The sequence below is a fragment of the Limimaricola cinnabarinus LL-001 genome (assembly GCF_000466965.1).
GTDB classification, from domain to species: domain Bacteria; phylum Pseudomonadota; class Alphaproteobacteria; order Rhodobacterales; family Rhodobacteraceae; genus Limimaricola; species Limimaricola cinnabarinus.
Window position 1 is genome coordinate 1 of sequence record NZ_BATB01000012.1, and the last position, 57,439, is coordinate 57,439.

Annotated in this window: 44 protein-coding genes and 10 pseudogenes (1 of these 54 cut by a window edge); 23 read left to right on the forward strand and 31 right to left on the reverse strand. The window is 68.0% G+C overall.

The annotated features are described in order from the left end of the window. Window positions 1-30: 30 nt before the first annotated feature. The 5 genes and pseudogenes from MBELCI_RS06465 to MBELCI_RS06485 form a co-directional block, all read right to left on the reverse strand. Window positions 31-1,398, reverse strand: coding sequence for a CmpA/NrtA family ABC transporter substrate-binding protein (locus MBELCI_RS06465; protein WP_021693359.1), 1,368 nt, complete (start codon window positions 1,396-1,398; stop codon window positions 31-33). Window positions 1,399-1,669: 271 nt separating this feature from the next. Further along, window positions 1,670-2,835 (reverse strand): annotated as a pseudogene (locus tag MBELCI_RS06470) (ABC transporter substrate-binding protein). Next, a complete protein-coding gene (locus MBELCI_RS06475; protein ID WP_021693361.1) occupies window positions 2,832-3,392 on the reverse strand; it encodes an ANTAR domain-containing response regulator in 561 nt (186 codons plus the stop codon). The pseudogene MBELCI_RS06470 and the gene MBELCI_RS06475 overlap by 4 nt, the downstream one beginning before the upstream one ends. Before the next feature lie 199 nt (window positions 3,393-3,591). Continuing rightward, window positions 3,592-3,819: a WGR domain-containing protein gene (locus MBELCI_RS06480; protein WP_021693362.1), complete on the reverse strand. Its 228-nt coding sequence runs from the start codon at window positions 3,817-3,819 to the stop codon at window positions 3,592-3,594. Between the two features lie 188 nt (window positions 3,820-4,007). Further along, entirely contained in the window at window positions 4,008-4,754 is a 747-nt protein-coding gene (locus MBELCI_RS06485) for an alpha/beta fold hydrolase (protein ID WP_021693363.1), read from the reverse strand. Window positions 4,755-4,832: 78 nt separating this feature from the next. On the opposite strand from MBELCI_RS06485, the gene MBELCI_RS06490 reads away from it, so the two are divergent. Beyond that, on the forward strand, window positions 4,833-5,279 hold the full coding sequence (locus MBELCI_RS06490) for an NUDIX domain-containing protein (RefSeq protein ID WP_045319793.1): 447 nt from the start codon (window positions 4,833-4,835) through the stop codon (window positions 5,277-5,279). Here MBELCI_RS06490 and MBELCI_RS06495 read toward each other — a convergent pair. The 3 genes and pseudogenes from MBELCI_RS06495 to groES all read right to left on the reverse strand — a co-directional run bounded on the left by MBELCI_RS06495 (window position 5,276) and on the right by groES (window position 8,152). Continuing rightward, entirely contained in the window at window positions 5,276-6,022 is a 747-nt protein-coding gene (locus MBELCI_RS06495; RefSeq protein ID WP_021693365.1) for a sulfite exporter TauE/SafE family protein, read from the reverse strand. The genes MBELCI_RS06490 and MBELCI_RS06495 overlap by 4 nt on opposite strands. A gap of 146 nt (window positions 6,023-6,168) precedes the next feature. Further along, window positions 6,169-7,816 (reverse strand): annotated as a pseudogene (groL, locus tag MBELCI_RS06500) (chaperonin GroEL). Between the two features lie 48 nt (window positions 7,817-7,864). Next, the gene (gene groES / locus MBELCI_RS06505; protein ID WP_021693367.1) at window positions 7,865-8,152 is read right to left on the reverse strand and encodes a co-chaperone GroES; all 288 of its coding nucleotides are present in this window, start codon (window positions 8,150-8,152) and stop codon (window positions 7,865-7,867) included. A gap of 1,051 nt (window positions 8,153-9,203) precedes the next feature. Between groES and MBELCI_RS06510 the strand changes: the two are divergent. The 5 genes and pseudogenes from MBELCI_RS06510 (at window position 9,204) to MBELCI_RS06530 (ending at window position 13,480) form a co-directional block, all read left to right on the forward strand. Then, window positions 9,204-10,120: pseudogene (locus MBELCI_RS06510) on the forward strand (manganese-dependent inorganic pyrophosphatase). Between the two features lie 5 nt (window positions 10,121-10,125). Then, a complete protein-coding gene (locus MBELCI_RS06515; protein ID WP_021693369.1) occupies window positions 10,126-11,004 on the forward strand; it encodes a TIGR01459 family HAD-type hydrolase in 879 nt (292 codons plus the stop codon). A gap of 58 nt (window positions 11,005-11,062) precedes the next feature. Further along, window positions 11,063-12,001: a bifunctional riboflavin kinase/FAD synthetase gene (locus tag MBELCI_RS06520; RefSeq protein ID WP_045319794.1), complete on the forward strand. Its 939-nt coding sequence runs from the start codon at window positions 11,063-11,065 to the stop codon at window positions 11,999-12,001. Further along, a complete protein-coding gene (locus tag MBELCI_RS06525; RefSeq protein ID WP_021693371.1) occupies window positions 11,994-12,434 on the forward strand; it encodes a YcgN family cysteine cluster protein in 441 nt (146 codons plus the stop codon). Before MBELCI_RS06520 ends, MBELCI_RS06525 begins: the two co-directional genes overlap by 8 nt. Continuing rightward, complete coding sequence (locus MBELCI_RS06530) at window positions 12,434-13,480, forward strand: threonine aldolase family protein (RefSeq protein WP_021693372.1); 1,047 nt, start codon at window positions 12,434-12,436, stop codon at window positions 13,478-13,480. Before MBELCI_RS06525 ends, MBELCI_RS06530 begins: the two co-directional genes overlap by 1 nt. Before the next feature lie 9 nt (window positions 13,481-13,489). Here MBELCI_RS06530 and MBELCI_RS06535 read toward each other — a convergent pair whose 3' ends face one another. Then, window positions 13,490-14,089: a 2-hydroxychromene-2-carboxylate isomerase gene (locus MBELCI_RS06535; protein WP_021693373.1), complete on the reverse strand. Its 600-nt coding sequence runs from the start codon at window positions 14,087-14,089 to the stop codon at window positions 13,490-13,492. A gap of 124 nt (window positions 14,090-14,213) precedes the next feature. Between MBELCI_RS06535 and MBELCI_RS06540 the strand changes: the two are divergent. Further along, window positions 14,214-15,231: pseudogene (locus MBELCI_RS06540) on the forward strand (ribose-phosphate pyrophosphokinase). Between the two features lie 22 nt (window positions 15,232-15,253). On the opposite strand, the gene MBELCI_RS06545 reads toward MBELCI_RS06540, so the two are convergent. The 5 genes and pseudogenes from MBELCI_RS06545 to MBELCI_RS06565 form a co-directional block, all read right to left on the reverse strand. Continuing rightward, window positions 15,254-15,529 carry a hypothetical protein gene (locus MBELCI_RS06545; RefSeq protein WP_021693375.1) on the reverse strand — a complete coding sequence of 92 codons (276 nt, stop codon included), beginning with the start codon at window positions 15,527-15,529 and terminating at the stop codon, window positions 15,254-15,256. 217 nt (window positions 15,530-15,746) lie between these two features. Further along, on the reverse strand, window positions 15,747-16,619 hold the full coding sequence (locus tag MBELCI_RS06550; protein WP_021693376.1) for a 50S ribosomal protein L11 methyltransferase: 873 nt from the start codon (window positions 16,617-16,619) through the stop codon (window positions 15,747-15,749). A 99-nt stretch (window positions 16,620-16,718) separates the two neighbouring features. Further along, window positions 16,719-17,369, reverse strand: a complete 651-nt coding sequence (gene msrA / locus MBELCI_RS06555) for a peptide-methionine (S)-S-oxide reductase MsrA (RefSeq protein WP_045319791.1) — start codon at window positions 17,367-17,369, stop codon at window positions 16,719-16,721. A 56-nt stretch (window positions 17,370-17,425) separates the two neighbouring features. Beyond that, window positions 17,426-17,800 (reverse strand): annotated as a pseudogene (locus MBELCI_RS06560) (MFS transporter); the annotation flags it as partial. 179 nt (window positions 17,801-17,979) lie between these two features. Continuing rightward, a complete protein-coding gene (locus tag MBELCI_RS06565; RefSeq protein WP_021693379.1) occupies window positions 17,980-20,172 on the reverse strand; it encodes a primosomal protein N' in 2,193 nt (730 codons plus the stop codon). A gap of 305 nt (window positions 20,173-20,477) precedes the next feature. On the opposite strand from MBELCI_RS06565, the gene fsa reads away from it, so the two are divergent. The 4 genes and pseudogenes from fsa (at window position 20,478) to MBELCI_RS06585 (ending at window position 23,628) form a co-directional block, all read left to right on the forward strand. Beyond that, window positions 20,478-21,131 (forward strand): fructose-6-phosphate aldolase, encoded by a 654-nt coding sequence (gene fsa, locus MBELCI_RS06570; RefSeq protein ID WP_021693380.1) that lies wholly within the window; start codon window positions 20,478-20,480, stop codon window positions 21,129-21,131. Between the two features lie 121 nt (window positions 21,132-21,252). After that, a pseudogene (locus MBELCI_RS06575) lies at window positions 21,253-21,965 on the forward strand (DUF484 family protein). Further along, on the forward strand, window positions 21,962-22,876 hold the full coding sequence (locus MBELCI_RS06580) for a tyrosine recombinase XerC (protein WP_200861253.1): 915 nt from the start codon (window positions 21,962-21,964) through the stop codon (window positions 22,874-22,876). The pseudogene MBELCI_RS06575 and the gene MBELCI_RS06580 overlap by 4 nt, the downstream one beginning before the upstream one ends. 57 nt (window positions 22,877-22,933) lie before the next feature. Continuing rightward, a pseudogene (locus MBELCI_RS06585) lies at window positions 22,934-23,628 on the forward strand (CDP-alcohol phosphatidyltransferase family protein). On the opposite strand, the gene MBELCI_RS06590 reads toward MBELCI_RS06585, so the two are convergent. Both MBELCI_RS06590 and ileS read right to left on the reverse strand, forming a co-directional pair. Then, a complete protein-coding gene (locus MBELCI_RS06590; protein ID WP_045319795.1) occupies window positions 23,625-24,461 on the reverse strand; it encodes an EamA family transporter in 837 nt (278 codons plus the stop codon). The pseudogene MBELCI_RS06585 and the gene MBELCI_RS06590 overlap by 4 nt on opposite strands. A 118-nt stretch (window positions 24,462-24,579) precedes the next feature. After that, a pseudogene (gene ileS, locus MBELCI_RS06595) lies at window positions 24,580-27,497 on the reverse strand (isoleucine--tRNA ligase). Between the two features lie 243 nt (window positions 27,498-27,740). Here ileS and MBELCI_RS19805 point away from each other — a divergent pair. Beyond that, window positions 27,741-28,142 (forward strand): group III truncated hemoglobin, encoded by a 402-nt coding sequence (locus tag MBELCI_RS19805; protein WP_081698490.1) that lies wholly within the window; start codon window positions 27,741-27,743, stop codon window positions 28,140-28,142. A 10-nt stretch (window positions 28,143-28,152) separates the two neighbouring features. Here MBELCI_RS19805 and MBELCI_RS06600 read toward each other — a convergent pair. Then, window positions 28,153-29,145, reverse strand: a pseudogene (locus MBELCI_RS06600) (YcjF family protein); the annotation flags it as partial. 10 nt (window positions 29,146-29,155) lie between these two features. Beyond that, window positions 29,156-30,573, reverse strand: a pseudogene (locus MBELCI_RS06605) (YcjX family GTP-binding protein). Window positions 30,574-30,728: 155 nt separating this feature from the next. On the opposite strand from MBELCI_RS06605, the gene truA reads away from it, so the two are divergent. The 5 genes from truA to MBELCI_RS06630 all read left to right on the forward strand — a co-directional run bounded on the left by truA (window position 30,729) and on the right by MBELCI_RS06630 (window position 41,986). Continuing rightward, the gene (truA, locus tag MBELCI_RS06610) at window positions 30,729-31,502 is read left to right on the forward strand and encodes a tRNA pseudouridine(38-40) synthase TruA (RefSeq protein ID WP_021693389.1); all 774 of its coding nucleotides are present in this window, start codon (window positions 30,729-30,731) and stop codon (window positions 31,500-31,502) included. Window positions 31,503-31,616: 114 nt separating this feature from the next. Next, entirely contained in the window at window positions 31,617-33,446 is a 1,830-nt protein-coding gene (locus MBELCI_RS06615; protein ID WP_021693390.1) for an autotransporter assembly complex protein TamA, read from the forward strand. Beyond that, window positions 33,443-39,331, forward strand: a complete 5,889-nt coding sequence (locus MBELCI_RS06620; RefSeq protein ID WP_021693391.1) for a translocation/assembly module TamB domain-containing protein — start codon at window positions 33,443-33,445, stop codon at window positions 39,329-39,331. Before MBELCI_RS06615 ends, MBELCI_RS06620 begins: the two co-directional genes overlap by 4 nt. Window positions 39,332-39,417: 86 nt before the next feature. Next, complete coding sequence (locus MBELCI_RS06625; protein WP_021693392.1) at window positions 39,418-40,791, forward strand: DUF1800 domain-containing protein; 1,374 nt, start codon at window positions 39,418-39,420, stop codon at window positions 40,789-40,791. A gap of 4 nt (window positions 40,792-40,795) precedes the next feature. Continuing rightward, window positions 40,796-41,986 (forward strand): DUF1501 domain-containing protein, encoded by a 1,191-nt coding sequence (locus tag MBELCI_RS06630; protein ID WP_021693393.1) that lies wholly within the window; start codon window positions 40,796-40,798, stop codon window positions 41,984-41,986. Here MBELCI_RS06630 and MBELCI_RS06635 read toward each other — a convergent pair. Beyond that, the gene (locus tag MBELCI_RS06635; protein ID WP_021693394.1) at window positions 41,983-42,699 is read right to left on the reverse strand and encodes a response regulator; all 717 of its coding nucleotides are present in this window, start codon (window positions 42,697-42,699) and stop codon (window positions 41,983-41,985) included. The genes MBELCI_RS06630 and MBELCI_RS06635 overlap by 4 nt on opposite strands. 150 nt (window positions 42,700-42,849) lie before the next feature. On the opposite strand from MBELCI_RS06635, the gene mce reads away from it, so the two are divergent. Further along, window positions 42,850-43,254 carry a methylmalonyl-CoA epimerase gene (mce, locus tag MBELCI_RS06640; RefSeq protein ID WP_021693395.1) on the forward strand — a complete coding sequence of 135 codons (405 nt, stop codon included), beginning with the start codon at window positions 42,850-42,852 and terminating at the stop codon, window positions 43,252-43,254. Window positions 43,255-43,264: 10 nt separating this feature from the next. Further along, window positions 43,265-43,561 (forward strand): DUF1467 family protein, encoded by a 297-nt coding sequence (locus tag MBELCI_RS06645; RefSeq protein WP_021693396.1) that lies wholly within the window; start codon window positions 43,265-43,267, stop codon window positions 43,559-43,561. Here MBELCI_RS06645 and MBELCI_RS06650 read toward each other — a convergent pair. From MBELCI_RS06650 to MBELCI_RS06670, 5 genes are all read right to left on the reverse strand, one after another. Next, complete coding sequence (locus MBELCI_RS06650; protein WP_021693397.1) at window positions 43,548-44,252, reverse strand: EI24 domain-containing protein; 705 nt, start codon at window positions 44,250-44,252, stop codon at window positions 43,548-43,550. The genes MBELCI_RS06645 and MBELCI_RS06650 overlap by 14 nt on opposite strands. After that, a complete protein-coding gene (locus MBELCI_RS06655) occupies window positions 44,249-44,827 on the reverse strand; it encodes a nitroreductase family protein (RefSeq protein ID WP_021693398.1) in 579 nt (192 codons plus the stop codon). The genes MBELCI_RS06650 and MBELCI_RS06655 overlap by 4 nt, the downstream gene beginning before the upstream one ends. A gap of 172 nt (window positions 44,828-44,999) precedes the next feature. Next, window positions 45,000-45,455, reverse strand: a complete 456-nt coding sequence (locus MBELCI_RS06660) for an A24 family peptidase (RefSeq protein WP_021693399.1) — start codon at window positions 45,453-45,455, stop codon at window positions 45,000-45,002. Between the two features lie 105 nt (window positions 45,456-45,560). Next, a complete protein-coding gene (gene mgrA / locus MBELCI_RS06665; RefSeq protein WP_021693400.1) occupies window positions 45,561-46,595 on the reverse strand; it encodes an L-glyceraldehyde 3-phosphate reductase in 1,035 nt (344 codons plus the stop codon). Window positions 46,596-46,720: 125 nt separating this feature from the next. After that, the gene (locus MBELCI_RS06670) at window positions 46,721-47,920 is read right to left on the reverse strand and encodes an AI-2E family transporter (RefSeq protein ID WP_021693401.1); all 1,200 of its coding nucleotides are present in this window, start codon (window positions 47,918-47,920) and stop codon (window positions 46,721-46,723) included. A gap of 127 nt (window positions 47,921-48,047) precedes the next feature. On the opposite strand from MBELCI_RS06670, the gene ettA reads away from it, so the two are divergent. The 3 genes from ettA (at window position 48,048) to MBELCI_RS06685 (ending at window position 50,659) form a co-directional block, all read left to right on the forward strand. Then, window positions 48,048-49,703 carry an energy-dependent translational throttle protein EttA gene (ettA, locus tag MBELCI_RS06675; protein WP_021693402.1) on the forward strand — a complete coding sequence of 552 codons (1,656 nt, stop codon included), beginning with the start codon at window positions 48,048-48,050 and terminating at the stop codon, window positions 49,701-49,703. A 340-nt stretch (window positions 49,704-50,043) separates the two neighbouring features. Continuing rightward, window positions 50,044-50,250, forward strand: a complete 207-nt coding sequence (locus MBELCI_RS06680; RefSeq protein ID WP_021693403.1) for a cold-shock protein — start codon at window positions 50,044-50,046, stop codon at window positions 50,248-50,250. A 208-nt stretch (window positions 50,251-50,458) separates the two neighbouring features. Continuing rightward, entirely contained in the window at window positions 50,459-50,659 is a 201-nt protein-coding gene (locus tag MBELCI_RS06685; protein WP_021693404.1) for a hypothetical protein, read from the forward strand. A 24-nt stretch (window positions 50,660-50,683) separates the two neighbouring features. On the opposite strand, the gene MBELCI_RS06690 is transcribed toward MBELCI_RS06685, so the two are convergent. From MBELCI_RS06690 to MBELCI_RS06720, 7 genes are all read right to left on the reverse strand, one after another. Continuing rightward, window positions 50,684-51,034 (reverse strand): H-type lectin domain-containing protein, encoded by a 351-nt coding sequence (locus tag MBELCI_RS06690; protein WP_021693405.1) that lies wholly within the window; start codon window positions 51,032-51,034, stop codon window positions 50,684-50,686. Window positions 51,035-51,103: 69 nt separating this feature from the next. Next, complete coding sequence (locus MBELCI_RS06695; protein ID WP_021693406.1) at window positions 51,104-51,541, reverse strand: F0F1 ATP synthase subunit epsilon; 438 nt, start codon at window positions 51,539-51,541, stop codon at window positions 51,104-51,106. Window positions 51,542-51,553: 12 nt separating this feature from the next. Then, window positions 51,554-52,978 (reverse strand): F0F1 ATP synthase subunit beta, encoded by a 1,425-nt coding sequence (atpD, locus tag MBELCI_RS06700; protein WP_021693407.1) that lies wholly within the window; start codon window positions 52,976-52,978, stop codon window positions 51,554-51,556. Between the two features lie 22 nt (window positions 52,979-53,000). Then, window positions 53,001-53,873, reverse strand: a complete 873-nt coding sequence (locus tag MBELCI_RS06705) for a F0F1 ATP synthase subunit gamma (RefSeq protein WP_021693408.1) — start codon at window positions 53,871-53,873, stop codon at window positions 53,001-53,003. A gap of 30 nt (window positions 53,874-53,903) precedes the next feature. Then, window positions 53,904-55,442, reverse strand: a complete 1,539-nt coding sequence (gene atpA, locus MBELCI_RS06710) for a F0F1 ATP synthase subunit alpha (protein WP_021693409.1) — start codon at window positions 55,440-55,442, stop codon at window positions 53,904-53,906. After that, window positions 55,442-56,008, reverse strand: coding sequence for a F0F1 ATP synthase subunit delta (locus MBELCI_RS06715; protein WP_021693410.1), 567 nt, complete (start codon window positions 56,006-56,008; stop codon window positions 55,442-55,444). The genes atpA and MBELCI_RS06715 overlap by 1 nt, the downstream gene beginning before the upstream one ends. A gap of 239 nt (window positions 56,009-56,247) precedes the next feature. Beyond that, window positions 56,248-57,009, reverse strand: coding sequence for a class I SAM-dependent methyltransferase (locus MBELCI_RS06720; RefSeq protein ID WP_021693411.1), 762 nt, complete (start codon window positions 57,007-57,009; stop codon window positions 56,248-56,250). 95 nt (window positions 57,010-57,104) lie between these two features. Between MBELCI_RS06720 and gloB the strand changes: the two genes are divergently transcribed. Continuing rightward, window positions 57,105-57,439, forward strand: partial view of a hydroxyacylglutathione hydrolase gene (gene gloB / locus MBELCI_RS06725; protein WP_021693412.1) — the beginning only. Its footprint extends 427 nt past the window's final position; the window shows 335 of its 762 coding nt (coding positions 1-335); it begins with the start codon at window positions 57,105-57,107; its stop codon lies beyond the right edge, outside the window.

Sequence of the window (57,439 nt, forward strand, 5' to 3'; positions counted from 1 at the left end):
GTGGCGGAGCCCCGCGCGGGCCCCGGCGGGTCAGCCCTGAATCTCGAAGCCGACGACCGTCTGGTCGCCCTTCAGCCCGATGGGCAGGGTGTCGAGATAGGCGTTGGGGGCGCGGCCGTCATAGCCGATGCCATCGATGATGTCGGCGGCGGGCGTCGGTGCCTTGTAGCCGTCGCTGTCCCAGGGGAAATCGGCCTCATTCGCCAGCCCCTCATCGACCAGCATCCGCGCGGCCTCGAGATAGATCTCGGGCTTGTAGACCGATTTCGCGACCTCGTCGTACCAAGCGTCGTCCTTCGCCTCGGCGATCTGGCCCCAGCGGCGCATCTGGGTGAGGTACCACACCGCGTCCGAGTAGAAAGGATAGGTGGCGTGGTGACGGAAGAAGGTGTTGAAATCGGGCACCTCGCGCACATCGCCCTTCTCGTACTCGAAGGTGCCGGTCATCGAAGCCGCGATCACCTCCGGGTCCGCGCCGACGTAATCGGGGCGCGACAGGATCTCGACCGCCTCCTCGCGGTTGGCGTTGTCGTTCTCGTCAAGCCAGATCGCGGCGCGGATCAGCGCCTTGGTCAAAGCGATGGTGGTATTGGGGTTTTCCTCGACGAAGGCGGCAGTGAGGCCGAAGACCTTCTCGGGGTTGTTTTTCCACAGCTCGTAATCGGTGATGACCGGCACGCCGATGCCCATGGCGACGGCCTGCTGGTTCCACGGCTCGCCCACGGCGTAGCCATAGATCGTCCCCGCTTCGAGTGTGGCGGGCATCTGCGGCGGCGGCGTCACCGACAACAGCGCCTCGGCGCCGATCTGGCCGGTGGTGTTCTGCTCGGAATAATAGCCGGGCTCGATGCCGCCGGCGGCGAGCCAGTAGCGCAGTTCGTAATTATGGGTCGAGACCGGGAAGACCATGCCCATATTGAAGGGTTTGCCCTCGGCGCGGTAGCTTTCGATCACCGGTTTGAGGGCCTCCGCGGAAATTGGATGCTGCGGTCGGCCTTCGGCGTCGGTGGGGATGTTCGGCTTCATCTCGTCCCAGACGGCGTTCGACACGGTGATACCGTTGCCGTTGAGATCCATGGAAAACGGCGTGACGATATGCGCCTCGGTGCCATAGCCGATGGTCGCGGCGAGAGGCTGACCGGCGAGCATGTGCGCCCCATCGAGCTGGCCGTCGATGACGCCGTCGAGCAGCACCTTCCAGTTGGCTTGCGCCTCGAGCGTGACGAACAGCCCCTCATCCATGAAGTAGCCCTGCTCATAAGCAATCGCGAGCGGCGCCATGTCGGTGAGCTTGATGAAGCCGAAGGTCAGCTCGTCCTTCTCGAGCGGCAGCATCTCGGCCATGGCGGGGCTCGCCAGAAGGGTCGTGGTGGCGAGGATGGCGGAAAGCCTGTTCATGCGCGTCGTTCCCGTTTCAGGGCCCGGGGGGAAGTACCGGGCAAACATCAAAAAAGCCGCCGACTCCGTTCGCAGGACCGTCCCCGAGGGAGGTCGCGAAGAGTCGAGCGGCTTTGCTCGGATCACCCAGCTTGGTGGGAGATGACTGTCGACCGTGCCCCGTTGCCCGGCCTGTGTTTAGATCTGGCCGCCTTTGCCGCGGTGCTGCAAGGGCGATGCCGCACGGCAGCGAAGTCTCGGGTCGCGCCTTTGCGATCTGCCGCTTTTTCGATCAGTCGGGGACCGAAAGATCGAAAACCCGGCCATCGAAGAACCGATCGCGCCGCAGCACCAGCCGCCCCGATTCCGATGCGGCCGGGGTGTCGGCTTCGATCGTGCCTTCGAGCTTTTCCGACGCGCCGGGCATCTCGGCCCCCGTTCCTGCGAGAAGGCGGCGGTAGAGATCGGTGCGGAACACGCCGCGCGCCCGTGCCGTCGCGGCCTGCGGGTCCTGCCCGGCCCGCTTCGCGAGCCGCCGCGCGATCCATGCTGCCTGACTGCGCCATGGAAAGCTCGCGGCACCTGCGTGAAACTCAACGAATCCCTCGACCCGCCGCGCATCGCCGCGAGACGAGATGGTGAGCCGCCCCGAAAGCGCGCGGTCGATCACCTCGGCGGGCAGGTTAAGATGCTCGCGCCGCGCCAGAATCTCGGCCGCCGTGGTGCGGCTGCCGGGCCGGTCGAGCCAGCGGCCCGCGCGCCAGACCGCGCGCATCAGCCGCCCCAGCGTCTCTTCCTCGCGCGCGGCCCAGTCGCTGCGCACCGCGAGCACCTTGCCGGCGCAAACGCCCAGATCGCGGCACCGGGCAAGAGCAACTCGCCCACCCCGGTCTCCACCGCAATCGAACCCCACGGTTCGCCGACGCAAAAGGCGTCGATCTCTCCGGCGGCGATGGCCTCGGCCATCAAGGGTGGCGGCACGGTGCGGATGTCGATCGCGGGCGCGCCCGGCTCGGAGAGCCAGTAGTGCAGAAGCTCGGCATGCATGGAGAAGGGAAACGGCACGCCGATGCGCAGCCCCGCCCCCGCCGCCGCGCGCAGCGCCGCCCGCGCGGCCACCGCATCCGAAAAATCGAAGCCGAACCCTTGGGCGCGCATCCTCTCGGCCAATGCCCGGCTGACCCCGATCACGTCGCCATTGACCGCCAGCACCGACACCGCCGAAAGCGGGACCGACACGCCGCCCAAGCCCAGCGCCATGGCGACCGGCACCGGTGACAGCATATGTGCCGCCTCGACGCCGCCAAAGGCCAGCATGTCGCGCAGCGTCGACCACGAAGGCGCGCGCTCGAGCCGCAGGTCCAGCCCCTCCTCGCGCGCGAAGCCCATCTCGGACGCGGCGATCAGCGGCGCGGCGTCGACAAGCGGCATGAAACCGATCGAGAGGGCGATGCTCATGACAAGAGCCCCGCTGCCGTGACCAGCGCCTCGGCCACGTCGGCCACGCGGCGCCCCTGATCCATCGCGGTACGGCGCAAAAGCGCATAGGCCTCGCCCTCGTCGATGCCGCGCGCCTTCATCAACAGGCCCTTGGCGCGGTCGATCACCTTGCGCTCTTCGAGCGCGCGGCGCGTCGCGGCCAGTTCGGTGCGCATCTGACGGAACACGTGAAACCGGGTCACGGCGGCGTCGATCACCGGCTTGAGCCGTTCGGCCCGCAACCCGTCGACCACATAGGCCGACACGCCCGCCTCGATCGCGGCCTTGGTGAGCCCGGCTTCGCTGCGATCGACGAACATCGCCACGGGCCGGTCGAGCGGGCTCGAGGCCAGCGTCAGCTCTTCGAGCGTGTCGCGCGAGGGGTTGGCGATGTCGATCAACACGATGTCGGGGTCACGCTCGGAGATGCGCCGGGCGAGACCGGTCTGCTCGCCGATGACATGGATGTCGTAATCGCCCGCCTCGCGCAGGCTGTCGACGATCAGCAGCGCCCGATCGCGGTCCTGTTCGACCACGACGATGGAAAGCCTGTCCTTGACCTGTCGTGCCAGAGCCCCGCCTCCCCGATGAGATCGGCTCTCATCTGCCCGATCCTCGGGCAAAGACCCATGCGCGCGCCCGGGTGGGAGGCGGTCAGGCGCGGCGTCGCTCGATTAATGGGCAGGCAGGCGGGCGCTTGCCCATTTCGCGGGACGCTTCGGGACCGCGGCGGGGTCAGCGCAGCGCGTAACCATGCCTGAGCCGCAGCCGCAGAATCCGCGTCGCGAGATCCTGCGCCTCGCGCATCGTGCCCGAGCCCGCGATGCGGATCCGCCCCTGCCCGCCGATCCGGCCCCAGCGCACCACAAGCGCGGTCTGCGCAAAGAGATCGGGTTCGAGGCTGATCTCGTAGAAGCGGTAGCAATTGCGCGCCGCGTCGATCTTTTCGAGATGGATCTCCATAAAGGCGCCCTGCCCTGCGATGTTCTTTCCATAAGAAGCGCCCGCCCCCTGTCTGGCAAGGGGCGGGCCGGTCACATTCATGCAGCGTGCCGAGCGGTCGCCCTGCCGGCGGGCGGCACCGCCAATCATGGCAAAATTGCGCAATGGCGCGGCTGGGTCGTAGTCCCATGCAACGCGCCGGACCGGCCCTAGTTCAGCCCAAACAGCACGCCGCCGAGGCTCAGCGATCGGTCGAAGCGCCCTTCGCGCAGGAAGGTCAGCACCTGTGCCATCACCAGCGGGTTGTTCATCATGAAGGTGTGGCTGACCGGCAGGACGATATGATCCTGCGCACCCTCAAGCCGGGTCGAGGCGACCGAGACCTTGCCGTCATCCGGCCCTTCGATCAGCCCCGAGAACACCGGGTTGAGTGAGGCGTCCCCGGCAATGATGCCGACCTCATAGGAGGGCAGCGGCTCGAGCCGGTTGGGCAGGCTCCCCGGCTCGGTGCCAAGTTGCAGCCCGGCGGGACCGTTGAGCCACTCGAACGGCTCGAACTCGCCGAAGACATCGACCAGCTCGGAGCCCTTGTTCGGCGGGGCCAGCATCACCACACGGCCCATCTTGGCGGGGCGATGATCGGTAAGCCAGAGCCGCGCGAGGATGCCGCCCATCGAATGGGTCACGAAATGCACGGTGCGGTCGCCGCAGGCCCGCACGTCGTCGGGCAGCGCATCGACCAGATCCTCGATCCGCGCCTCGGTCGAGGGGTAGCCGCGATTGACCACCTTGTAGCCATTGGCTTCGACCACCTCGGCCATCGGCGCAAAGCTGAGGTCGGTGCGCGCGAGGCCGTGCAGGAACACGACGCAGTCCGACGCCGCCTCGGGCGCGGCGCGCACGCACCCCGCGAGCAGCGCGAGACAGGTGGTCAAAAGGATCAGCGGACGTGTCATGATGCATATCTAGGCGTTCGGCACGCGCCGGACAGGCCACACTTGCGTGTGATCGCGGCCTTGGGCCATGGTCGCGTCATGAGCACCCCCGTCCGCCTCGCCGTGCGCGCGATCCTGATGCACGAGAATCATTTGCTTTTGGTTAATGCCTACAAGGGCCGCGACGATTTATGGTGCGCGCCGGGCGGCGGGGTCGAACCGCATGCCTCGCTGCCCGACAACCTAGCGCGCGAGCTGCACGAGGAATGCGGGCTGGAGATCGAAGTGGGTGCGCCCTGCCTCGTCAACGAGTTCCACCACCAGCGGCGCGGCTTTCACCAGGTCGATCTTTATTTCCGCTGCGAGATACGTTCGGGCGACCCCTTCGGCGATTGGATCGATCCAGAGGGTATCGTCAGTCACCGGCGATGGGTCACGCGGGACGAGATGGCGAAACTGCGGGTCAAACCCGACAGTCTCGCCGCCGTGGCGTGGCAGGATGCGGATGCACCGGGCTATGACCCGTTGGAGCCGATCGTGCTCTAGAGCGCGAAGAACAGCACCGTCATCACCAGCCCGACCCCGGTGATGCCGATGCGCAGGAGCGGCATCGGCACGCGCCGCGCCCCGCGCGCCCCGAGATAGCCGCCGATGGTCGTCGCCACCGCCATGATTAGCGCCGCGTCCCACTCGATCAGCCCGGCGGCGGCATAAGCGGCCGCCGAAACCAGCGACAGCACCGCCGAGAGCAGCACCTTGAGCCCGTTCATGCCGTGCAGGTTCACGAAGCCGATGAGACCCAACATGGCCAGAAGCAGGATGCCCAGCCCACCGTTGAAATAGCCGCCATAGATCGACACCGCGAGCACCGCAGCCCCCGACAGCACCGGCCCCGCCGGGCCGAAACCGCGGGCCCGCACGAAGGCAAGCACGCGCGGGCCCGCAGCGAAAAGCAGCGTGGCAACCAGCAGCAGCCACGGCACCAGCCCCTCGAACACCGCGCCCGGCGTCACCAGCAGCAGCCCCGCGCCGAGCAGACCGCCCAAGGCTCCAAGCCCGATGATCGCGCGCAGCTCCAGCGTGCCCTCGGCCGCCACGTCCGATCGGTAGCCCCAAGCCGAGCTGGCATAGCCCGGCAGCGCGCCGATGGTGGCGGTGGCGTTGGCCGCGATCGGCGGCACGCCGAGCCAGATCAGCGCCGGAAAGGTCAGGAAGGTGCCGCCGCCCGCGACGGCGTTGAGCGCGCCCGCGAGAACGCCCGCGACGGTGAGCGTGACGAAGAACAGCATGGAGACTCCCCTTGGAACCGGCGCAGACTGGCACGGACCGCCCGATCCATGCCGTGCGCATGCACCGGGAGCAAGGGGGGTTGCGCAAACGGGAAAAGGGGGCCTTTCGGCCCCCTTCCCTTTTGGATCGGTGAGATCGCGGCAGATTACATCATGCCGCCCATGCCACCCATGCCGCCCATGCCGCCCATGTCCGGGGCACCGCCCTCGTCCTTCTTGGGCTTGTCGGCGATCATGGCTTCGGTGGTGATCAGCAGACCGGCAACCGAGGCTGCGTCCTCGAGCGCGGTGCGGGTCACCTTGGCGGGGTCGATCACGCCGAACTTGAACATGTCGCCATATTCTTCGGTCTGCGCGTTGAAGCCGAAGGTCAGGTCGGTCGACTCGCGGACCTTGCCTGCCACTACGGCGCCGTCGACGCCGGCGTTCTCGGCGATCTGGCGCAGCGGCGCTTCGAGAGCGCGGCGCACGATGGTGATGCCGGCGTTCTGGTCGGAGTTGTCACCGGTCAGACCTTCGAGCGACTTGCCGGCCTGCACGAGGGCGACACCGCCGCCGACGATCACGCCTTCCTGAACCGCGGCGCGGGTCGCGTTGAGCGCGTCATCGACGCGGTCCTTGCGTTCCTTGACCTCGATCTCGGTCATGCCGCCAACGCGGATGACGGCGACGCCACCGGCGAGCTTGGCCACACGCTCCTGCAGCTTCTCTTTGTCGTAATCCGAGGTGGTCTCTTCGATCTGGGTGCGGATCTGGGAAACGCGAGCTCGATCTCGGCCTTTTCGCCATGGCCGTCTACGATGGTGGTCTCGTCCTTGGTGATCGTCACCTTCTTGGCGGTGCCGAGCATGTCCATGGTGACATTCTCGAGCTTCATGCGAGATCTTCCGAGATCACCTGGCCACCGGTCAGGATCGCGAGGTCCTGCAGCATGGCCTTGCGACGATCACCAAAGCCCGGCGCCTTGACGGCGGCGATCTTCAGGCCGCCACGCAGCTTGTTGACGACGAGCGTGGCCAGAGCCTCGCCCTCGACATCTTCTGCGATGATCAGCAGTGGCTTTTGCGACTGGATCACCTGCTCGAGCAGCGGCACCATCGGTTGCAGCGACGAAAGCTTCTTCTCGTGCAGCAGGATCATGCAGTCTTCGAGATCGGCGATCATCTTGTCGGGGTTGGTTACGAAGTAGGGCGACAGGTAGCCGCGATCGAACTGCATGCCCTCGACGACTTCGGTCTCGGTCTCGAGGCCCTTGTTCTCCTCGACGGTGATGACACCCTCGTTGCCGACCTTCTGCATCGCATCGGCGATCTGGCGGCCGATCGAGGCTTCGCCATTGGCCGAGATGGTGCCGACCTGGGCGACTTCGTCGCTGTCGTTCACCGGACGGGCGGCGGCGCGGATCGCCTCGACGACCTTGGCGGTGGCGAGATCGATGCCGCGCTTGAGGTCCATCGGGTTCATGCCGGCGGCGACCGACTTCAGGCCTTCCTTGATGATGGCCTGGGCCAGCACGGTGGCGGTGGTGGTGCCGTCACCCGCTTCGTCGTTGGTGCGGGAAGCGACTTCCTTCACCATCTGTGCGCCCATGTTCTCGAACTTGTCCTCGAGTTCGATCTCCTTGGCGACGGTGACGCCGTCCTTGGTGATGCGGGGCGCACCGAAGGATTTCTCGATGACCACGTTGCGGCCCTTGGGGCCGAGGGTCACCTTCACCGCGTTCGCGAGCGTGTTGACGCCCTTGAGCATGCGGTTGCGGGCATCGGTGTCGAACTTGACGTCCTTGGAAGCCATGTGAGTGCTCCTTGATCTGAATTCAGGTGGAGAAGGTCAGCGAGGATCTCAGGCGATGACGCCGAGGATGTCGCTTTCCTTCATGATCAGCAGCTCTTCGCCGTTGACGGTGACCTCGGTGCCGGACCACTTGCCGAACAGGACGCGATCGCCTTCCTTGACGGCCATCGCGATCAGTTCGCCATTGTCTTTGCGGGCGCCGTCGCCACAGGCGATCACTTCGCCCTCGGCCGGCTTTTCCTTGGCGTTGTCGGGGATGATCAGACCGCCCTTGGTCTTCTCTTCGCCCTCGACGCGACGCACCAGGACCCGGTCGTGAAGCGGTTTGAATGCCATCTCTGCAGCTCCTCAGCAGTATATGTGTTCTCATGCCCCCGAACTCGGAGGCATTAGCACTCCCATCTGGTGAGTGCCAACACCGGGAGAGGTAAGCAGGGCTCACGGAGCTGTCAAGCGGCATGGCACGCGCAAATGTCACGCCTCGCGCGCGCGTATGAGAATTTTGAGAAAAGGAGTTCTCACGGGGACGTGTCCGTGCACTATGCCCCCAGGACAACCCCGGACCGGGAGGGCGGCTTATGACTCGAGGATATTCTCTCATCGGCTAGAGGCCGTGCCACCGTCTGTCGCGGAGGGCCGGTTCGCCCCCGCTTCCGCATTTCGATCCCCCCCTTCAGGTCCTGCTTCATGACACCCCGTATTGACGTGGCCGATCCTTCGGTCGCCGCCTGCCGTCGTCCCGTGCGACGCGCTTCGCCCGCCGCGTGCCGCACCGCCCTTTGGGCCTCGTGGCGCGCATGGTGGGGCCGAACCGGCAGCGCCTTGATCTGCCATTACCCGCGCGCCTCTCCGCTCTAGGGCCGAGACCGCCAGCGACCATTTCCCGCCCCCGGTGACGCCGACCGCGCCACCGGACGGATGAGACGTGGCCGCCGTTCCGACCGGGCATGGGTTCTCCATGCCCAAGAACTCAACCCATGGATGAAAAGGAATTACCCAATGCATCCCCCATCCTACATCGTCGATCACCGTGCCGAGCCCGACCCCCCGCTCCTTGGGAGGAGCGGCCCCGCGTGCGGCGCGGTGGGCCCCGACGGCTCGATCTGAGCGCACCGCATACGGGCACCGGCCTCGCCGTGCAGCGCGCCGCAAGCGACGATCTCCCCGCCCCCCGCACCGGGGCCGGGGCGTCTGGCCGCGCCTGCGGGCGCTGCTGGATCGCAGGCCCAAGACGGAGCCTGCGCGGTGACACGGGGGGGCGGCGTGGAGATCCGCACCGCCCCTCCCCACCCTTTCTCGCGAGATCCGTCGGGCGGGTGACAAGCCCCGTGCCCCTGCCTATAAGGCGCGCGACCCGTTCACCCGTATTTCTGCGAAGGATCTCCCCATGACCACGCTCGTCTTCGGCCACAAGCGCCCGACACCGATTCGACCGGCTCGCCGCTCATCTGGGCCTGGTATCTCGGTCAGCGCGGCGAAACCGCCGAAGCCCGCCTTCTCGGCACGCCCAACACCGAAGCCAGCTTCGTGGCCGAGCGCTGGGGCTTCGAGTTGCCGCAGATCATCGACGACGTGGAAGAGGGTCAGAAGGTCGTCCTCGTCGACACCAACAACCCCGCCGAGCTGCCCGCCTCGATCAACAAGGCCGACATCCTCGCGATCATCGACCACCACAAGCTGTTCGGCGGCCTCGAGACCAAGGGCCCGATCGACATCACCATCAAGCCCGTGGCCTGCACCGCCACCATCATGCACGAGCTGATGGGCCACGTCGCCACCGAGATGCCCGAAGGCATCAAGGGGCTGATGCTGTCGTGCATCCTCAGCGACACACTGGAATTCCGCTCGCCCACCACCACCCCGGCCGACAAGGCGCTGGCCGAGCGTCTGGCCGCCGATCTCGGCGTCGACATCTCCGGCTATGCGAGCGAGATGTTCGCCGCCAAGTCCGACGTCTCCGCCTTCTCCGAAGCCGAGCTGCTGCGCATGGACAGCAAGGAGACCACCGTCGAGGGCAAGAAGCTGCGCGTGAGCGTGCTCGAGACCACCTCGCCCGATCAGGTGCTGTCGCGCAAGGCGGCGCTGCTTGAGGCGATGCCCAAGGTCGCGGCCGAGGACGGCGCCGACGAGGTGCTCCTGTTCGTCGTCGACATCCTCAAGGAAGAGGCGACGATGCTCATCCCCAACGACGCGGTGAAGGCGATCGCCGAGAAAAGCTTCGGCGCGACCGTTTCGGGCGACAGCGTCGTGCTGCCCGGCGTGATGAGCCGCAAGAAGCAGATCATCCCCGTGCTGAAGGTCTGAGGCGCATGACCAGGATCATCGAGAGCTTCACCGACATTTCGGGCGGCTATGACGCGGCCTTCGTCGATCTGTGGGGCTGCATGCACGACGGCTTGCGCGCGCATGACGCCGCGGTCGCCGCGATGCGCGGCTTTCGCGCGGGCGGGGGCAAGGTGATCCTGGTCACCAACTCGCCGCGTCCGCGCGCCTCGGTCGAGGACCAGATCGAAGGGCTCGGCGTGCCGCGCGACTGCTGGGATTCGATCGCGAGTTCCGGCGATTCGGCCCGCGCCGCGATGTATGAGGGCGTGGTCGGCGAACAGGTCTGGTTCATCGGCGACGACCGGGACGAGGCCTTCTTCGAACCCCTGAAGATCGTCAAGGACCCGGTCGCGGTCACCCGCACCGATCTCGACGAGGCCGAAGGCATCGTCTGCTGCGGCCCGGAGGACGAACACGCCGATCCCGACATCTACCGCCCGCAATTCGAGAAGGCGGTCGCGCGTGGGCTCAAGCTGCTTTGCGCCAACCCCGACATCATCGTCGATCGCGGCAATGAGCGGGTCTGGTGCGCCGGCGCTCTGGCGCGGCTCTACACCGAGATGGGCGGCACGAGCCTCTATTTCGGCAAGCCGCACGCACCGATCTACGATCTGGCGCGGCGTCGCCTCGCCGAGATCGACCCGAGCGTCACCGACGACCGCATCATCTGCATCGGCGACGGGCCGCAGACCGACGTAGCGGGCGCGGCAAATGCCGGTCTGGACGGGCTGTTCATCACCGGCGGGCTGTCAGCCGAGGAAACCGGCACCGCGCCGGGCGGTCAGCCCGACGCAGGCAAGCTCGAGGCGCATCTGAAGGACGAGCGGCAGGCCCCGGCCTATGCCATGGGCTTCCTGCGCTGAGACGATGGGGGCGCGCGCCCGCTTGCGCGCGCCCCGCCTCGCGGCTACCCAAGGCGCCATGCGCATCCTGAGCGACTTTTCCGGCCTCACCCCCACCGACCGCGGCGCCGCCGCGGCCATCGGCAATTTCGACGGCGTCCATCTCGGTCACCGCGCCGTCATCGACCTCGCCCGCGACGAGGCCGCGCGCCTGAACGCTCCCTTGGGCGTGATGACCTTTGAGCCGCATCCGCGCGAGTATTTCGCGCCCGACGCCCCGCCCTTCCGGCTGATGAACCGCACCGCCCGCGCCCACCGGCTCGAGAAGATCGGCGTCGAACGGCTGTTCGAGCTGCCCTTCGATGCTGAGCTTGCGGCGCTGACGCCGGACGCTTTCGCGCGCGAGGTGATCGCCCGCGGCCTCGGGCTGCGCCATGTGGTGATCGGCGCCGATTTCCGCTTTGGCAAGGGCCGCGCGGGCGACGCCGCGATGCTGCAGGCGCTCGGGGCCGAGCACGGCTTCGGCGTCACCGTCTCGCCGCTCATCGCGCTCGAGGCGGGCGAGGTCAGCTCCACCGCGATCCGTCACGCCCTGAGCGAGGGGCGTCCCCGCGACGCCGCCGCGATGTTGGGCCATTGGCACCGGCTGGAGGGCGAGGTGATCCACGGCGAAAAGCGGGGCCGCGAGCTGGGTTATCCGACCGCCAACATGGGGGTAGCCGGTCTGCACATGCCGCGCTTTGGTGTCTATGCCGTCAAGATCGACGTCCTGAACGGCCCGCATGCGGGCAGCTATGACGGCGCCGCCTCGATCGGCGTGCGGCCGATGTTCGGGGAAAACCAGCCCAACTGCGAGACATTCCTCTTCGACTTTTCCGGCGATCTCTACGGCGCCGAAATCTCGGTGGCGCTGGTCGATTACCTGCGCGGCGAAGAAAGGTTCGACGGGCTGGACGCCCTGATCGCCCAGATGGACGCCGACTGCGCCCGTGCGCGCGAGGTGCTGGCCGATGCGTGAGAAGTTCTGGGAGCTGCCGATCGAGTCGCTCGACAACCAGGAATGGGAGGCGCTCTGCGACGGCTGCGGCAAGTGCTGCCTCAACAAGATCGAGGACGAGGACACCGGCGAGGTCGCGCTGACGCGGGTGTCGTGCCGCCTGCTCGATGGATCCACCTGTCTGTGCTCGAAATACGAGACACGGCACAAATACGTGCCCGAATGCATCGTGCTGACGCCTGAAAAGATCGCCGAGACGATGTATTGGCTGCCGCAGACCTGCGCCTACCGGCTGCGCGCCGAGGGCCGCCCGCTTCACGGCTGGCATCACTTGGTCTCGGGCGACCGGCAGGCGGTGCACCGCGCGGGCGTGTCGATGATCCACCGTACCGTGCCCGAGACCCAGGTCGATGACGACGACTGGGAGGACCACATCATCGAGGAGCCCGTCTGATGCAATTCGCCTCCGACAACGCCGGTCCCGCCCATCCCGCCATTCTCGATGCCGTGGCGCGGGCCAATGACGGTTACCAGCGCGCCTATGGCTCGGAGAGCGCGATGGAGCGGGTGCGGGACCGCATCCGCGAAATCTTCGAGGCTCCGTCCGCCGAGGTGCATCTCGTCGCGACCGGCACGGCGGCCAATTCGCTGATACTGGGCTGCATGGCACGGCCCTGGGATGCGATCTTCTGTTCGGAGCATGCGCATATCGAGCATGACGAGGGCAACGCCCCCGAATTCTATACCGGCGGCGCCAAGCTCTCCCTCGTGCCTGCCCCCAACGGACGCATGTCGAATGCGGATCTGGAGCGGGCGATCGGCGCGCCGGGCGCGCGCTCGTTCCACAACGCCCAGCCCGGCCCGATCTCGATCACCCAGGTGACCGAGACTGGCAGCGTCTATGCGCTTGACCATATCCGCGCCATCGGCGGCCTCGCCCGCGCGCGGGGCCAGAGGGTCCACATGGACGGCGCGCGATTCGCCAACGCCGTGGCGGCGCTGAGCTGCACGCCTGCCGAGATGACGTGGAAAGCGGGAGTGGACGCGCTGAGCTTCGGCGGCACCAAGAACGGCTGCCTCGGGGTCGAAGCGGCGGTGTTCTTCGACCCTGCGCTGGCGCAGGACTTCGCGCTGCGGCGCAAGCGCGGCGGGCACCTGTTCTCCAAGCACCGGTTTCTCTCGGCGCAGATGGAGGCCTATCTTGCGGACGATCTCTGGCGCGATCTCGCCGCCCGCGCCAACGCCGCCTGCGCACAGTTGGTCGCGGGGCTGGAGCGACACGCCGAGGTCGAAATCGTCTGGCCCACCGAGGCCAACCTCGTCTTCGTCACCTTGCCTCGCGCCACCTGTCGGCGGTTGATCGAGGGGGGGGCCGATTTCTACGTAATGGACGGCGATCCGATGCAGGGCGACCCGAAGGCACGCCTCACCGCGCGCCTCGTCTGCGACTGGTCGCTGGGCGAGGCACGGGTGGCGCAGTTCCTGTCGCTGCTGGGATAGGGCCTGCTCTCAGAGCTGCCCCGACAGGTGCAGGTCCAGATCCCCGAGCCGGTCCTGCCCCCAGAACCGCTCATCCGTGTCGGTGATGTAGAAAGGCGAGCCGAACACGCCGCGCCGCACCGCCTCGTCGAGGTTCTGGCCGTATTCGTCGGCCGCCATCATCAGGTTGCTCTCGGCGAGGCCGGGATCGAAGCCCGCCTCCTCAAGCGCCGCGCAGATCACGTGTTCGAGCGCGATGTCCTTTTCCTCGGCCCAGCAGGCGCGGGTGATCGCGTGCACCAGCACCCCCATGTCGCCGCCGCCCGCCTTCTGGGCGTTGATGATCGCATAGGAGGACGGCGCGCCGTTGGTGGGCCAGTTGGCCGGACGCATCACCAGCGGCAGCCCCGCCTTCTTGGCCTGACGCCGCATCTCCTGCGCGCGGTATTCGAGCCGGCTCGGGTGCCGGTCCTTGGGCAGCTGCCCGCCCGATCGCGGGAACAGCGCCATCACGTCCATCGGGCGATAGGTGATCTCGGCGCCATGCTTGGCGGCGATCTCCTCGAGCCTGCGCCCGGCGATGTAGACATAAGGCGACAAGGTCGCAAAAAAGTAATCGATCTTCGGCACGTGCGCCCTCCGCGGCCTCCACCCCCATCGGGCAGGTTTGCGCCATGCTAGGGCTGTGCTAGGCGGTGTCAATCTCCCGCCGCCCCGCCCCGGGGCCGCCCAAGCCTGCCAAGGATGCCGCTTGATGCCCACCCTGAACGAGCCGAAGCTGATCGCCGGTAACGCCAACCAGCCCCTTGCCCAAGCCGTCGCGCGCCGCATGTCGATGCATCGCGGCATGAATGTCGGCCTCGTCGATGCCCGGATCGAGCGGTTCAATGATCAGGAGATTTTCGTCGAGGTCTATGAGACGTCCGCGGCGAGGACATGTTCATCATCCAGCCGACCTCGAACCCGGCCAACGACAACCTGATGGAACTTTTGATCATGGCCGACGCGCTGCGGCGCTCCTCGGCGGCGCGGATCACCGCCGTGATCCCTTATTTCGGCTACGCCCGTCAGGATCGTCGCGCCAAGCGCGCACACCGATCTCGGCCAAGCTCGTGGCCAACCTGATCGCCGAGGCGGGGATCGAACGGGTGCTGACCATGGATCTGCACGCGGCCCAGATCCAGGGTTTCTTCGACATTCCCGTCGACAACCTCTACGCCGCGCCGATCTTTGCCCTCGACGTGGCGCATCACTTCAAGGGCCGCCGCGACGAGGTCATGGTGGTCTCGCCCGATGTCGGCGGCGTCGCCCGCGCGCGCGAGCTGGCCAAGCGCATCGGCGCGCCGCTTGCCATCGTCGACAAGCGTCGCGAAAAGGCCGGCGAAGTGGCCGAGATGACGGTGATCGGCGATGTGTCGGGCAAGGCCTGCATCATCGTCGACGACATCTGCGACACCGCCGGCACGCTGTGCAAGGCGGCCGAGACGCTGATGGAGGCCGGTGCCACCGAGGTGCACAGCTACATCACCCACGGGGTGCTGTCGGGCCCGGCGGTGAGCCGGATCGAGAAATCGGTGATGAAATCGCTGGTGATCACTGATTCGATCGAGCCGACCGAGGCCGTGAAGAACGCCCCCAACATCCGCATCGTGCCGACCGCGCCGATGTTCGCGCAGGCGATCCTCAACATCTGGCACGGCACCTCGGTCAGCTCGCTCTTCGAGCATGAGACGCTGACGCCGATCTACGAAGGCATGTACGCGGCCAACTGAGACGGACCTTCGGGCGGGGGTCTCAGCCGAAGGCCCCCGCCAGCGCCTGCGACAACGCCATGCTCGCGGCCTCGGGCTGCAACAGCCAAGCCAGCGCGCGGCCCATGGCGCCCATGCCCTCCAACCGCGCGAGCATCTCGGCCAGCGCTGTAGGATCGAGCCGCGCCAGCAGCAGGCTCTTGGCGCCGAGCGCCGCGAAGATCGGAAACATCGCCAGCGTCAGCAGCACGAGGCCGACACCGCGTTCGCGCGGCAACGGGGCGAGGACCACGAGATCGCCCTCATGGACACGGCTCATCGCGGTGCCGTCGGGATGACGGAGTCTCGCTGTGGGGTGCGGAAAACGGGTTTCGACGCTGTACGACACGCTGGACATGGCAATCGGCCTTGGCAAGGTGCCCCCACCTCACGGTGTCATGACTATTGCCGGATCATGGCGTAAATGTGGCAAAGGGGTCCGTTTCCGGCGGAAAAGTGTTCCCCGCCTAGCCCCCGCCTTACCACCGACACGCTTGTCAGCCGCGCTTCATGTCGAGCGTGGTCCATTCGCCGTGACTTTCACGGCCCGCGCGGGCAAAACCTTTGGCGACATAGACGGTCTCCACGGCATCGGCCTGTTCGTTGAGGATGCCCGACAGGATCACCCGCCCGCCCGGCGCCACCTTGGCCGCCATCTCGGGCGCGAGGGCCACTAGCGGGCCCTTCAGGATGTTGGCGAAGACAAGGTCGAAAGGCGCCGCCGCCTCGAGGGCCTCATGCTCGAAGCCCGCCGCCTCAAGGCACTCCACCTGTCCGGCCATGCCATTGGCCGCGAGGTTGGCCTCGGCCACCTCGACCGCCACCGCGTCGATGTCGGAGGCCATCACCCGCGCCTCGGGCCAGACCTTCGCCGCCGCCATGGCCAGAACGGCGGTGCCGCAGCCGATATCGGCGATGCGCGCGGGCATCGCGCCTCCCGCCGCCTGCGCGTCGAGCGCCTTGAGACAGCCCAGCGTCGTGCCGTGATGCCCGGTGCCGAAGGCCATCGCCGCCTCGATCAGCAGCGGAATGCGGCCCTCGGGAACCTTGTCGGCGTCGTGGCTGCCATAGACGAAGAAGCGTCCCGCCTCGACCGGGGCCAGCTCACGGCGCACCTTGGCGACCCAATCCTCGTCGGGCACCTCGGAGACGACGAACCGCCCGGCCCCGTGGCTCGCCGCCAACAGGTCGAGCGCCACGGCGTCGGGCGTCTCCTCGAAATAGGCGGTGACCTCGTAGAGCCCCGAGCCGTCCTCGATCTCGAACACGCCGGTGCCGTAGGGCGCGGGATCGAGATCTTCGAGCGCCTCGGACAGCACCGCGCCGCGGCGCTGGTCATCAAGCTTGGTGATCGCGGTATAGACGGGCATCGAAGGTCTCCGGGCAAAGGGGCTGGGATGCGGCATAGGCGCAAGCGAAGGGGGCGGTCAATCGCCGCCCCCCTCGTAACCGTGTCGTGGGTCGATCGCTCAGACGCCGACGCCGATCGGGCAGGTCACGCCGGTGCCGCCGATGCCGCAATAGCCGTTCGGGTTCTTGTCGAGATACTGCTGGTGGTAATCCTCGGCCATGTAGAAAGCGGGCGCGTCGACGATCTCGGTGGTGATGGCGCCGTAGCCCGCGCCGGTCAGGCGCGGCGAGAACGCCTCGCGCGAGGCTTCGGCGGCGCGTTTCTGACCTTCGTCGAAGACGTAGATGCCCGAGCGGTACTGCGTGCCGCGGTCGTTGCCCTGCCGCATGCCCTGCGTCGGGTCGTGGTTCTCCCAGAACACGCGCAGCAGTTCCTCGTAGGAGGTCTTGGACGGATCATAGACCACGCGGACCACCTCGTTGTGGCCGGTGCGCCCGGAGCAAACCTCTTCATAGGTCGGGTTCGGCGTGTAGCCGCCCGCATAGCCCACCATGGTCGAATGCACGCCCGGCAGCTTCCAGAAGATCCGCTCCACGCCCCAGAAACAGCCCATGCCGAACATCGCGACCTCGAAGCCCTCGGGCGCCTCGGGGTCGAGCTTGGTGCCCAGCACGCTATGGGTGGTGGCGGTCGGGATCGGCTGCGGGCGGCCCGGCAGCGCATTCTCGGGGGTGACCATCTCGGTCTTGGTCGAACTCAGGCCGAACATCGGGCTCTCCTCGTCTTGTGGCTTGCCCGTCATATAGGCATCGCTGCCCCCGAGTTCTACACGGCCGCGAGGGGAAGCCCCCGCCCCGCGAACACGGTCTCGTGGCCCGGTGCCGGATGGCGCGGGATCATCAGCGCCAGCGCCAGCGACACGCCCGCCATCGCGGCGGCAAGGAGGAACACGGCGTCGGGGGCGGCCAGCCAAAGGTAGCCGAGGCTCGCGAGCAGAGCCACGGCGGCAAAGTGGTTGATGGTAAAGGCGACGGCGGCGGTGGGGGCGATGTCGCCGGGATCGGCGATCTTCTGGAAGTAGGTCTTGAGCGCCAGCGCCAGCGCGAAGAACACGTTGTCGATCACGTAGAGGATCGCCGCCACCATCACGCCCCAGCCGAACCAGTAAAGCCCGCCATAGGCGGGGAACACCGCCATCAGGAACAGGAGTGTAGTCGGCCTGCGCCAGAGCGGCAGGGTCCGGGCCTCGGCCAGGGGCATCGGAATACGTGTCATGCGCAAGCATTAGGCCCTCCCGCACCGCTTGGCGAGACGTAGCGTCACCCGGCGCGCGAAATTCTTGGCCGCTTGGACAAGGCTCCTCCCCGGCTCCTTCGCGCCTAGAGGAAGCTCTGCGGATCGATGTCGATGGCCAGCCGCAAATTCGCGGGCAGCCGCAGTTGGGCCGCCCATTTCGCCAGCGCCGATTGCAGCGGCGCGGTCTTCTCGGCCTTGACCAGAAGCCGCACCCGGTGCCGCCCGCGCACCCGCGCGATGGGCGCGGGTGCCGGGCCGAAGAGCTGCGCACCGATCCGGCGCAACGGCGCGTCGAGCCGCGCCAGCCGATTGCCCAGATCGAAGGCGGCCTGCATGTCGGGCGAGGAGATCACGATCCCCGCCATACGGCCATAGGGCGGCACACCGGCGGCGCGGCGCGCGGCGGCTTCGGCGGCCCAGAACCCCTCCTCGTCGCCCGACAGGATCGCGCCGATCACCGGATGTTCGGGCTGGAACGTCTGCAACAGCGCGGTGCCGCGCGCCTCCGCGCGTCCGGCCCGGCCCGCGACCTGCCGCATCAACTGGAACGTCCGCTCGGCGGCGCGCAGGTCCGAGCCCTGCAGCCCGAGATCGCTGTCGATCACGCCGACCAGCGTCAGCTTGGGAAAATTGTGACCCTTGGCGACGAGCTGCGTGCCTACGACGATATCCGCCGCGCCCTCGGCGATCTCGAGAATGCGCGCCTTCAGCGCGCGGGCCGAGCCGAACAGGTCCGACGACAGCACCGTCACGCGGGCGTCGGGAAACAGCGCCTGCGCCTCTTCGGTGATCCGCTCCACTCCCGGGCCCACGGCGGCGAGCTTGCCCGCCACCTCACAGTTCGGACAGGTCTCGGGCATCGGCGCCGTCTCGCCGCATTGGTGGCACATCAGCCGCTTGAGGAACCGGTGCTCGACCATCCGCGCGTCGCAATGCTTGCAGCCGATCTGGTGGCCGCAGGCGCGGCACAGCGTCAGCGGCGCATAGCCCCGGCGATTCAGGAACAGGAGCGACTGCTCGCCGCGCTCAAGCCGCTGCATCACCGCGCCCTTCAAGCTGGGCGAGATCCAGCTACCCGAAGGCACTTCTTCGATGCGCATGTCGATGGCGCGCATCTCGGGCATCACGGCGGGGCCATAGCGGCTTTCGAGGTCGAGACGGGCGTATTTGCCCTGCTGCACGTTGACCCAGCTTTCCAAGGACGGCGTGGCCGAGGCCAGCACCACCTGCGCCCTTTCCAATGACGCCCGCAGCACCGCCATGTCGCGCGCGTTGTAGAGGACGCCATCCTCCTGCTTGTAGGAGGTGTCGTGCTCCTCATCGACGACGATCAAACCAAGATCGTGGAACGGCAGGAACAGCGCCGAGCGCGCACCGACCACCAGCTGCGCGCCGTTCTCGGCGACCATCTTCCAGCAGCGCCGGCGCTCGGTGGTGGTGACGCCGGAATGCCATTCGGCGGGCTTCGCACCAAAGCGCGCCTCGACGCGGGTCAGGAACTCCGCCGTCAGCGCGATCTCCGGCAGCAGCACCAACGCCTGACGACCACGGGCGAGGCACGCCGCGACGGCTTCGAGATAGACCTCGGTCTTGCCCGAACCGGTGACCCCCTTCAGCAGCGTGGTGCCGTAGCGTCCGGCCTTGATCCCCTCGCGCAGCCTTGCCGCCGCCGTGGCCTGATCGCCGGTCAGCGCCTTGCCGGGCATGTGCGGGTCGAGGCTGGGATACGGCACGTCGCGCGGCGCCTCTTCCTCGGCCACGGCGCCCGAGGCCACCAGCCCCTTGACCACCGAGGAACCGACACCCGCCAGTTCGGCCAGCTCGCCCAGCATGAAGCCCATGCCGTCATGCTCTTCGAGCAGATCGAGCACCCGGGCGCGGGCCGGTGTCATCCGCCCCGGTTGGCCATGGCCGCGCCGGTAGATCTTGCGCATCCCGGGCGGATCGGTGAGGCCCGGCGCGCGGGTCGCCAGACGTAGCATCGCGGGCATCGGCGTCAGCGTGTAATCCGCGACACGGCCCAGAAACTCGCGCATCGCCGGGCGCATCGCGGGGATGTCGAGTACCCGGATCGCGGACTTCACCTTGGCGGGATCGTAATCGCCCGCCCCCGGCCCCCAGACCACGCCGGTGACCTTGCGCGGCCCGAACGGCACCTCGACATGGTCTCCGGCGGCGCATCCGCCCGACGGCGCGCGGTAGTCAAGCACCCGGTCGAGCGGCTGTGTCGTCAGCACGCCGATCAGCGCGCCTTGCTCGAAGCGGGGGGATGTCATGGGCGGATCGGTATCCTCGGGTCGGCGGGAAAGAGCCGCCAACATGCGCCGCGCCCCGCGCGGCTTCAAGGGATCGGGCTGTCGCAGCCTTCACGCCGCCAGTTGTGCTTCCCATATGGAAAAGGTGCTGTTCCGGGAAAGGTGCTGTTCCACCGCTTCGCCAGTTGCTAGACCGAGTGCGAAGCCGCCCCGCGAAGCGCGTGCACCAAGTGGAGCACGCATGGGCACGAATATTGATCCAGCGCGCGAGGGCGCAAGTTCATCAAACGCGCGAAAGCGCGCGACACCAGACAGGGAGAAACCAAATGAAATTCTTCGTTGATACCGCCGAGATCGACCAGATTCGCGAACTCAGCGACCTCGGTATGGTCGATGGCGTGACCACCAACCCGTCGCTGATCATGAAGTCGGGCCGCGACATCAAGGAAGTCACCGCCGAGATCTGCTCCATCGTCTCCGGCCCCGTCTCGGCCGAGACCGTGGCGCTCGACGCCGAAGGCATGATCGCCGAAGGCCGCGAGCTGGCCAAGATCGCCGATAACATCGCGATCAAGGTGCCGCTGACCTGGGACGGCCTCAAGGCCTGCAAGGTGCTCTCCGACGAAGGCCGCATGGTCAACGTGACGCTGTGCTTCTCGGCCAACCAGGCGCTTCTGGCCGCCAAGGCGGGGGCCACCTTCATCTCGCCGTTCATCGGTCGTCTCGACGACCTGAACATGGACGGGCTCGAGCTGATCGCCGACATCCGCACGATCTATGACAATTACGGCTTCGAGACCAACATCCTCGCCGCCTCGATCCGCTCGGCCAACCACATGAGCGAATGCGCCAAGATCGGTGCCGACGTGGCGACGGCCCCTGCCGCCGTCATCAAGGCGATGGCGAACCACGTGCTGACCGACAAGGGCCTCGACGCCTTCACGAAGGATTGGGCCAAGACCGGTCAGAAGATCCTCTGATCCCCTTGGCGGGGCGCTGTGCCTTCCGGGCCGCGCCCCGCCGCATTCTTGCCACACCGGGGCGCATCATGCCCCGGCGGCTGCTATCTTGGTCGGGATGCGACAGCCCGGACCCGCCCAGATGACCGATGATACCTTGCCCGATGACGATGACGGGCTGCGCGGCCGGATCCTTGCCGACCCCGCCCGCCTGCTGGACGATCCCGAGATCATGCGCGCCCTCGTCGAGGCCGACGCCGAGGCCAAGGGCGCGAATGTCGTCGATCTGCGCGGCCTCGCCATGGAGCGGCTGCAATCGCGGCTCGACAGGCTCGAAGACACGCACCGTTCGGTGATCGCGGCGGCCTATGAGAACCTTGCCGGAACCAACCAGATCCACCGCGCCGTACTGCGCATGATGGACGCGACCCGTTTCGAGACCTTCCTTCAGGATCTCTCGGGCGAGGTGGCCGACATGCTGCGCGTCGACGTGGTGCGTCTCGTGCTCGAAACCGCCAGCCCGGAGGACGACCCCGCCATCGCGCGGCTGTCGGACGTGCTGTCGGTGGCCGAGCCGGGCTTCGTCGCCGATTACGCGACCCAAGGGCGCAACGTGCCGGTGCGGCAGGTGTCGCTGCGCCCGGTCGAGCCGCAGGAGGCCGGGCCATATGCGCCCGCGCGCCCGACATCCTGTCAGAGGCCTGCCTCAAGCTCGATTTCGGGCCGGGCCGCCTGCCGGGCATGCTTCTGCTCGGTGCCTCGGACGCGGCGCGCTTCTCGCCGTCACAGGCGACCGATCTCATGGGCTTTTTCGCCGGCGTGTTCGAGCGGCAGATGCGGCGCTGGCTGTCGTGATCTCACCCGCGCTCACCGATGCGATGGGCCGCTGGCTCGACCATGAGCGGGCCTTGAACGACGCCGCCCGGAATACCCTTACCGCCTATCAGGGCGACGTTCTGGGGTTTCTCGCCTTCATGCAGGGCCATCACGCCGAGGCGCAGGGCCTCGGGGCCATCGCACGGGTCACGGTGTCGGACATGCGCGCATGGATGGCGCATGAGCGCGCGCGCGGCCTCTCGGCGCGCAGCCTCGCGCGCGCGCTTTCGGCGGTGAAGTCCTTCTATCGCTGGCTCTCGGTCCGCGAGGGGTTCGAACCCACCGCCGTGCTCTCGACCCGCGCGCCGCGCATGAAGGCACGGCTGCCGCGCCCGCTCGACGAAGAGGCGGCGGCCCGCGTGCTGGAGGCGGTGGAGTTGCAATCGCGCGAGCCATGGGTCGCGGCGCGCGACACGGCGGTGGTGACGCTGCTGTGGGGCTGCGGCCTGCGCATCTCCGAGGCGCTGTCGCTCAGCGGCGCGCAGGTGCCCTTGCCCGAGACGCTGCGCATCACCGGCAAGGGCGGCAAGGAGCGGCTGGTGCCGGTGCTGCCGGTCGCGCGAAAGGCGGTCTCGGACTACGTGAAGCTCTGCCCGCACCCGATGGATGCGGGCCTGCCGCTGTTTCGCGGCGTGCGTGGCGGGGCCTTGGGCCCGCGTCCGATCCAGAAGGCGATGGAGATGGCGCGGCTGCAGCTCGGCCTGCCCTCGACCGCGACACCGCATGCGCTGCGTCACAGCTTTGCCACGCATCTGCTGAGCGCGGGCGGCGATCTGCGCGCGATTCAGGAACTTCTGGGCCACGCATCGCTTTCGACGACTCAGACCTATACGGCGGTCGACGCGGCCCGGCTGATGGAGATCTATGATCGCGCCCATCCACGGGCCTGAGATCTACAGGCCTGAGCCGCGTTGCACCTGCCGTCGGTTTCGGCCAAGAGGGACGGCATGACTGACGCACGCAAGGCCCTCGGGGTCCATCTCTTCACCGCCACAGGCGCGGTTTTCGCCATGCTCGCCATGCTGGAGGCGGTGCAGGACGATTGGAGCATGATGTTCCTGTGGCTGGTCGTGGCCTTCGCGGTGGACGGCGTCGATGGGCCGCTGGCACGCAAATACGACGTGAAGCGCAACGCGCCGATCTTCGACGGCGTGCTGCTCGACCTGATCATCGACTATCTCACCTATGTCTTCGTGCCCGCCTTCGCATTGTTCGAATCAGGGCTACTGCCGGGCTGGACCGGCTGGATGGCGATCATCGTCATCACCTTCGCCTCGGCGCTCTACTTCGCCGACAGCCGCATGAAGACCAAGGACTATTCCTTCCAAGGGTTTCCGGGCTGCTGGAACATGCTGATCCTGGTGCTCTTCGCGCTCTCGCCCAACTTCTGGATCATCCTCGCGCTGGTGGTGGTGCTGGCGATCACCATGTTCCTGCCGGTGAAATTCATCCACCCCGTGCGCACCAAGCGTTGGCGCGCGGTGTCGCTGCCGATGGCGCTGGCGTGGACCTTCTTCGCGGGTTGGGCGCCTGGGTCGATTTCGACCCGGCGAGCTGGGCGCATTGGGGCCTTGTCGTCACTTCGGTCTACCTGCTGGCCGCAGGTGCCGCGCAACAGCTGGTGCATGGCAAGGACGGCTAAAGCCGGGTCAGTGCCACGCCGGAGACGATGAGCGCCGCCGAAACCGCCTTGGTGCGGTCCATCCGGTCGCCGAAGGCGGCCCAGCCGATGAGCACCGCAAAGAGGATCGATGTCTCGCGCAGCGCGCTCACCAACGCGATCGGCGCCAGCGTCATCGCCCAGACCGCGATGGCATAGGCTCCGTAGGAGGCGAGCGCGGCCAGCGTGCCCTGCCCCCAGACCCGCGCCGACACCCGAAGAAGACCCCGGCCCCGCATCGCAAAGCCCATGGGCACGAAGAGCAGCATCGAGGCCACGAAGAGCCAGCCGACATAGGCCACCGGATCGCCCGACACCCGCGCCCCCAGGCCGTCGACCAGCGTGTAACCGGCGGTGCCCGCCGCAGCACCCAGCGCATAGGGAATGAGCCGTCGGCTTTCGCCGGAGCCCAGCGCGCCGCGCGCCATGCCAAGAATGCCGAGCCCCAGCACCAGCACGCCCCGCACCGACAGCGGTTCGATCGCGTCGGACAGGAACAGCCCACTCGCCACCAGCACCGCCATCGGCGCGGCCCCGCGCGCGATCGGATAGACCCGGCTCAGGTCGCCATGGTCATATGCCATGGCGAGAAACGTGTTGTAGGTCGCATGGCACAGCGCCGACCCGGCGATCCACGGCCAGACCTCGGCTGCGGGCCAAGGCCGCGTCAGCGCCACGGCAAGGCCCAAGCCCCCCTGCACCAGCGTCAGGATCACCATGCCCGCGAGCTTGGAAGCCCCGAGCTTGATCATCGCATTCCAGCTGGCATGCAGGAGGGCTGCGAGCATCACGGCGAGAAAGACCGGCAAGCTCATCTCGGGCGGCACCGGCATATGAGTATTTGCGGCGTAAAGTCACAAGGCGCGCGCCCTGCGACTTCATCCTCCGGATACTCGAGACCGACGCCGCGGCAGGCGCGGCGCCGGTCGATCGTCACGCCAGTGCCGCGTCGCAGCGGGCGCAGACTCCGGGATGCGCATGCGTGCCGACATCGGGCAGGATCTTCCAGCAACGCTGGCATTTCTCGCCATCGGCCGCCTCGAACACCACGCCCACGCCATCGATCTCCGGCAGGCGGAACGCCTCGGCCGGGGATGGATCATTGGTGAGATAGATCGCCGAAGTGATGCACAGATCCTCGAAGTTCACGCTCTTGAGCGCAGCCAGCGTCTCGGGATCGCGCACATGCACCACCGGCGCCGCCTCGAGCGAGGCACCGATCACCTTGTCGCGCCGCGCCACTTCGAGCGCCGCCGTCACCACGCGACGCACCCGCCGGATCGCCGACCACTTCGCGGCCAGATCCTCGTCGCGCCACGCCTGCGGCGTCTCGGGGATGTCGGTAAGATGCACCGAAGCCGCGTCGCCCGGATTCCGTTCGAGCCAGACCTCCTCCATCGTGAAGACGAGGATCGGCGCGAGCCATGTCGTCAGCCGGTGGAACAACAGGTCGAGCACGGTACGCGCGGCGCGGCGGCGGGCGGTGTCGCCGTCGCAGTAGAGCGCGTCCTTGCGGATGTCGAAGTAGAAGGCCGACAGCTCCACCGTCGCGAAGGTGAAGACCGACTGGAACACGCCTTGGAAGTCATAGGCGTCGTAGCCCTCGCGCACGGCCTGATCCAGCTCGGCCAGACGGTGCAGTACCCAACGCTCCAGCTCGGGCATGTCGGCCGCCTCGACCCGGTCCGCCTCGGAGAAGTCCGCCAGCGAGCCCAACAGGAAGCGCATGGTGTTGCGCAGCCGGCGATAGCCGTCGGCGGTACCCTTGAGGATCTCGGGCCCGATCCGCAGATCGGCGGTATAGTCCGACTGCGCCACCCAAAGCCGCAGGATGTCGGCGCCGTACTGCTTGGTCACGTCGGCGGGGCTGACGGTGTTGCCCAAGGACTTGGACATCTTCATGCCCTTCTCATCGAGCGTGAAGCCATGCGTCAGCACGCCGCGATAGGGCGCGCGCCCTTGGTGCCGCAGGATTGCAGCATCGAGGAGTGGAACCAGCCGCGATGCTGGTCGGTGCCCTCGAGGTAGAGATCGGCCAGACCATCCTCCGACCCGTCCTCGCGGTCGCGCAGCACGAAGGCATGGGTGGAGCCGCTATCGAACCACACGTCGAGAATGTCGAGACTGAACATAATCGTCGGGGTTCACGGTATCGCCCAGGAAACGCGCCTTGGCGCCGTCCTTGTACCACGCATCCGCGCCCTCGGCCTCGAAGGCCTCGAGGATGCGGGCGTTCACGGCCTCGTCGCGCAGCAGGAAGTCCGGATCGGCGGGCTTTGCCCCCTTCTTCACGAAGCAGGTCAGCGGCACGCCCCAGGCGCGCTGGCGCGACAGGACCCAGTCGGGCCGCTGTTCGATCATCGCATGAAGCCGGTTGCGCCCGGTCCTGGGCGTCCATGTCACCAGCTCGTCGATCGAGGTCAGCGCGCGCTCGCGGATGGTCTTGCCATACTGGTCCTGCCCGTCGCCGACTTCGCGATCGATCGCGGCGAACCATTGCGGCGTGTTGCGGAAGATCAGCGGCGCTTGGAGCGCCAGCTATGCGGGTAGGAGTGCTTGATCTTGCCGCGGGCAAAGAGCTTGCTCGACTGCGCCAGCGCATCGATGACGGCCGTGTTGGCGTCGCCCTCCTTGCCGTTCGGCTTGAGGATGCGCTTGCCGCCGAAGAGCGGCAGGTCCGCCCGGAAGGTGCCATCCTCCTCGACGTTGTAGGTTATGACCTCGGCCAGCATCCCCGCGTCGCGGTACAGCTCGAACTCGTCCATGCCGTGGCTCGGTGCGCAATGCACGAAGCCGGTGCCGTCCTCGTCGGTGACGAAGGGCGCGGGCCGGAAGTCGCGCGGCTGGTCCCACTCGCCTTCGCCGCCCTCGATCCCGGCAAAGGGATGCGCGACCGACAGACCTTCCAGCGATGGCGCGTCGCCGATCCGCTCCCAGCCATCGACGCGGGCCTTGCCGAGGCAGCCCTCGGCCAGCTTGTCAGCCAGAAGCAGCTTGTCGCCGGACTTGACCCAGTTGTCCTCGGGCGCGCCGGTGATCCGGTAGACGCCGTAGGAGATTTCGGGATGATAGACGACGCCTTTGTTCGACGGGATGGTCCAGGGCGTGGTGGTCCAGATCACGACATCCGCGCCCTGAAGCAGCGGATCGTCCGAGCCCAGAACCGGGAAGCGCACCCAGATCGTGAAGCTCTCCTTGTCGTGATACTCGACCTCGGCCTCGGCCAGCGCGGTCTTCTCGACCGGCGACCACATCACGGGCTTCGAGCTTGGTAGAGCACGCCGTTCATCAGGAATTTCTGAAATTCCTCGGCGATCACCCGCTCAGCGTGGAAGTCCATCGTGAGGTAGGGGTTTTCCCACTTGCCAGTGATGCCGAGACGCTTGAACTCGTCGCGCTGAACATCGACCCACCTTCGGCGAACTTCCGGCATTCCTGACGGAAGTCGATCACGTCGACCTTGTCCTTGTCCTGCCCCTTCTTGCGGTACTGCTCTTCGATCTTCCACTCGATCGGCAGCCATGGCAGTCCCAGCCGGGGATATAGCGCGCGTCGCGGCCCATCATCTGCTGGGAGCGCACCACCATATCCTTGAGGATCTTGTTGAGCGCGTGGCCGATATGCAGGTTGCCGTTGGCGTAGGGCGGGCCGTCATGCAGCGTGAAGGGTCGACGCCCCTCGGCGCGCTCGCGCAGGCGGTCATAGACCCCGATCCGTTCCCAGCGGTCGAGCCAGCCCGGCTCGCGGTTGGGCAGGCCCGCGCGCATCGGAAACTCCGTGCGCGGCAGGTTCAGGGTGTCCTTGTAATCGGGGGTCTCGGAGGCGGGGGTCTCGGGCGTATCGGCGCACATCGCTGTTCGGTCCTGTCGAAGTCCGGTCGTGTCGGAATGTCTGGTGAAGGGCGGCGCGGCGTCAGCTCATGCGCCTTGTCCCGGCGGCCCTGATCCTCAGAGCGCCGGGCCGGTAATTCGCGTGAACGGGACACGAAAAGCCATCATGGGGCCGCTTATAGGCGCAGGCTCGGGGCGGGTAAAGCGCGGCACGGTTTCCCCCGCGCGGCATTCGGGATTATGAGGGCCCCAAGGAGCCGCCCCATGCCAGAGCCACGCATCGACGTCACCCCCGAGCAGATCGCCCGCGTCGTGGCGCGGTTCTACGAACAGGTGCGCGCCCACCCCGGCCTCGGGCCGGTCTTTGCCCGCCATGTCGCCGACTGGCCCGAACACGAGGCGCGCATCGTCTCGTTCTGGGAGAGCGCGATCCTCGGCAGGCCGGGCTATCGCGGCAGCCCGGTCACGGCGCATCGCGACGCGCGTGATGTGCGGCCGGGCATGTTCGCACCTTGGCTGGCGCTGTTCGACATGACGCTGCGCGAGGAGCTGCCGCCCGAGACCGCAGCGGCGTGGTCGGACCTCGCGCACCGGATCGGGCGGACCCTGCGCGCGGGCGTGACCGAGCGCGAGACCCATCCCGGCGGCGTGCCCAAGCTGTTCTAGCCGCGCGCGCGAACAGCCCCGTGAGCGCGCGCGCCACGAGGCCCGAGACCGATGGCCGCTCGACCGTGCGGAACGGCAGCGGACGACAGACCTCGATCGCGGCCACGCCAACCCGCGCGGTCAGCGCGCCGTTGACCACCCCTTCGCCAAAGCGGCGCGAGACGCGAGACAGAACGCCGCCGCCGGCGACCGAGCCCACGAGGTCGTCGCCCACCGCCACGGCCCCCGTCGCCACCAGATGGGTCAGCACCGAGCGAGTGAGACGCCACGCGCCCAAAGTGCCAGACCGCCCGCCATAGATCTCGGCCACGCGCCGGATCATCCGCAGGTTCGAGGTCAGCGCCGCCGTCACGTCCGCGAGCGCCAGCGGCACCACCGCCGTCACCGTCGCCACCTGCCGCGCCGCCATCTCGACCTCGCGCGCGGCCATGGCGTCGAGCGGCGCCAGAAGCTCGCGCTCGGCCAGCCCCAACACGCCATCGGCGTCGAACACGTCGCCCTCGCGCGCCTTCACCTTGGCGAGCCCCGGCAACAGTTCGCCCCGGCCCGCATAGAGCGCCACCATTTGCGCCGAGACCGATTTCGCGAGGCCGAGATCCTGCGCGCCCAGCGCCGCCGCCGCGTCTCTCTGGATATGATCGAGCCGCGCCAGTCGCCGAAAGGCCCAAGCCTCCTTGGCCGCGATCGCCAGAAGCAGGCCCAGCACCAGCCCCACCAGCACCGTGGCGATCATCCCCAGCACCGGGTTCGCCGCCAGAAGCCCCGTCACCCAGGACCACGCCGCCACCGAGAGCATGAAGCCCACCAGCGCGGCCAGCGCCGCAAAGAACCAGCGCGCCAGCCTGGAACGCGGCCGCGCTGCCATGACGGCGACGCGCTGCATCGCCGCCCCCTGCGGCAGGCCCGGTTCGGGCACCGGGGGCGCGGTGGCGGGGGTCACATGCGGCGTCGCCTCCTCTTCGAGGTCGATCACCACCGGGCCGCGCCGCTTGTCGTCGCTCATGCCTGTCTCCTCACAGCCGGTCGCCGAGCAGGAACTCCGCCGCCCGGTCGAGACGGATATGCGGCGGCCCCTCGCCGGGCTTGAGCGTCAGCCGCGCCGGCGCGAAATTCATGATCGAATAATCCCCATCGAGCCATGCCTCGGCCCCCGCCCGCGCCGGGGCCAGAAGATGCGACGGGTCTTCGGGAAGCGCGCCCGCATGCAGCGCCGCCTGACGCCCCGTCTCCAGCAGCTTGCCGCGCACCACGTCGATCATCTCGCCGCCATGGCTCACCCGGTCCTCCACGGTCGTGCGCAGCGCTGCGATCGACATGGCCTGGGTCTTGGCCCCGGCGAAATCGGCCCGGTCGCGCGCGTCGCGCAACAACGCCTCGGTGATCGCGGCGAGCTTGGCGTGCTCGGTGTGGTGGAGGTGGTCCGCCTTGGTGGCTGCGAACAGAATGCGGTCGATCCGGCGGCCTTGGAAGATCCGGCTCAGAAAGGCGTTCCGACCGGGGCGGAAGGCACGCAGGATGTCCGCCATCGCCGCGCGCAGATCCTCGACCGCCTGCGGCCCGGCATGGATCGCCGAAAGCACGTCGACCAGCACCACCTGCCGGTCGATGCGCGAGAAATGATCGCGGAAGAAGGGCTTTACCACCTCGCGCTTGTAAGCCTCGTATCGCCGCTCCACCTCGCGCCCGAGGCTGCCTTTCGGGGTATCGCCGCCCGGCAGCGGCGCGAAGGTCAGCACCGGCGAGCCTTCGAGATCGCCCGGCAACAAAAACCGCCCCGGCGTGCAGTCCGAATAGCCCGCCTCTCGCGCGGCATTGAGATAGTCGGTGAAGGCCCGCGCCAGCGCCTTGGCACGCGGCTCGTCGAAGGGCGCGCCCGGCTCGACGGCCCCGACCGCCTTCAGGAAGGCCGCTGCCTGCGGCATCGTCGCCGCCCGACGCTCGGCCCGTGCCAGCGCCTCGCGCGCCCAAGTGGCATAGTCCTTCTCCAGAAGGCCCAGATCGAGCAGCCATTCGCCGGGATAATCCACGATGTCGAGATGCACGGTGCGCGGGCCCTGCACCCCCGCCAGCATCCCGCCCTGCTGCACCCGCAGCGACAGCCGCAGCTCGCTCACCCGGCGCGTGCCCTCGGGCCATTCGGGTTCTGGTGCCAGCAGATGCGCCAGATGCCCCTCGTAGTCGAACCGCGCCACCGTATCGTCGGGCTGCGGCCTGAGCACCGCACCGAGGATGCGCGGCGCGGCGGCGAATTGCGGCATCCGCCCGCGATCCATCAGATTCGCCACCAGCGAGGTGATGAACACCGTCTTGCCGCCCGCGACAGCCCCGTGACGCCCAGCCGGATCACCGGATCGGTGAAGGGCGCGACCAGCCGGTCCGTGACCCCCTCGACGCCACGCGTGATGCTGTCCGTGATCGCCCCGATGACCAATGCACCGCTCCCTGCCCGCTTCCGTCCGGCAAGATAGGCATGCGCGCCCGGGATGCACAGGGCGCGCGCCCCGGGCGGCGGATTTGCATATCCGCAAAATCGTGAAAGGAGCCACGCGCTTGCCAAGTGATGCGCCCAAGGCTACCCGCAGCGCCATGCCCCGCTATGCTCTCAAGGTCGAATATCACGGCACGCCCTTCTCCGGCTGGCAGCGCCAGTCCGAGCACCCTTCGGTGCAGGGCGCGATCGAGGCCGCGCTCGGGCGGTTGGAAAAGCGCGAGCACACCATCGCCGCCGCCGGACGCACCGATGCCGGGGTACACGGCCTCGGACAGGTCGCGCATTGCGACATGGACAAGGAATGGAACCCGTTCCGTCTTTCCGAGGCGCTGAACTTCCACCTGAAGCCCGCGCCGGTGGCCATCACCGCCTGTGCCCGCGTGGCAGATGATTTTCACGCCCGGTTCTCGGCGACATGGCGGCAGTACCTGTTCCGCCTCGTGATGCGCCGCGCGCCGCTCACGCATGACAAGGGCCTCGCTTGGCAGGTGCCGCATCTGCTCGAGGCCGGCGCGATGCAGGCGGCGGCGGACCGGCTCATCGGGCGGCACGACTTCACCACCTTCCGCTCCTCGATCTGTCAGGCGAACTCGCCGCTGCGCACGCTCGACCGGCTCGACGTGGAACGCATCGAGGGGACCAGCGGCCCCGAGATCCGGTTTCACGTGAAAGCCCGCGCCTTCCTGCACAATCAGGTGCGCAGCTTCGTCGGCACGCTGGAGCGGGTCGGCGCCGGGGCATGGACACCTGACGACGTGACCGCCGCGCTCGAAGCGCGCGACCGGGCCGCATGCGGGCCGGTCTGCCCGCCCCACGGCCTCTATCTCGCCGCTGTCGGATACGTACCGGACCCCTTCGATCACAATTGATCATGGGGTCGGAACAGGCTGTTGCCTCCCGGTGCCGATAGGATAGCAATGGGGTCAAGGCCCGGCCCAGACCGTGCCATGAACAAAGAGCGGTTCGCCGGGAGGACATCGAAGTTGCGCCATATTGCCGTGCTGACCGGCCTGTCGGTCCTTGCCCTCTCCACATCCGCAGCCTTCGGTCAGGACGTCCGCTTCGAGATCGACGTTGCCGATGACGACCTCGAAAGCGTGCTTGAGAACTCGTCCCTGCTCGTGGCGCTCAAGGATGAAGATGACCCGACCCCGCAGGACTATGTCGCCGCCGCCCGCGCCGATTACCGCCGCCTGCTGACCGGGCTTTATTCCGAAGGCTATTACGGCGGCACCATCTCGATCCTCGTCAACGGACAGGAGGCCGCGGCGCTGGCCCCGCTCGACGCGCCCGCGCGCATCGACGACATCGCGATCCGGGTGAGCCAGGGCCCGCGCTTCGAATTCGGCCGCGCCGAAATCGCGCCCCTGGCCCCGGACACCGAGTTGCCCGAGGGCTTTGCCACGGGCGAGACCGCGCGCGCCGAATCGGTGCGCGCCGCCGCGCGCGCGGGCGTCGAGGCATGGGAGGCGGTGGGCTTTGCCAAGGCCGAGGTGGCGGGACAGGAGATCGTGGCCGATCACCTGACCGAACGGCTCGACGCCGCCGTCACCCTCGCCCCCGGCCCGCGGCTGCGTTTCGGCGCGCTTACCGTCACCGGCAACGAGGATGTGCGCGAGGAGCGCATCCGCGCCATCGCCGACCTGCCGGTGGGACGCACCTACGACCCCGAAGCACTCGACTTCGCCGCCACCCGGCTGCGCCGCACCGGCGCCTTCGACGCGGTGGCCTTCATCGAGAGCGAGGAGATCGGGCCGAACGACACCCTGCCCTTCGAGTTGACGATCACCGAATCCAAGCCGCGCCGCATCGGCTTCGGCGCCGAGATCTCGACGGTGGAGGGCCTTGGCCTCTCGGCCTTCTGGCTGCATCGCAACCTGCTCGGCGGGGCCGAGCGGCTGCGGATCGAGGGCGAGATCTCGGGCATCGAGGGCGAAGTGCCCGGCGTCACCGGTTCGGGCGGTGCCGATTACCGGCTCGGCACCAGCTTCAACCGCCCCGCCACCTTCCGCGCCGATGTCGATCTCTTTGCCGAGGCCGAGTTGAAGCACGAGAACGAGATCGACTACACGCTCGATCAGTTCAGCGCCGAGATCGGCCTGTCGCGCTATGTGAACGACACGCTGACCTATTCGGCCGCGATCGGCATCCTGACGGCCCGCGAGGAGACAGACGCGCGGGTGCGCGACTACACGCTGCTGACGCTGCCGCTCGACGCCACGCTCGATCGGCGCGACGTGCCGCTAGACGCCAAGAACGGCTATTTTATCGACGCCGAGGTGACGCCATTCCTCGGCGTGACCGGCACCGATGACGGGCTGCGCCTCTATGTCGACAACCGCGCCTATCGCAGCTTTGGCGAATCGGAGCGCCTGACCCTGGCCGTGCGCGGTCAGATCGGCTCGGTTCTGGGCTCGAGCCTCGCCGAGACGCCAGCCGACTTCCTGTTCTATTCGGGCGGCGGCGGCACGGTGCGCGGGCATGACTACCAGTCGCTCGGCGTCACCTACACGCGCGACTTCGGCGACGGACCGGTCGAGATCCGCTCGGGCGGCAAGAGCTTTGCCGCGGCCCAGCTCGAAGCGCGGTTCGGCGTCACCGAAAAGATCGGCGCCGTCGGCTTCTATGACATCGGCTATGTCGAGGCCGACGGCATCCCTGACGGCTCGGGCGATTATCAGGCCGGCGCCGGCGCGGGCATCCGCTATACCACGCCGATCGGCCCGATCCGGCTCGATGTGGCCACCCCTGTCACCGGCAACGACGCCTATGAAAGCGTCCAGGTCTATATCGGAATAGGACAGTCGTTTTGAAGCAGCTCTCCCGCGCCGCCGCCATTTCCATCGCCACCGTCGCGCCCACCATGCTGCCTGCGCAGGAGCAGGCCGAGCGGGACCGCGGCTTTCTCGCCGGGCTGATCGAGGACAACCTCTCGGGCGCGGGGCGCGAGGTGATCATCACCGGATTTCAAGGCGCGCTCAGCTCCACCGCGAGCATCGAAGTCATGACCATCGCCGACGAGGACGGCGTCTGGCTCAGGGCCGAGAACCTCGTGCTCGACTGGAATCGCTCGGCGCTGCTGCGCGGACGGCTCGAGGTCGAGGAGCTGTCGGCCGAGCTGATCGAGCTCACCCGGCCGCCGATGGCCGACCCCGAGGCCCCCGCCGCCGAGGCCAGCCCCTTCTCGCTCCCCGAACTTCCGGTGTCGATCCGGCTCGACGATCTGGCGATCGACCGGCTGGTGCTGGGCGAGGCCTTTCTCGACGAGGAGATCGCGCTCACGCTACAGGGCTCGGCCCAGCTTGCGGATGGCGAGGGCGAGGCGCAGCTCGTGGCCGAGCGTCTGGGCGAGCGCGCCGGGCGGTTCGAACTCTCGGGCAGCTACTCCAACGACGACCGCCTGCTCGATCTCACGCTGGCGCTGAACGAGGCCGAGAACGGGCTCGTCGCGCGCATCCTCGACCTGCCCGGGCGCCCCTCGGTGGCGCTGAATGTCGAGGGCACCGGTCCGATCGACAATTTCGACGCGGACATCACGCTCGACACCAACAATCAACGCCGCATCGCCGGCAGCTTCGCGCTTGATCGCGGCGAGGCGCCCGAGGGCGGCACCGCGCCGCTGGCCTTCTCGCTCGACGTAAGCGGCGATGTGACACCGCTCATCGCGCCTGACTACAACGAATTTTTCGGCCCCGACGTCTCGCTGGTGATCAGCGGTTCGCGCGAGGCCGATGGCGCGCTGGCGCTCACGGCGCTCGACATCGACGCCCGTGCGCTCAGCCTCGAGGGCTCGGCCCGCATCGGTGCCGATGGCTGGCCCGAGCGGTTCGACCTGACGGGCGAGATCGCCAATACCGATGACAGCGCCGTCACCCTGCCCGTCGCGGGCGGCGAGACCCGGCTCCAGCGCGCGGCCCTCGCGCTGCAGTTCGACGCCAGCACCGGCGACCAGTGGGTGATCGACCTCACCGCGCAGGAGTTCGTCCGCCCCGGCCTGACGATCCCCCAGCTCACCGTTCAGGGCGGCGGCGTCATCGTGCGCAAAAGCGACGCCGCGCCGAGCCTGTTCACCGCCGATGTCGACTACACCGCGCGCGGGCTGCAGTTCGACGACGAGAACCTCGCGGAGGCGCTGGGCGAACAGATCGCGGGCGACATCGTGCTTGAGCGTGACGGCGACGGCCCGGTCACCATCGACCGCATCACCCTCGACGGCCCCGGCATCGCCCTGAACGCCGAAGGCACCGTCGCGGGCTCCGAGAACGGCTTCGAGACCACCTCGACCCTGCGGCTCGCCGCCGACCGGCTCGAGCGGTTCTCGGGCCTCACCGGGCTCGACATCGCCGGGGCCGCCGATCTCGATATCGACAGCACCATCCGCCCGCTCGACGGCATCTTCGATCTGACCCTGTCGGGCACGACGCAGGATCTCGCGCTCGGAATCGAGCCGCTCGACCCCTATATCGGCGGCACCGGCGAGATCGCTCTCGCCGCGGCGCGCGACGAAACCGGCACAAAGGTCGAAACCCTGCGCATCGCCACGCCCGAAATGACCGCGACGGCGCAGGCCGACATCACCTCCGGCGCAAGCTCGGCCACCTTCGACGTAGAGGTCGCCGATGCGGGGCTCGCGCTCGACGGGGTCACCGGCCCGGCCAGCCTCAGGGGAACCGCCATGCGCGACGCGGCGGGTGTCACCACCGCCGATGTCGTGGCCACGCTGCCCAATGGCCGCGCCGAGATCGACGCCACGCAGGCTTCCGAAGAGGATGGCGGGCAGGTCACGCTCGACGTGACCGCCGATCTGCGCGACGTGGCGCCCTTTTCGACCATCGCCGGGCGCGATCTTTCCGGCGCTGCCGCCTTCAAGGCCAACGGCACGCTCGCCTCCGACGCCTCGACCTTCGATCTGGTGGTCGACGCGGACACCACCGACCTCGTCACCGGCGTGCCGCAGGCCGACCCGCTGCTGCGCGGTCAGGTGGCGCTGTCGGGCCGCGCCGTGCGCTCCGGCCCCGAGAGCTTCCGCGTCGAGAACCTCGACCTGACCTCGCAGACCCTCGCCGCCACGGGCCGGGCCGAGTTGAACGGCGACCGCGCAGTGTTCGACATCACCGCCCGCGCCAGCGACCTTGCCCCCGTGGGCGAAGCGATCGACAGGCCGCTTTCGGGCGCGGTCGAGCTTTCGGCCTCCGGCACGGCGCAGACCGACGGCTCAACGGCGGACGTCACCCTCGACGCCACCGCCATCGACGTCACCACCGGCATCGCGCAGGCGGACCCGCTGCTTGCGGGCCGGGTCGAGATCGCGGGCCATGCCGTGCGCAGCGGCGAGATGGCCTTCTCGGTCGAGGATCTCGTCCTCTCGGCCCCGTGGGTGCGCGCTTCCGGCGACGCCGCGCTCGACGGCACCACCGCCACCTTCGACATCGAAGCCGAGGCCTCGAACCTCGCGCCTCTGGGCGCGGCGCTCGATCGGCCGATCTCGGGCGCGCTGCGCCTCGACGCCTCCGGCACGGCGCAGACCGACGGCTCGACGGCGGACGTCACGCTCGACGCCACCGCCATCGACGTCACCACCGGCATCGCGCAGGCGGACCCGCTGCTTGCGGGCCGGGTCGAGATCGCGGGCCACGCGGTGCGCAGCGGCGAGACGGCCTTCTTGGTCGAGGATCTCGTCCTCTCCGCCCCGTGGATCGAGGCCTCCGGCGACGCCGCGCTCGACGGCACCACCGCCACCTTCGACATCGAAGCCGAGGCCTCCGACCTGACCCCCTTGGGCGCGGCCCTCGACCGGCCGATCTCGGGCGCCGCGCGGCTCTACGCCTCGGGCACCGCCCAGACCGACGGCTCCGGCGCCGACGTGACGCTCGACGCGGTCACCACCGATCTCGTCACCGGCATCGCGCAGGCCGACCCGCTGCTGGCGGGCCGCGTCACCCTCTCGGGTCACGCCACCCGCACCGGGCCGCAGAGCTTCTCGGTCGAGGACCTCAAGCTCGACGGTCCCGCCGTCGCTGCCACCGGCCGCGCCGAGGTGATTGACGGGCAGGCCAGCTTCGACCTCGATCTCGACGCGCGCGATCTGGGGGCTGTGGGCGAGGCCGTCGACCGTCCGCTCGCGGGCGAGGCGCGGCTCTCGGCCAACGGCACGGCGGCGCTCGACGCCTCCACCTTCGACGTCACCCTCGATGGGCGCGCCACCAACCTCGCCACCGGCACGGCGCAGGCCGACGCGCTGTTCGGCGGCGAACTCACGCTTTCGGGACATGCCCGGCGCATCGGCCCCGAGGACCTGCTGGTCGAAAACCTGGCGATCGCCTCCGAAGGGCTCAACGTCTCTGGCTCGGCCACCATCGCCGACGGCTTGGGCGATTTCGACCTCGACATCGACATCGACGACCTCGCGCCCATCGGCACGCTGGCGGGCCGTCCGCTGTCGGGCGCGGTGGATCTCACCGCCACCGGCACGGCGAGCGCGGACCTGTCGCGCTTCGACGTCACGCTCGACGGCACCGCCTCGGACGTGACCACCGGCATCGCGCAACTCGACCCGCTGCTCGCGGGCGAGACCGTGCTCGACGCGCAGGCGATCCGCACCGGGCCGCAGGACTTCGCCCTGCCCCGCTTCACCCTCGTGAACCCGCAGATCCGCGCCATGGGCGAGGCCACCGTGACCGACGGCCTGCCCACGGGGGATTTTGACATCGAACTGGCGCAGATCGCCCCCTTTGCACCGGGGTTGTCCGGCCCCGCCACCGTTTCGGCACAGGCCTCTGGCGACGCCTCTGGCAGCATCGATTTCGAGGTGACGGGCCGCGCGCAGGGCACCGACATCGCCGCCACCGGTCGCGTCGCGCCCGAGGCACAGGGCCGCGAGCTCACCGCCCGCGTCTCGGCCGACGTGGCTTCGCTCGCGCCCTTCTCGCAGCTTGCGGGCCGCCCTCTGGGCGGCAGCGTCGATCTCGACGCGGCGGGCACCGTGATGCCCGACCTGTCGCGCTTCGACGTGACCATCGACGGTCAGGCGTCCAACCTCGATATCGGCGTCGAGGCCGCTTCGCGGCTACTCGACGGCACCGGCTCGATCGACGCGCGGCTCAGCCGCGACGCGCCGGGCGAGATCGCGGTGCGCGACCTCGACATCCGCTTCCCGGCATTCGCCGTGCAGGCCGACGCTACCGGCTCGGACGCCAATCAAAGCGCCACCTTCGAAGCCCGTCTCAACGACATCGGCCTGTTCACCCCGGATTTCTCCGGCCCGGTCACCGCCTCGGGCACCGCCGCGCGCAGCGCCTCAGGCGATCTCGACCTCGACGTCTCGGCCACCGGCCCCGGCGGCACCTCTGCCGACGTCTCGGGCCGCTACCTGCAGAACGGCACGCTCGATCTCGACGTGACCGGTCAGGCGCAACTTGGCCTCGTCAACGACCTGATCGCGCCGCGCCGCCTCGACGGCACCGCGCGGTTCGACCTCTCGGTCGAGGGACCGCCCGCGCTCTCCTCGGTGCGCGGCACGATCTCGACCGCCGATGCCGAACTGGCGGTGCCGACCGTCGGGCTCACCGTGCAGGACATCGACACCACGATCCAACTCTCGGGCGACCGCGCCGACCTCTCGCTGTCGGCGGCGCTCGAAAAGGGCGGACGGATCGGCATCACCGGCCCTGTCGCGCTCACGGGGGGGTACGACGCCAACCTCGTCGTCACCCTCGACGGGCTCGAACTGCGCGACCCGGAGCTTTACGAGACTACCGCCGACGGGCGGCTGACGGTCACCGGCCCCCTCACCGGCGGGGCGCAGATCGCCGGGCTGGTCGAGCTCGGGCCGACCGAGATCCAGGTGCCATCATCCGGCATCGGCGCGCTGGGCAGCCTGCCCGAAGTGCGCCATATCAACGCCCCCGAGGCGGTGCGCCGGACGCTGAACCGCGCCGGGCTGACCATCGCCGGGGTCGAGATCGGCGAAACGGCGGGGGCCACCGAAGGCCCCGCAGGGCCCGGCTACGGCCTCGACGTGACGATCCGCGCCCCCTCGCGCATCTTCATTCGCGGCCGCGGCCTCGACGCCGAATTGGGCGGTGAGTTGGAGATCGGCGGTAACACCAACCAGGTGATCCCGGTGGGTCAGTTCGAGCTGATCCGCGGTCGTCTCGACATCCTGCAGCAGCGGTTCGAACTCGACGAAGGCGGCGCCTTTCTGCAAGGCGATTTCCGTCCCTTCATCCGTCTAGTGGCCACCACGGAAACGGCGACGGGCACCGTCGTGCGGATCATCGTCGAAGGCCCGGCCAACGAACCCGAGGTGCGCTTCGAATCGACGCCCGACCTGCCGCAGGACGAGGTTCTGGCGCAGCTCATCTTCGGGCGCGACCTGTCGTCGATCACCCCGCTTCAAGCGGTGCAGCTCGCTGCCGCCGTGGGCACGCTGGCGGGCACCGGCGGCGGCGGGCTGATCGATGATTTCCGCGCCGATACCGGGCTCGACGATCTCGACATCACCACTGACGAGACCGGCAATCCCGCCGTGCGGGCGGGCAAATACCTCTCGGACAACGTCTATACCGACGTCACCGTCGGCACCGACCAGACCTCGATCAACCTCAACCTCGACGTGACCGACGACATCAAGGCGCAAGGCAGCGTGACCAGCGACGGCGAGACCAGTCTCGGGATCTTCTTCGAGCGCGACTACTGAGGCGGTTTCCCGCCACGGTGCCGCGGCGGGGCTCACGAGGCGCTTTGCCGCGGCTTATATGACCGAGGTAGCCAGGAGGATTCGCCGTGCCCTTCGACCCCGATCGCGCCGCCATCCGGTTCGGAACCGGCCTGTCGCCCCTGCTGCCCCCGCCCGACAGCGTCGCCGCAATGCTGCGCCCCCTCGGCGGCGTGGACGAAATCGGGCGCCAACTGCCGATCGCCCCCTATGGCGAGGCGCGCCCCACCCTCGCGGAATGGCGGGCCACGGCCTGGCGCAAGGCGCGGGGCACGGCGCAGGAAAAGCCGACCCGCGACGCCTATGACGCAATGCGCGTCACCGCGCGCGAGGTGGCGCTGCGCAACTTCGCCACCACCCTCGCGCGTGGCGTGGCGGCCCCCGAGGGGGGCTTGCGCGAACGTCTGGTCCGGTTCTGGGCCGACCATTTCACCGTGGTGGTCCAAGGCCAGCGCGGCCAGCATCTCGTCACCCCCTTCGTCGAGGAGACGATCCGGCCCCATGTCGCAGCCCGGTTCGAGGACATGCTCATCGCCGTCACGACCCATCCGGTGATGCTGGCCTATCTCGACCAGAGCCGCTCGATCGGTCCCAACAGCCCGGCGGGACGACGCCGCAGCGGCGGCCTCAACGAAAACCTCGCGCGCGAGCTGCTGGAGCTGCACACCGTGGGGGTCAATGGGCCCTATGACCAGAAGGATGTGCGCGAGCTGGCCGAGCTGCTCACCGGGCTGGGCTGGACCATCGAGCGCGGCATGGAATACCGGCCCGAGCGCGCCGAGCCGGGGGCCGAGACCATTCTCGGCACCAGCTTTTCCGACCGCGCCAGCTTCGACACGATCCGCGAGGCGCTGCGCATGCTCGCCCGTCATCCGGCCACGGCGCGCCATATCGCGCACAAGCTCGCCGTCCATTTCGTGGCCGACGATCCCGACCCGGCCCTCGTCACGGGCCTCGAGACCGCGTGGCGCGACAGCGGCGGCGATCTCTTCGTCGTCACGACCGTGTTGCTCGAACATCCGCGGGCATGGGATGCGAAGTCGCGCAAGGTCAAGCCGCCCTTCGACTTCGTCCAGACGGCGCTGCGCGCGCTCGCCGTGCCGCCCGAGACGATCCTGACCCCCGGCAAACCCGGAGCGCGAGGGCTGTTTCGCAGGCCGCTCGCGGCGATGGGCCAGAACTGGGAGCACCCCTTGGGCCCCGACGGCTGGCCCGAGCGCGCCGAGGCCTGGATCAACCCGCCCAACATGGCCGCCCGGATCGACTGGGCGATGACCGTGCCTGAACGGGTGCTGGACGACTTGCCGGATCCCCGCGCCTTTGCCCGTGCGGCGATCGGCCCCTCGCTGCCCGAGACGGTGGCCTTTGCCGCGCGCGCCGCAGAAAGCCGTGGCGAGGCGATCGGCGTGGTGCTGACCAGCCCCGCCTTCCAGATGAGATGACCGCATGACCCGGATCGACAGGCGCGAGCTGTTGCGCGGCGGACTCGCGCTGGGCTGCTCGGCGGCGGCGAGCCCGCTGCTGACGCCCATGGCCTTCGCCAGCGCCCCTTGGGACAACAGGCTGGTGGTGATCGTGCTGCGCGGCGCGATGGACGGGCTCGACGTGGTGCGCCCGGTGGGCGATCCGGCGCTGGCGGCGCTGCGCCCGACCCTCATGGGCAAGGCCGCGCCGGGCGCGATCGACGCAGGCTTCTTCGCCTTTCACCAAGGCCTCGACCGGCTGGCCCCGATGTGGGCCAGAGGCGAGTTCGGCGCGGTGCATGCCGTCTCCACCCCTTACCGCGACAAGCGCAGCCATTTCGATGGGCAGGACATGCTCGAAGCCGGCACCCCCGGCGCCGCGGGCACCGAGGGCTGGCTCAATCGCATGCTGCAGACCGTGCCGGGCCTGTCGGCCGAGACCGCCTATGCGATCGGCCGGGAGGAAATGCTGATCCTGTCGGGTCGCGCCGCCGCGGCACGATGGGCCCCCGAGACGCGGCTGCGCCTGACGCCGCAAGGGCGGCGGCTGCTCGAACTCGTCCACCACGAGGATCCGCTGTTTCGCGACACCACGGCGCAGGCGATGGGCATCGTCGATTCGCTCGCCGCCGAGGACGAGGCGGACGATGGCGGGATGGCTGGCGGCGGCGGGCTGCGTGGTGATCACGTCCGTCTGGCCGAGTTCGCGGCCTCGCGGCTGCGCGGCGACAGCCGCATCGCCAGCTTTTCGATCAACGGCTGGGACACGCATGAGGGTCAGTCGGCGGGGCTTGGCCGGGCGTTGGAGCGGCTGAGCGACACGCTGCTGACGCTGGAGGCGGGACTCGGGACCGCTTGGGACAGGACGGCGGTGCTTTGCGTGACCGAGTTCGGTCGCACCGCGCGCGAGAACGGCACCGGCGGCACCGATCACGGCACCGGCGGTGCGATGCTCTACGCGGGCGGCGCGCTGCGGGGCGGCCGGGTGCTGGGCGACTGGCCGGGCCTGACCGAGGTCGATCTTTACGACCGGCGCGACCTCATGCCGACGCGTGATCTGCGTGCCCATGCGGGATGGGTCATGCGCGGGCTGTTCGGGCTCGACCGGGCGGCGATCGAGGGCGGGATTTTTCCCGGGCTGGATCTCGGGGCCGATCCGGGCCTGCTGGGCTAGAGCGGCGCAGGCTCGGCCAGCCGCCCCTCGACCAGCGCGGCCAGCCTGTCGACCGCCGGACCGGCGCCCCCCTGCCCGCGGGCCGTCATCACGGCCTCGGCCGCCTCGAACAGCGCCGTGTCGCCGGCGCTTTGCGCCACGCCACCGAGAAACTGCGCCACATAGGCGATCTCACGCTCCGCGGGCCAGCCGCTGCGCAGCAGTTGCGCCGCCAATGAAAGGTCGTCGCGCAACGCCACCCGGTCAGGCGCGATCTCCTCCTGCGGGAGAAGGCGCGGCCCATCGGGCTGCCGCTCAGCGGGGACATGCGCCAGAAGCGCCTCCTGAAACTCGCCCAGCCGGGCGATCGGCTTGGCGATGAAGCCGTCCGCTCCGGCCTCCAGCGCGGGCCCCTCCCCGTCGGGGTCGCCCGAGGTGGCGAGCAATATGTCGATGCGCGGGTTCGCCTGCGCCAATTCGATGATCAGCTCGATCCCCGAACCGTCGGGCAGGCCCAGATCGGCGATCACCGCATCGGGGCGGTAAACCCGCAGATGGCGCCGCGCGTTGTGCAGGCTGTCGGCGCGGCGGATGCGCGCCCCCGAGCGCAGACATAAAAGCCGCATTGCCTCGCAGGCGAAGCGGCTGTCCTCGACCAGCAGCACGGTCAGCCCCAGCAGGGGGCGGTCCATGGTGGGCGCGCGGGTGCCGGGAAAGGCGACATTGATGGGCATCGAAGCCTCCTGCCAGTTCGGGGGCCAAGTCGACCCTCGCCCCGATACTGGACCGCAGTGGTAAATCAGGTCTTAAGCCGCGACGATCCGCGCGGTTGCACCCCGCGGTCCGAGCCGCCATATCAGCGCCATGACCTATGGAGTCCTCCGATGATCGGCCGCCTCAACCACGTCGCCATCGCCGTGCCGGACCTCGCCGCCGCCGCCGCGCGCTATGCCGGGCCGCTGGGCGCGCGGGTCAGCGCGCCGCAGGACCTGCCCGATCACGGCGTCCGCGTCGTCTTCGTGGAACTGCCCAACACCAAGATCGAACTTCTGGAACCCTTGGGCGACGCCTCGTCCATCGCGGCATTTCTGGCCAAATCCCCCTCGGGCGGCATGCATCATGTCTGCTACGAGGTGGAGGACATCCATGCCGCCCGCGACCGGCTGGTACAGACAGGCGCGCGGGTGCTGGGCGATGGCGCGCCCAAGATCGGCGCGCATGGCAAGCCGGTGCTGTTCCTGCACCCCAAGGATTTCGACGGCTGCCTGATCGAGATCGAACAGGTCTGAGGAGACGCCCATGACCATCACCGCCGCCTTCGTGCTCTTTGCCGTGACATGGTTCATGGTGTTCTTCATCGTGCTGCCGCTGCGCCTCGTGACCCAAGGCGACGCGGGCGAGACCGTGCCCGGCACCCATGCCTCGGCCCCTGCCGACTTCCGGCTTGGCCGCAAGGTCAGGCTCACCTCTCTCTGGGCGGTGCCGATCTGGGCCGCGCTCACGGCCTTCATCCTGTGGGGCGGCGTCACGGTGCGCGACATCGACGTGTTCGACCGCATGGCCCCCGCCAGTGGCCCGCTCCTCAGCGGCGAGTAGGCCGCCGCCCCGCCAGCCGGTGGTAGAGATGGGTGAAGGTGGCAGCACCAAGCACCGGCACCAGCAGGTTCACCACCGGCACCGTCAAAGGCACCGCCATCAGGCAGCCCGCACCCCAGATCCGCAGCGGATGACGCTTTCGCATGGTGCGCGCCCCGGCCCGCCCCTCGCGCCGCATCGCCGCGACCTGAAAATATTCGCGCCCAAGTAGCCAGCCATTCACACCGTAGAACAGGAACGGCGCGGCGGGCGGAAAGGCGAGGCTCGCGGCGAAAGCCGCGATATTCACGAGCACCAGCACCGCCAAAAAGGCTAGTGTGTCGCGGATCTGATCGGCGATGGGAACCGCGCGGGCAGGCGGCAGGCCGGGATAATGCCGCGCCTCGACCGCACCCGCCACCTCTTCGAGGAAGAAGCCGCTCATCATCGACGCCACGGGCACCATCAGAAACACCGACAGCCCGAGCATCAGCAGAAGCGAGACCCAGCCCAGCGCGTCGTCGATCCACGCGACCTCGCCGATCAGCGGCAGCGTCACATGCTCGGGCGCGAAGACCCCGACCAGCGCCAGAAGCCCCGCATAGAGGCCCACGAGAAGCGCCGCCGACAGACCGATGCCGAGCCAGAGCACCCGGCGAAAGCGCGGGTCGAACATCTGCGCCAAGGCGCGCATGAAATCCGACAGGATCATGCCTCGCGCCACTCCGTCAGCGCGTCCAGATCGGGACGCGGCCGCTCGGGCGCGGCCGTGGTCTCGGTGCCGATATGGATGAGACCTGCGATGCTTTCGCCGCTCCGCAATCCCAGCCCCTCGCGGCAGAAAGCCTCGTCATGGCTGACCCAGCCCGAAAGCCAGTTCGCCCCCCAGCCCGCCGCCAGAGCGGCGTTCAGGAGCGACAGGCAGACGCAGGCGGCGGATTGGACCTGCTCGATCTCGGGCACCTTGTCGCTCGCTTTGGGGGCGCAGATCACCGCCACCACGAGGTCGGCGTCGCGGAACTGTGCCACCGCTTTCTCGCGCTTGCTCTCATCTATGCCGAGCGCCTCGGCCCGCGCGGGCACCAGCGCCGCCAGCCGCGTCAGGGCGGGCTTTTCCAACACGATGAGCCGCCACGGCTCCAGCTTGCCGTGATCGGGCACGCGCAGCGCCGCAGTGAGCAGCGGGCGCAACTCCTCGCGGCTCGGCGCGGGCGTGGTCAGCGTCTTGGCCGGGCGGGAGCGGCGCGTCAGCAGGAAGTCGAGCGCCTCTGGCTTGGGATCGGGCATGTCGTCTCCGGAATGGCGTGTTCGGGGTGGTCACGCCATTCCTGCCGCAGATCGCGCGCGGGGAAAAGGTGGTCCCGCCCGACGCCCGTGGCGGCCGATACCGCAAGAGAGATACGAGGCGCCGGCCGCCCGATCGTCATGCCATGACACGTCGCAGGACGGTCCGGTCCGCTCAGATCCCGAGCGGCAGGATCATCGCCGCGGCGGCGATCGACACGCCGAGCGGGTAGCGGCCACGCATACGCAAACTGACCCAAGCCGAATCGGGTCCGCCCACGGCACGGCGCACCCCCGCGAGCAGCAGTGCGCCCGAGAGCATCGTTGCGGCGAGCAGCATCGTGAAGGCCGGCAGCTCCTGCGGCGGCACCAGCGGCACCAGCACGGCGAGCATCTTCACGTCGCCCCCCCCCATCATGCCGAGCGTGAACAGGGCGATCCCGATCGCGAAGACGACGCCGCCCGCGATCAGGCGCGCCCCGAGATCGGGCATCAGCCCTGCAAAGGCGCAGCCGATGCCAAGGGCCGCCACCGCACCGACGAGCCTGTTGGAAATCCGCATATGGCGCAGATCGGTCCAGAGCATCACCGCCATCAAGGGCGCGGCGAGGATCAGTGGCAGGTCATCCATGACAGGGCCCCCGGGATTCGGTCGTGGTCCAGCCATTCTGACCGCTCCGGGTGCCACAAAGGAGGCATGGACGGGGCACGATCATGGCACCGTGCCCCGCCAGTCTCAGCCTTCGATCTCGGCAGAGCTGGCCCAGAGGTTGATCTGTTCCTCATCGGCGTATTCATCGATCAGGGTCAACTCCTCGGCGCTGAATTCGAGGTTGCCCACCGCCCCGGCGCAGTCGATCACCTGGCTCGGCTTGGAGGCGCCGATCAGTGCCGTCGTGATGCCGCCCTCACGCAGCACCCACGCGATGGCCATCTGCGCCAGCGTCTGGCCGCGCGCCTCGGCGATCTCATTGAGCTTGCGGATGTTGCCGATCGCCTTCTCGGTGAGCATCGACGGAAACAGCGATTTGTCCTGCGCGGCGCGGCTGTCTTCGGGAATGCCGCCGAGATACTTCTTGGTCAGCATGCCTTGGGCCAGCGGCGTGAAGGCGATGGAGCCGATGCCCAGATCCCTGAGCGTGTCCTTCAGGCCGTCGCGCTCGACCCAACGGTTGAGCATGTTGTAGCTCGGCTGGTGGATCACGCAGGGCGTGCCGAGATCCTTGAGGATCGCCGCCGCCTCGCGGGTGCGCTCGGAGTTGTAGCTGCTGATACCGACATAGAGCGCCCGGCCCGAGCGCACGATGTGATCGAGCGCGCCCATCGTCTCCTCGAGCGGGGTCTCGGGGTCGAAGCGGTGCGAATAGAAGATGTCGACGTAATCGAGACCCATCCGCTTGAGCGACTGGTCGCAGGACGCGATCAGGTACTTGCGGCTGCCCATCTCGCCATAGGGGCCGTCCCACATCCGGTAACCCGCCTTGGAGGAGATGATCAGCTCGTCGCGGTAGCCCGCGAAATCCGTGCGCAGGATCTCTCCGAAGGCGGTCTCGGCGGCACCGGCCTCGGGGCCGTAATTGTTGGCGAGGTCGAAATGCGTGATGCCGTGATCGAAGGCGGTCTGGCAGATCTCACGCTTGGTCTGGTGCGGCGTGTCGTCGCCGAAATTGTGCCACAGCCCGAGGCTCACGGCAGGCAGCTTGAGGCCGGAGCGGCCACAGCGGCGATAAGCCATCCGCTCGTAGCGGTCGGGGCTCGGGGTATAGGTCATGTCGATGGTCTCCTTGGGCCGATGGCCTGTTCGACCGGCCCCGGCATCGGCGCAGAGCCTAGGCCGGGGCCCGCGCCGATGTCAAACCGGGGCCGGACGGGAAACGCGTGGGCTCCGCGCGCCTCTCAGGCCGCGCGCGTCGCGTGTTTTTCGCCACGGTCCGGATCGGTACCTTCGGTTTTCATCGCCGGGTCGCCGGAGAGGAATCCGCCAAAGGCGCGGAGCGAGGGGACGTTGTCGCAGACCGCCTTGACGACCACGAGGAACGGCACCGCCAGAACCGCCCCCGGCACGCCCCAGAGCCAGATCCAGAACGCCACCGTCACGAAGACCGACACGATGTTCAGCTCAAGCCTGCGGCCCACCAGCATCGGCGTGACGAAGTTGCCCTCGATCGCCGTCAGCGTGAAATAGGCCAAGGGTGCCAGCAGCGCGTAAGGCACCGTGTCGAACGACACCAGCGCAAAGGCCCCGACCGCGACGGTGCCGATGATCGCGCCGATGAAGGGCATGAAGTTGAGAAGGAACGCCAGCGTGCCCCAGACATGCGGCATCGGCAGCCCGAGGATCCACAGCGCGATGCCGATCGCGACGCCGAGACCCGCATTGATGATTGTGATCGCGCCAAGGTAGCGTGAGATCTGCTTTTCCACGTCGCGCACAATGGTCAGGGCGCGCTTCTTGTCATGCAGCTTGGGCGACGCCTCGACGATGCGACGGTGATAGAAGTCGCCCGAGGCCAGAAGAAACAGCGTCAGGATCATCGCCGCCACCAGCGAGGAGCCGATTGAGGCGACGCTGCCCACCGCCGAGGGGATCGGGCCCGACTGGTCAACCACCACCTCCATCTTTTCTTCGGTGGCGCCGGCCGCGTCGGCCATCTCCGTCACCTGTGCGCCGACCTCGCGGATCGAGGCCAGCCGATCCATCAGCCCGGCGAGCTTGAACTGAACCTCAGCGCCGATTTGCGGTGCGCGCGCCGCCATCTGACCGATCGGCCCCGACAGGAAATACCCCGCCACGGCAAAGCCAAGCCCGATGGCCAGCATCAGGAGCACCGCGCTGATCCCCGGCGGGATGCCGATCCGCTGCAGCCCGCGCACGGCGGGGCGCAAGGTCAGCGTCAACAGGATCGCCAGCACGATCGGCAAGAGCACGTCGCGGGCGAAATAGGTCGCGGTGAACATCGCCAGCAGGAAGGTGCACAGCATCAGGCGGCGGATCTTGCGCAGCTCCGACACCCCCTGCTCGGTATGATCGAGATACGGATCCCGGGGCGTTTCATCGTCCTTCGCAGCCGCGCCGCGCATTTCGCCATTCGCCACCGCAGAAGTCCCCCATGTGCAATGCCGCCCAACGTCATCGCGCTTGGGGCGGTTCCGCGCGGGTCTTGATTGCTACGCGGCGTCGCCGGGCGTATGAGGGGGGCCGATCGCAGACAGGAGAGCCCCGATGGCCAGCTACCAGTACGTCTATCACATGGATGGTGTCTCCAAGACCTATCCCGGCGGCAAGAAGACATTCGAGAACATCCGGCTGAACTTCCTGCCCGGCGTGAAGATCGGCGTGGTCGGCGTCAACGGCGCGGGTAAGTCCACCCTGCTCAAGATCATGGCCGGGATCGACAAGGATTTTCAGGGCGAGGCCTGGGCCGCCGAGGGTGCGCGCGTCGGCTACCTGCCGCAGGAGCCCAAGCTCGACGAGACCAAGACCGTCCGCGAGAACGTGATGGAAGGCGTCGCCGCCAAGAAGGCGGTGCTCGATCGCTACAACGATCTGGCCATGAACTACTCGGACGAGACCGCCGAAGAGATGGCGCAGCTTCAGGACGATATCGACGCGCAGAACCTGTGGGATCTCGACGCGCAGATCGATGTCGCCATGGAAGCGCTGCGCTGCCCGCCCGACGACGCCGACGTCACCACCCTTTCGGGTGGCGAAGCGCGCCGCGTGGCGCTGTGCAAGCTGCTGCTCGAAGCGCCCGAGATGCTGCTCCTCGACGAGCCGACCAACCACCTCGACGCCGAGACGATCGCCTGGCTGCAGAACCACCTGATCGAATACAAGGGCACGATCCTCGTCGTGACCCACGACCGCTACTTCCTCGACGACATCACCTCGTGGATCCTCGAGCTCGATCGCGGCCGGGGCATCCCCTACGAGGGCAACTATTCGTCCTGGCTTGAGCAGAAGGCCAAGCGGCTGGAGCAGGAGGCGCGCGAGGACAAGTCCAAGCAGAACACGCTGCAGCGCGAACTCGAATGGATGCGCCAGGGCCAGAAGGCCCGTCAGGCCAAGTCCAAGGCCCGCATCACCGCCTATAACGAGCTGGCGAGCCAGTCCGAGCGCGAGCGCGTCGGCAAGGCGCAGATCGTTATCCCCAACGGCCCGCGTCTGGGCGGCAAGGTGATCGAGGTCGAAGGCCTCAAGAAGGCGATGGGCGACAAGCTTCTGATCGAAGATCTGGAATTCTCGCTGCCGCCGGGCGGCATCGTCGGCGTGATCGGCCCTAACGGTGCCGGCAAATCGACCCTGTTCAAGATGCTGACCGGGCAGGAACAGCCCGACGAGGGCAGCATCGAGTATGGCGACACGGTCAAGCTTTCCTATGTCGACCAGAGCCGCGACGATCTGGAGCCCGACGCCACCGTCTGGGAGGCGATCTCGGGCGGCGCCGAGGTGATCGAGCTTGGCGACGCTTCGATGAACTCCCGCGCCTATTGCGGGGCCTTCAACTTCAAGGGCGGCGACCAGCAGAAGAAGGTGAGCCTGCTCTCGGGCGGCGAGCGCAACCGCGTGCACATGGCGCGGCTTTTGAAGGATGGCGGCAACGTGCTGCTCCTCGACGAGCCGACCAACGACCTCGACGTCGAGACGCTGCGTGCACTCGAGGACGCGCTCGTGGATTTCGCGGGCTGCGCCGTGGTGATCAGCCACGACCGCTTCTTCCTCGACCGGATCTGCACCCACATCCTCGCCTTCGAGGGCGAGGCGCATGTCGAATGGTTCCAAGGCAACTTCGCCGATTATGAGGAGGACAAGAAGCGCCGCCTCGGGGCCGACGCGCTGGAACCCAAGCGGGTCAAGTTCAAGAAGTTCACCCGCTGAGATAACGGGGCGGGGCAAGCCCCCCGCCCTCCCCGGTCGGGCCGCGCGCTCGGCGCCCCGACCGGCCTCGCGGCGGCGACCGATTCGGCCCTGGCCTCTCATTTTGGGTTGCGGGCGGTCGTCATGGCCGGGCCACGATCGCCGTTCGGCGGTGATCCGCCAGTCGCATCGGGCATGGCGAAATATCTTGCCATCGCGACCGCGCGGCCCCATACGGCCCCTTGCGAACGTTATTCCCTCGACCACTGTTCTCCGTCACTGGCTGCAGTTCTCTCGATGCGACACTGACCAAGCCGGGCTGCCGCAGTTTCGTGGGCAGCGCATGACAGGAGATCACACGATGGCCACTGGCACCGTGAAATGGTTCAACACCACCAAAGGCTTCGGCTTCATTGCTCCCGATGGCGGCAGCAAGGACGTCTTCGTCCACATCTCGGCCGTCGAGCGTTCGGGCCTCACCGGCCTGCGTGACGACCAGAAAGTCAGCTTCGACATCGAATCCGGCCGCGACGGCCGCGAATCGGCGATCAACCTGAAGCTCGCCTGATTCCTTCGCGCTCTGGCGCAGAGGATTTATGCCCCGGATGCAGCCGCATCCGGGGCGTTTTCGTCACGCTGTGCTCTCCAGTTGTCTAGACCTGTCTATTTATTCCCGTGCAAGCTTAGCCACGCTATGATCACCGACACAGCGTTTCTCGGCCACATTGCTGCCGGAATCAGCCGCGAAGGTCGAGGAACAGCGCAGGAGGAAGCACATGGGCACGATCTTCATTCTTCTCGGGAGCCTTGTCGGGTTTGCCGTCGCCGTGATTTCGGTCGCGACAGGGGCCTTGCCGCTTCTCAGCGGGTTGGCCCTGTGGATTGCCTCGGGCCCCATCTCGGCTCTGGCCTTCGTGTTCCTCGTGCCGGCGCTCAGGGCACTGCATCGCATGGGTCCGCACCGGAACCTCGCCTGATCCAGGTTTGGCGCGACGCTTCGGTCAGCCGATCTCCCACATATCGTCATCCCGGCAGGCGCCGAAGGCCAGCCACGACACGCGCAGCCGAGCGATCCGGCTGTCGCTCCATGTTCCGACCCTGAGCGTGAACCCTTCCTGATCGATCTTCTGCGATCGGATATCGAGCCGCGCCGCCACTTCCGCCGCCAGATCCCACATGGTGACGCTGACATGCACGACGGGCGGCCGCGCGAAGGGCACGGCGAATGTGACCCTGTGACAAACCTCGCGCTCTCCCGTGCCTGACCACATCGGTCCGTCATTCTCGAAATGCGAAAACGGCATCACCTCGCCTTGGTCGATGCCGAAATTTCCTTGGATATGCTGCATCATCGCACCCTTCCCCCATAACGCCAAAGGCCCCGCGAATGCGGGGCCTTTGTGTCGAAGCGCTCCAATTTCTCAGAAATTGGACTGTTTCGGATCGAGCCCGATATGCGTGCCAACGGCGACCATGTCGGCGAGTAGCTTCGCCGTATCGTCCACCGGACCCGGCTCGTTCTCGAACCTGGTCTGCGCGTCGCGATGCGCCGAGGCGAACTCCTCGACCATCCCCTCATAAACCTCCTGCGTGACCTCGCCGCGCGGATGCGCGCGCTCGGCCAGCACGGAGACGCTGTCGGGGCCGATCTCGGCAAAACCACCGGAGATCACGTAGTCATCGGTGCCGCCCTGATGCACGACCTGCAACAGGCCGGGCCGCAGGGTGGTGATGGTGGGCGTGTGGCCCGCCATCGCCGTCAGGTCACCATCGGTGCCCGGAATGCGCACCTCGGTCGCCGTCACGGAAGCGAGCTTCCGTTCCGGGCTGACCAGGTCGAATTGCAGCGTGTCGGCCATGAAGCCCTCCTATCAGGCCGCCGCGGCGGCCATTTTCTCGGCCTTGGCCTTCACGTCCTCGATGCCACCGACCATGTAGAAGGCCGATTCGGGCAGGTGGTCGTACTCACCGGCAACCACCGCCTTGAACGAGGAGATGGTCTCCTCGAGCGGCACCTGAACGCCGTCCGAACCGGTGAACACCTTGGCCACGTCGAAGGGCTGCGACAGGAAGCGCTGGATCTTCCGAGCGCGGGCCACGGTCAGCTTGTCCTCTTCCGACAGCTCGTCCATCCCGAGGATGGCGATGATGTCCTGAAGCGACTTGTAGCGCTGCAGGATGCCCTGCACGTCACGTGCCACCTGGTAGTGCTCTTCGCCCACGACGGAGGGGTCCATCAGGCGCGAGGTCGAGTCGAGCGGGTCCACGGCCGGATAGATGCCGAGTTCGGAGATCGCGCGGTTGAGAACCGTGGTCGCGTCGAGGTGCGCGAACGAGGTCGCCGGCGCCGGGTCGGTCAGGTCGTCGGCGGGCACGTAGATCGCCTGCACGGACGTGATCGAGCCGTTTTTGGTCGAGGTGATCCGCTCCTGCAGCGCGCCCATGTCGGTGGCCAGCGTCGGCTGGTAGCCCACGGCCGAGGGGATGCGGCCCAGAAGCGCCGACACCTCGGAACCCGCCTGGGTGAAGCGGAAGATGTTGTCGACGAAGAACAGCACGTCGGTGCCGGACTGGTCGCGGAACTGCTCGGCCAAAGTCAGACCGGTCAGGGCGACGCGGGCACGCGCACCCGGCGGCTCGTTCATCTGGCCGTAGACGAGGGCCACTTGGCTCTCGCCAAGCGCGTCGGGCTTGATGACGTTGGATTCGATCATCTCGTGGTAGAGGTCGTTGCCCTCACGGGTCCGCTCGCCCACCCCGGCGAACACGGAATAGCCCGAGTGCACCTTCGCGATGTTGTTGATCAGCTCCATGATGAGCACGGTCTTGCCCACCCCGGCGCCGCCGAACAGGCCGATCTTGCCGCCCTTGGCGTAGGGGGCGAGCAGGTCGATCACCTTGATGCCGGTGACGAGGATCTCCGAGGAGGTCGACTGCTCGGCGAAGGTCGGCGCGTCGGCATGGATCGGACGGGTCTCGGTCGCCTCGACCGGGCCCTTCTCGTCGATCGGCTCGCCGATGACGTTGAGGATGCGCCCCAGCGTCGCGTTGCCCACGGGCACCGAGATCGGCTTGCCGGTGTCGAGCACGGCCGCACCGCGGACGAGACCCTCGGTTGCGTCCATCGCGATGGTGCGGACGGTGTTTTCGCCAAGGTGCTGGGCCACTTCGAGAACCAGCTTCTTGCCGTTGTTTTCCGTGGTCAGGGCGTTGAGGATCTCCGGAAGGTGATCCCCGAACTGCACGTCCACGACGGCGCCGATGACCTGGGTCACTTTGCCTTGTGCTGCTGCCATGTGTTGTACTCCGGTTCTCTCTTTAGAGCGCTTCGGCGCCCGAAATGATTTCGATCAGCTCGTTGGTGATGACCGCCTGACGGGATCGGTTGTACTCGATCGTCAGCTTGTCGATCATCTCGCCCGCGTTGCGGGTCGCGTTGTCCATCGCGCTCATCCGGGCACCCTGTTCGGAGGCCGCGTTCTCGAGCAGCGCCGCGAAGATCTGCGTCGCCACGCCGCGCGGCAGCAGATCCGCGAGGATCTCCTCCTCGCCGGGTTCGTAGTCGTAAAGCGCCGTGTCGGCCTCCTCCCCGCCCTCGAAATGGGCCGGGATGATCTGCTGCGCGGTCGGGATCTGGGTGATCACGTTCTGGAACCGCGCGTAGAAGATCGTCGCCACGTCGAACTCGTCCGCGTCGAAGCGTCCGAGCACGTCGCGCGCGATGTCCTGCGCATTGGCATAGCCCACGCGCTTGACGTCCGTGAGGTCGACGTGACCCACGAAGTACTGGCCGTAATCGCGGCGCAGCATCTCACGGCCCTTCTTTCCGACGGTGAGGATCTTCACCGTCTTTCCCTGCGCCAGCAGCTCGCTGGCCCGGATCCGCGCCTTGCGCGCGATCGAGCCGTTGAAGCCGCCGCAGAGCCCGCGCTCGGCGGTCATGACGACGAGCAGATGCACGTCCTGCTTGCCGGTTCCGGCAAGCAGGCGGGGCGCACCGTCGGAGCCGCCCACGGACGAGGCGAGCCCGGCCATCACGGCGTCGAACCGCTCGGCATAGGGCCGCGCCGCTTCGGCGGCGTCCTGGGCGCGACGGAGCTTTGCCGCCGCGACCATCTGCATCGCCTTGGTGATCTTGCGGGTCGATTTGACCGACGCGATCCGGTTCTTGAGGTCCTTCAGACTAGGCATCGGCCAGCCTCCCTAAGTCCGTGGCTGGTTTCAGGCGAAGTCCTTGGCGAACGCATCGATCGACTTGCGGATACGCGCCTCGGCATCGCCCTTGATCTTCGGGTCCTCGTTGGTGATCCAGTCGAGCAGCTCGCGATCATTGGTGCGCAGGTGCTTCAGGAGACCTTGCTCGAAGCGACCGACATTCTTGACGGCGATCTTGTCGAGATAGCCCTGGGTGCCCGCGAAGATCACGCAGACGATCTCGGCGTTGGTCAGCGGCGAGTACTGCGGCTGCTTCATCAGTTCGGTCAGGCGCGCGCCACGGTTCAGCAGCTGCTGGGTCGAGGCGTCGAGGTCGGAGCCGAACTGCGCGAAGGCGGCCATCTCGCGATACTGGGCGAGCTCGAGCTTCACCGGGCCGGCGACCGACTTCATCGAGTTGGTCTGGGCCGAGGAGCCGACGCGCGACACCGAGAGGCCGGTGTTCACCGCGGGACGGATGCCCTGGTAGAACAGTTCGGTCTCGAGGAAGATCTGGCCGTCGGTGATCGAGATCACGTTGGTCGGGATGAAGGCCGACACGTCGCCGCCTTGCGTTTCGATGATCGGCAGCGCGGTCAGCGAACCGGCGCCGTGATCCTCGTTGAGCTTGGCCGAACGCTCGAGCAGGCGCGAGTGGAGGTAGAACACGTCGCCCGGATAGGCTTCGCGGCCCGGCGGGCGGCGCAGCAGCAGCGACATCTGGCGGTACGACACGGCCTGCTTGGACAGGTCATCATAGATGATGAGCGCGTGCTTGCCGTTGTCACGGAAATACTCGGCCATGGCGGTCGCGGCATAGGGGGCCAGGAACTGCATCGGGGCCGGGTCGGAGGCAGTGGCCGCCACGACGATCGAATATTCGATCGCGCCGGTTTCTTCGAGCTTCTTCACCAGCTGCGCCACGGTCGAACGCTTCTGGCCGATCGCGACGTAGATGCAGTAGAGCTTCTTGCTCTCGTCGGAGCCTGCGGCGTCGTTGTAGCTCTTCTGGTTGAGCACGGTGTCGAGCGCCACGGCGGTCTTGCCGGTCTGGCGGTCGCCGATGATCAGCTCGCGCTGGCCACGGCCGATCGGGATCATGGCGTCGATCGACTTGAGGCCGGTCGGCATCGGCTCGTGCACGGATTTGCGCGGGATGATTCCCGGCGCCTTGACGTCGGCGACGCGGCGCTCCGTCGAGTCGATCGGACCCTTGCCGTCGAGCGGGTTGCCAAGGCCGTCCACGACGCGGCCCAGAAGGCCCATGCCGGCGGGCACGTCCACGATCGAGTTGGTGCGCTTGACGACGTCACCTTCCTTGATGTCGCGGTCGGAGCCGAAGATCACGCAGCCGACGTTGTCGGTCTCGAGGTTCAGCGCCATGCCCTGGATGCCGCCGGGAAACTCGACCATCTCGCCGGCCTGGACGTTGTCGAGGCCGTGGACACGGGCGATGCCGTCACCAACGGAGAGCACGCGACCGACCTCGGCGACCTCGGCCTCCTGGCCGAAATTCTTGATCTGGTCCTTCAGGATCGCGGAGATTTCCGCAGCTTGGATCGCCATTATCCGACCTCTTTCATGGTGTTCTGGAGTGCCTGGAGCTTCGAGCGGATCGAGGTGTCGATCATCTTCGAGCCCAGCTTGACGACGAGACCGCCGATGAGGCTTTCATCCACGGTCTGATTGATCTTCACCTCGCGGCCCGCGCTCTGCTTGAGAGCGGCGGCCAGCGCGGTCTTCTGCTTGTCGCTGAGCGCCTTGGCGGTGGTCACGTCGGCGGTCACCTCGCCGCGCGCCTCGGCCAGCTTCTCATCGAGCGCGCGCAGCATCTGCGGCAGCACGAAGAGGCGGCGCTTGGAGGCCATGAGCCCCAGCACGTTGGTGGTGGTCCCGGTCAGCCCCATCTTCTGGGCGATCGCGGCAATGGCCCGGCCCTGGTCGTCGCGGCTGTAGACCGGCGAGGAGATCAGGTCGCGGAACTCCGCGCTTTCGGACAGCGCGGCCCGCAGCGCGTCGACATCCGACGTCAGGGCGGCGAGATCATCGCCTTCCCGCGCCAGGTCGAACACGGCCGTGGCATAGCGCTGGGCAATGCCGGTTGAGATCGATGCTGGTTCGGACACGTCCACCCTTCCGCAGTCTTGGGCCCGGCGATCCCGCGCCTTGAGAAGACAGGCGGCGGTCGGGCAGCTTGCAAGGCCCTCGCGCGGGCGAAGGCCGTCAAAATCAGGGGCGATGTAGCAGAGCGGTTCGGGTGTCGCAACCGCCTTGAGACCCGCGATGCCCCCCTCCCGGCTCATGGTCGCAGGGAGGCGGGGGGTGTGACAATTTGCCCATGCGCCAAAGGGCTTGGCGCGCGCGGTCCGGCTCAGCGTCGGCGCGACGGCTCGGGCACCGGCGCGCCGATCCCCTCGAGCACGCGCAAGGGGCGCTTGACCGCCGAGGTCAGCCCCGGACGACTGGGCGCCGTCACCTGCTTGGAGGCCTCGATCATCAGCACGCCGCCCGCGTTGAGGATCTGCATGTGGCGACCCGCTCTTTCGAGAAACGCCGCCGAGCGGCGCCAGCCGCGCCGCAGGCTCGGCGGTCGGTACAGCGCCGAGATCGCCCGCTCGGTGACGAAGCGGTGCCGGCGCAGCTGCGCTTCGAGCTGGCCCAAAGAATAAGGGCGGCCATAGCCAAAGGGCGTGGCGTCCGAGCGCGACCACAGGCCCGCGCGGTTTGGGACCACGAACACCGCCCGCCCCCCCGGACCGAGGCTGCGCCAACACTCCTCCAGAAGCGCGCCCGCATGCTCGGAGGTCTCGAGCCCGTGCATCAGCACCAGCCGGTCCGCCTGCCCGGTGCGCAACGGCCAGAGCGTCTCCTCGCACAGGACCGAGACGTTGGGCTGCCCCGCGGGCCAGGGCATCACGCCCTGGGGCCCCGGCATCAGCCCGATCACCCGCCGCGCATCGGGCAGATAGGGGCGCAGAAGCGGCACGGCAAAGCCATAGCCCACCACCGTCTGCCCCTGCACATGCGAAACCGGCCACCATTCGACCAGCTGGTCGCGGATCACCTTCTGGGCCGCGCGGCCCAGCGCGCTGCGATAATAGAAGTTGCGCAGGTCGAGCACGTCCAGATGCATTGAGGGCCTGCGGTCCTTGGGTCAGAAATCACGGGCCGGTGACGGCCATAGGTCTAGCTTCGTGTTACCATAGCAACCAAACCACGGGTGCCGCCATGCCTCTCGAACTTCTCACCGTCGCGTGCCTCTCGGACAACTATGCCTACCTGCTGCATGACGCGCAGAGCGGCCGTACCGCTCTCGTCGATGCACCGGAAGCCGCGCCCATTCGCGCCGCGCTCGGCGCGCATGGCTGGATGCTTTCCGACATCCTGATCACGCATCACCATGACGACCACGTCGCGGGACTGGCCGAGCTGCGCGGTGAGGCACGGGTGATCGGCGCGCGCGCCGACGCGCATCGCCTGCCGCCGCTCGACCTCGCGGTCGCGCCGGGCGAGGTGATCGAGGTGTTGAACGAGCCGGTCGAGGTGATCGACGTGCCGGGCCA

What these genes read in the sequence shown, in the direction of transcription:
- MBELCI_RS06465 (WP_021693359.1), bottom strand. Translation starts at nt 1,398, where the DNA reads ATGAACAGGCTTTCCGCCATCCTCGCCACCACGACCCTTCTGGCGAGC.
- MBELCI_RS06480 (WP_021693362.1), bottom strand. Translation starts at nt 3,819, where the DNA reads ATGGAGATCCATCTCGAAAAGATCGACGCGGCGCGCAATTGCTACCGC.
- MBELCI_RS06485 (WP_021693363.1), bottom strand. Translation starts at nt 4,754, where the DNA reads ATGACACGTCCGCTGATCCTTTTGACCACCTGTCTCGCGCTGCTCGCG.
- MBELCI_RS06490 (WP_045319793.1), top strand. Translation starts at nt 4,833, where the DNA reads ATGAGCACCCCCGTCCGCCTCGCCGTGCGCGCGATCCTGATGCACGAG.
- MBELCI_RS06495 (WP_021693365.1), bottom strand. Translation starts at nt 6,022, where the DNA reads ATGCTGTTCTTCGTCACGCTCACCGTCGCGGGCGTTCTCGCGGGCGCG.
- groES (WP_021693367.1), bottom strand. Translation starts at nt 8,152, where the DNA reads ATGGCATTCAAACCGCTTCACGACCGGGTCCTGGTGCGTCGCGTCGAG.
- MBELCI_RS06515 (WP_021693369.1), top strand. Translation starts at nt 10,126, where the DNA reads ATGACCAGGATCATCGAGAGCTTCACCGACATTTCGGGCGGCTATGAC.
- MBELCI_RS06520 (WP_045319794.1), top strand. Translation starts at nt 11,063, where the DNA reads ATGCGCATCCTGAGCGACTTTTCCGGCCTCACCCCCACCGACCGCGGC.
- MBELCI_RS06525 (WP_021693371.1), top strand. Translation starts at nt 11,994, where the DNA reads ATGCGTGAGAAGTTCTGGGAGCTGCCGATCGAGTCGCTCGACAACCAG.
- MBELCI_RS06530 (WP_021693372.1), top strand. Translation starts at nt 12,434, where the DNA reads ATGCAATTCGCCTCCGACAACGCCGGTCCCGCCCATCCCGCCATTCTC.
- MBELCI_RS06545 (WP_021693375.1), bottom strand. Translation starts at nt 15,529, where the DNA reads ATGAGCCGTGTCCATGAGGGCGATCTCGTGGTCCTCGCCCCGTTGCCG.
- MBELCI_RS06550 (WP_021693376.1), bottom strand. Translation starts at nt 16,619, where the DNA reads ATGCCCGTCTATACCGCGATCACCAAGCTTGATGACCAGCGCCGCGGC.
- msrA (WP_045319791.1), bottom strand. Translation starts at nt 17,369, where the DNA reads ATGTTCGGCCTGAGTTCGACCAAGACCGAGATGGTCACCCCCGAGAAT.
- MBELCI_RS06565 (WP_021693379.1), bottom strand. Translation starts at nt 20,172, where the DNA reads ATGACATCCCCCCGCTTCGAGCAAGGCGCGCTGATCGGCGTGCTGACG.
- fsa (WP_021693380.1), top strand. Translation starts at nt 20,478, where the DNA reads ATGAAATTCTTCGTTGATACCGCCGAGATCGACCAGATTCGCGAACTC.
- MBELCI_RS06590 (WP_045319795.1), bottom strand. Translation starts at nt 24,461, where the DNA reads ATGAGCTTGCCGGTCTTTCTCGCCGTGATGCTCGCAGCCCTCCTGCAT.
- MBELCI_RS19805 (WP_081698490.1), top strand. Translation starts at nt 27,741, where the DNA reads ATGCCAGAGCCACGCATCGACGTCACCCCCGAGCAGATCGCCCGCGTC.
- truA (WP_021693389.1), top strand. Translation starts at nt 30,729, where the DNA reads ATGCCCCGCTATGCTCTCAAGGTCGAATATCACGGCACGCCCTTCTCC.
- MBELCI_RS06630 (WP_021693393.1), top strand. Translation starts at nt 40,796, where the DNA reads ATGACCCGGATCGACAGGCGCGAGCTGTTGCGCGGCGGACTCGCGCTG.
- MBELCI_RS06635 (WP_021693394.1), bottom strand. Translation starts at nt 42,699, where the DNA reads ATGCCCATCAATGTCGCCTTTCCCGGCACCCGCGCGCCCACCATGGAC.
- mce (WP_021693395.1), top strand. Translation starts at nt 42,850, where the DNA reads ATGATCGGCCGCCTCAACCACGTCGCCATCGCCGTGCCGGACCTCGCC.
- MBELCI_RS06645 (WP_021693396.1), top strand. Translation starts at nt 43,265, where the DNA reads ATGACCATCACCGCCGCCTTCGTGCTCTTTGCCGTGACATGGTTCATG.
- MBELCI_RS06650 (WP_021693397.1), bottom strand. Translation starts at nt 44,252, where the DNA reads ATGATCCTGTCGGATTTCATGCGCGCCTTGGCGCAGATGTTCGACCCG.
- MBELCI_RS06655 (WP_021693398.1), bottom strand. Translation starts at nt 44,827, where the DNA reads ATGCCCGATCCCAAGCCAGAGGCGCTCGACTTCCTGCTGACGCGCCGC.
- MBELCI_RS06660 (WP_021693399.1), bottom strand. Translation starts at nt 45,455, where the DNA reads ATGGATGACCTGCCACTGATCCTCGCCGCGCCCTTGATGGCGGTGATG.
- mgrA (WP_021693400.1), bottom strand. Translation starts at nt 46,595, where the DNA reads ATGACCTATACCCCGAGCCCCGACCGCTACGAGCGGATGGCTTATCGC.
- ettA (WP_021693402.1), top strand. Translation starts at nt 48,048, where the DNA reads ATGGCCAGCTACCAGTACGTCTATCACATGGATGGTGTCTCCAAGACC.
- MBELCI_RS06680 (WP_021693403.1), top strand. Translation starts at nt 50,044, where the DNA reads ATGGCCACTGGCACCGTGAAATGGTTCAACACCACCAAAGGCTTCGGC.
- MBELCI_RS06685 (WP_021693404.1), top strand. Translation starts at nt 50,459, where the DNA reads ATGGGCACGATCTTCATTCTTCTCGGGAGCCTTGTCGGGTTTGCCGTC.
- MBELCI_RS06690 (WP_021693405.1), bottom strand. Translation starts at nt 51,034, where the DNA reads ATGATGCAGCATATCCAAGGAAATTTCGGCATCGACCAAGGCGAGGTG.
- MBELCI_RS06695 (WP_021693406.1), bottom strand. Translation starts at nt 51,541, where the DNA reads ATGGCCGACACGCTGCAATTCGACCTGGTCAGCCCGGAACGGAAGCTC.
- atpD (WP_021693407.1), bottom strand. Translation starts at nt 52,978, where the DNA reads ATGGCAGCAGCACAAGGCAAAGTGACCCAGGTCATCGGCGCCGTCGTG.
- MBELCI_RS06705 (WP_021693408.1), bottom strand. Translation starts at nt 53,873, where the DNA reads ATGCCTAGTCTGAAGGACCTCAAGAACCGGATCGCGTCGGTCAAATCG.
- atpA (WP_021693409.1), bottom strand. Translation starts at nt 55,442, where the DNA reads ATGGCGATCCAAGCTGCGGAAATCTCCGCGATCCTGAAGGACCAGATC.
- MBELCI_RS06720 (WP_021693411.1), bottom strand. Translation starts at nt 57,009, where the DNA reads ATGCATCTGGACGTGCTCGACCTGCGCAACTTCTATTATCGCAGCGCG.